This is a genomic window from Gilvimarinus gilvus (genome assembly GCF_030518155.1).
Classification (GTDB): Bacteria; Pseudomonadota; Gammaproteobacteria; order Pseudomonadales; family Cellvibrionaceae; genus Gilvimarinus; species Gilvimarinus gilvus.
Genome location: NZ_JAULRU010000215.1, coordinates 1 through 57,671 on the forward strand (window position 1 = coordinate 1; position 57,671 = coordinate 57,671).

At 52.6% G+C, this 57,671-nt stretch carries 52 protein-coding genes, 1 tRNA gene and 1 riboswitch (1 of these 54 running past the window's edge); of the genes, 17 read left to right on the forward strand and 36 right to left on the reverse strand.

The annotated features are described in order from the left end of the window. Positions 1-425: 425 nt before the first annotated feature. Positions 426-1,274, reverse strand: a complete 849-nt coding sequence (locus tag QWI17_RS01700; RefSeq protein WP_302720755.1) for an alpha/beta hydrolase — start codon at positions 1,272-1,274, stop codon at positions 426-428. Between the two features lie 257 nt (positions 1,275-1,531). Between QWI17_RS01700 and QWI17_RS01705 the strand changes: the two genes are divergently transcribed. Beyond that, positions 1,532-3,682 carry a winged helix-turn-helix domain-containing protein gene (locus QWI17_RS01705; RefSeq protein WP_302720756.1) on the forward strand — a complete coding sequence of 717 codons (2,151 nt, stop codon included), beginning with the start codon at positions 1,532-1,534 and terminating at the stop codon, positions 3,680-3,682. 1,425 nt (positions 3,683-5,107) lie between these two features. On the opposite strand, the gene QWI17_RS01710 is transcribed toward QWI17_RS01705, so the two are convergent. The 7 genes from QWI17_RS01710 to QWI17_RS01735 form a co-directional block, all read right to left on the reverse strand. Continuing rightward, a complete protein-coding gene (locus QWI17_RS01710; RefSeq protein WP_302720757.1) occupies positions 5,108-6,055 on the reverse strand; it encodes a hypothetical protein in 948 nt (315 codons plus the stop codon). A gap of 225 nt (positions 6,056-6,280) precedes the next feature. Further along, positions 6,281-6,442: a hypothetical protein gene (locus QWI17_RS23585; protein ID WP_368045320.1), complete on the reverse strand. Its 162-nt coding sequence runs from the start codon at positions 6,440-6,442 to the stop codon at positions 6,281-6,283. A 2-nt stretch (positions 6,443-6,444) separates the two neighbouring features. Further along, positions 6,445-6,609, reverse strand: coding sequence for a hypothetical protein (locus QWI17_RS01715; protein WP_302720758.1), 165 nt, complete (start codon positions 6,607-6,609; stop codon positions 6,445-6,447). Positions 6,610-7,992: 1,383 nt separating this feature from the next. After that, positions 7,993-8,068 (reverse strand) — tRNA-Ala (locus QWI17_RS01720). A gap of 404 nt (positions 8,069-8,472) precedes the next feature. Then, positions 8,473-9,966 (reverse strand): glutamate--tRNA ligase, encoded by a 1,494-nt coding sequence (gltX, locus tag QWI17_RS01725; RefSeq protein ID WP_302720759.1) that lies wholly within the window; start codon positions 9,964-9,966, stop codon positions 8,473-8,475. Between the two features lie 24 nt (positions 9,967-9,990). After that, positions 9,991-11,031: a lipopolysaccharide heptosyltransferase I gene (waaC, locus tag QWI17_RS01730; protein WP_302720760.1), complete on the reverse strand. Its 1,041-nt coding sequence runs from the start codon at positions 11,029-11,031 to the stop codon at positions 9,991-9,993. 176 nt (positions 11,032-11,207) lie between these two features. Next, positions 11,208-12,143 (reverse strand): LysR family transcriptional regulator, encoded by a 936-nt coding sequence (locus QWI17_RS01735; RefSeq protein ID WP_302720761.1) that lies wholly within the window; start codon positions 12,141-12,143, stop codon positions 11,208-11,210. 167 nt (positions 12,144-12,310) lie between these two features. On the opposite strand from QWI17_RS01735, the gene QWI17_RS01740 reads away from it, so the two are divergent. Then, a complete protein-coding gene (locus QWI17_RS01740) occupies positions 12,311-13,036 on the forward strand; it encodes an SDR family oxidoreductase (protein WP_302720762.1) in 726 nt (241 codons plus the stop codon). Between the two features lie 60 nt (positions 13,037-13,096). On the opposite strand, the gene QWI17_RS01745 is transcribed toward QWI17_RS01740, so the two are convergent. The 4 genes from QWI17_RS01745 to QWI17_RS01760 form a co-directional block, all read right to left on the reverse strand. Continuing rightward, on the reverse strand, positions 13,097-14,917 hold the full coding sequence (locus QWI17_RS01745) for a glycoside hydrolase family 9 protein (protein ID WP_302720763.1): 1,821 nt from the start codon (positions 14,915-14,917) through the stop codon (positions 13,097-13,099). A gap of 283 nt (positions 14,918-15,200) precedes the next feature. Then, the gene (gene hda, locus QWI17_RS01750; RefSeq protein WP_302720764.1) at positions 15,201-15,914 is read right to left on the reverse strand and encodes a DnaA regulatory inactivator Hda; all 714 of its coding nucleotides are present in this window, start codon (positions 15,912-15,914) and stop codon (positions 15,201-15,203) included. Then, entirely contained in the window at positions 15,914-17,020 is a 1,107-nt protein-coding gene (locus QWI17_RS01755) for a DUF2066 domain-containing protein (RefSeq protein ID WP_302720765.1), read from the reverse strand. The genes hda and QWI17_RS01755 overlap by 1 nt, the downstream gene beginning before the upstream one ends. A 2-nt stretch (positions 17,021-17,022) precedes the next feature. Beyond that, entirely contained in the window at positions 17,023-17,175 is a 153-nt protein-coding gene (locus tag QWI17_RS01760) for a hypothetical protein (protein WP_302720766.1), read from the reverse strand. Positions 17,176-17,244: 69 nt separating this feature from the next. Between QWI17_RS01760 and QWI17_RS01765 the strand changes: the two genes are divergently transcribed. The 8 genes from QWI17_RS01765 (at position 17,245) to QWI17_RS01800 (ending at position 26,181) form a co-directional block, all read left to right on the forward strand. Next, entirely contained in the window at positions 17,245-17,472 is a 228-nt protein-coding gene (locus tag QWI17_RS01765) for a hypothetical protein (protein ID WP_302720767.1), read from the forward strand. After that, positions 17,465-18,211, forward strand: coding sequence for a class I SAM-dependent methyltransferase (locus tag QWI17_RS01770; RefSeq protein ID WP_302720768.1), 747 nt, complete (start codon positions 17,465-17,467; stop codon positions 18,209-18,211). The genes QWI17_RS01765 and QWI17_RS01770 overlap by 8 nt, the downstream gene beginning before the upstream one ends. 180 nt (positions 18,212-18,391) lie before the next feature. After that, the gene (purM, locus tag QWI17_RS01775; protein ID WP_302720769.1) at positions 18,392-19,447 is read left to right on the forward strand and encodes a phosphoribosylformylglycinamidine cyclo-ligase; all 1,056 of its coding nucleotides are present in this window, start codon (positions 18,392-18,394) and stop codon (positions 19,445-19,447) included. Next, positions 19,444-20,109 (forward strand): phosphoribosylglycinamide formyltransferase, encoded by a 666-nt coding sequence (purN, locus tag QWI17_RS01780; protein WP_302720770.1) that lies wholly within the window; start codon positions 19,444-19,446, stop codon positions 20,107-20,109. Before purM ends, purN begins: the two co-directional genes overlap by 4 nt. A gap of 11 nt (positions 20,110-20,120) precedes the next feature. After that, positions 20,121-20,855 carry a DUF3108 domain-containing protein gene (locus QWI17_RS01785; protein ID WP_302720771.1) on the forward strand — a complete coding sequence of 245 codons (735 nt, stop codon included), beginning with the start codon at positions 20,121-20,123 and terminating at the stop codon, positions 20,853-20,855. A 48-nt stretch (positions 20,856-20,903) separates the two neighbouring features. Beyond that, complete coding sequence (locus tag QWI17_RS01790; protein WP_302720772.1) at positions 20,904-21,386, forward strand: FKBP-type peptidyl-prolyl cis-trans isomerase; 483 nt, start codon at positions 20,904-20,906, stop codon at positions 21,384-21,386. 148 nt (positions 21,387-21,534) lie between these two features. Beyond that, positions 21,535-22,602, forward strand: a complete 1,068-nt coding sequence (locus QWI17_RS01795; RefSeq protein ID WP_302720773.1) for a glycoside hydrolase family 88/105 protein — start codon at positions 21,535-21,537, stop codon at positions 22,600-22,602. Positions 22,603-22,800: 198 nt separating this feature from the next. Further along, complete coding sequence (locus QWI17_RS01800) at positions 22,801-26,181, forward strand: LamG-like jellyroll fold domain-containing protein (protein WP_302720774.1); 3,381 nt, start codon at positions 22,801-22,803, stop codon at positions 26,179-26,181. 113 nt (positions 26,182-26,294) lie between these two features. On the opposite strand, the gene QWI17_RS01805 is transcribed toward QWI17_RS01800, so the two are convergent. Then, positions 26,295-26,480 (reverse strand): hypothetical protein, encoded by a 186-nt coding sequence (locus tag QWI17_RS01805; protein WP_302720775.1) that lies wholly within the window; start codon positions 26,478-26,480, stop codon positions 26,295-26,297. A gap of 90 nt (positions 26,481-26,570) precedes the next feature. Here QWI17_RS01805 and QWI17_RS01810 point away from each other — a divergent pair, with 90 nt between their 5' ends. Next, positions 26,571-27,395 carry a polyphosphate kinase 2 family protein gene (locus QWI17_RS01810; RefSeq protein ID WP_302720776.1) on the forward strand — a complete coding sequence of 275 codons (825 nt, stop codon included), beginning with the start codon at positions 26,571-26,573 and terminating at the stop codon, positions 27,393-27,395. Here QWI17_RS01810 and QWI17_RS01815 read toward each other — a convergent pair. From QWI17_RS01815 to QWI17_RS01880, 14 genes are all read right to left on the reverse strand, one after another. Beyond that, positions 27,392-27,853, reverse strand: a complete 462-nt coding sequence (locus tag QWI17_RS01815) for a helix-turn-helix domain-containing protein (protein WP_302720777.1) — start codon at positions 27,851-27,853, stop codon at positions 27,392-27,394. The genes QWI17_RS01810 and QWI17_RS01815 overlap by 4 nt on opposite strands. Before the next feature lie 73 nt (positions 27,854-27,926). Then, positions 27,927-28,124, reverse strand: coding sequence for a DUF3565 domain-containing protein (locus QWI17_RS01820; RefSeq protein ID WP_302720778.1), 198 nt, complete (start codon positions 28,122-28,124; stop codon positions 27,927-27,929). Positions 28,125-28,158: 34 nt separating this feature from the next. Next, the gene (locus QWI17_RS01825) at positions 28,159-29,049 is read right to left on the reverse strand and encodes a cobalamin-binding protein (RefSeq protein ID WP_302720779.1); all 891 of its coding nucleotides are present in this window, start codon (positions 29,047-29,049) and stop codon (positions 28,159-28,161) included. A gap of 14 nt (positions 29,050-29,063) precedes the next feature. Further along, the gene (locus QWI17_RS01830) at positions 29,064-30,176 is read right to left on the reverse strand and encodes a threonine-phosphate decarboxylase (RefSeq protein WP_302720780.1); all 1,113 of its coding nucleotides are present in this window, start codon (positions 30,174-30,176) and stop codon (positions 29,064-29,066) included. Next, positions 30,173-31,117, reverse strand: coding sequence for an adenosylcobinamide-phosphate synthase CbiB (gene cbiB, locus QWI17_RS01835; protein WP_302720781.1), 945 nt, complete (start codon positions 31,115-31,117; stop codon positions 30,173-30,175). The genes QWI17_RS01830 and cbiB overlap by 4 nt, the downstream gene beginning before the upstream one ends. Positions 31,118-31,133: 16 nt before the next feature. After that, the gene (cobS, locus tag QWI17_RS01840) at positions 31,134-31,922 is read right to left on the reverse strand and encodes an adenosylcobinamide-GDP ribazoletransferase (RefSeq protein WP_302720783.1); all 789 of its coding nucleotides are present in this window, start codon (positions 31,920-31,922) and stop codon (positions 31,134-31,136) included. After that, positions 31,906-32,523: a histidine phosphatase family protein gene (locus tag QWI17_RS01845; RefSeq protein ID WP_302720784.1), complete on the reverse strand. Its 618-nt coding sequence runs from the start codon at positions 32,521-32,523 to the stop codon at positions 31,906-31,908. The genes cobS and QWI17_RS01845 overlap by 17 nt, the downstream gene beginning before the upstream one ends. After that, entirely contained in the window at positions 32,513-33,550 is a 1,038-nt protein-coding gene (gene cobT / locus QWI17_RS01850) for a nicotinate-nucleotide--dimethylbenzimidazole phosphoribosyltransferase (protein ID WP_302720785.1), read from the reverse strand. The genes QWI17_RS01845 and cobT overlap by 11 nt, the downstream gene beginning before the upstream one ends. A 10-nt stretch (positions 33,551-33,560) precedes the next feature. Continuing rightward, a complete protein-coding gene (cobU, locus tag QWI17_RS01855) occupies positions 33,561-34,106 on the reverse strand; it encodes a bifunctional adenosylcobinamide kinase/adenosylcobinamide-phosphate guanylyltransferase (protein ID WP_302720901.1) in 546 nt (181 codons plus the stop codon). Next, a complete protein-coding gene (locus tag QWI17_RS01860; RefSeq protein WP_302720786.1) occupies positions 34,094-34,885 on the reverse strand; it encodes a heme ABC transporter ATP-binding protein in 792 nt (263 codons plus the stop codon). The genes cobU and QWI17_RS01860 overlap by 13 nt, the downstream gene beginning before the upstream one ends. Continuing rightward, on the reverse strand, positions 34,882-35,907 hold the full coding sequence (locus QWI17_RS01865; protein ID WP_302720787.1) for a FecCD family ABC transporter permease: 1,026 nt from the start codon (positions 35,905-35,907) through the stop codon (positions 34,882-34,884). The genes QWI17_RS01860 and QWI17_RS01865 overlap by 4 nt, the downstream gene beginning before the upstream one ends. Further along, the gene (locus QWI17_RS01870; RefSeq protein ID WP_302720788.1) at positions 35,904-37,364 is read right to left on the reverse strand and encodes a cobyric acid synthase; all 1,461 of its coding nucleotides are present in this window, start codon (positions 37,362-37,364) and stop codon (positions 35,904-35,906) included. Before QWI17_RS01870 ends, QWI17_RS01865 begins: the two co-directional genes overlap by 4 nt. A gap of 34 nt (positions 37,365-37,398) precedes the next feature. Beyond that, entirely contained in the window at positions 37,399-38,010 is a 612-nt protein-coding gene (gene cobO / locus QWI17_RS01875) for a cob(I)yrinic acid a,c-diamide adenosyltransferase (protein ID WP_302720789.1), read from the reverse strand. Between the two features lie 28 nt (positions 38,011-38,038). Further along, a complete protein-coding gene (locus QWI17_RS01880; RefSeq protein ID WP_302720790.1) occupies positions 38,039-39,868 on the reverse strand; it encodes a TonB-dependent receptor plug domain-containing protein in 1,830 nt (609 codons plus the stop codon). A 113-nt stretch (positions 39,869-39,981) separates the two neighbouring features. Continuing rightward, positions 39,982-40,130: riboswitch (cobalamin riboswitch) on the reverse strand. A gap of 188 nt (positions 40,131-40,318) precedes the next feature. On the opposite strand from QWI17_RS01880, the gene QWI17_RS01885 reads away from it, so the two are divergent. Next, a complete protein-coding gene (locus QWI17_RS01885) occupies positions 40,319-41,416 on the forward strand; it encodes a Gfo/Idh/MocA family protein (RefSeq protein ID WP_302720791.1) in 1,098 nt (365 codons plus the stop codon). A 75-nt stretch (positions 41,417-41,491) separates the two neighbouring features. Here QWI17_RS01885 and QWI17_RS01890 read toward each other — a convergent pair whose 3' ends face one another. Further along, positions 41,492-43,366 carry a metallophosphoesterase family protein gene (locus QWI17_RS01890; protein WP_302720792.1) on the reverse strand — a complete coding sequence of 625 codons (1,875 nt, stop codon included), beginning with the start codon at positions 43,364-43,366 and terminating at the stop codon, positions 41,492-41,494. A gap of 89 nt (positions 43,367-43,455) precedes the next feature. After that, positions 43,456-44,427, reverse strand: a complete 972-nt coding sequence (locus QWI17_RS01895; protein ID WP_302720793.1) for an AraC family transcriptional regulator — start codon at positions 44,425-44,427, stop codon at positions 43,456-43,458. Positions 44,428-44,546: 119 nt separating this feature from the next. On the opposite strand from QWI17_RS01895, the gene QWI17_RS01900 reads away from it, so the two are divergent. The 3 genes from QWI17_RS01900 (at position 44,547) to QWI17_RS01910 (ending at position 48,574) form a co-directional block, all read left to right on the forward strand. Next, positions 44,547-46,619, forward strand: coding sequence for a TonB-dependent receptor domain-containing protein (locus QWI17_RS01900; protein WP_302720794.1), 2,073 nt, complete (start codon positions 44,547-44,549; stop codon positions 46,617-46,619). Positions 46,620-46,860: 241 nt separating this feature from the next. Next, positions 46,861-48,111, forward strand: a complete 1,251-nt coding sequence (locus QWI17_RS01905; RefSeq protein ID WP_302720795.1) for an APC family permease — start codon at positions 46,861-46,863, stop codon at positions 48,109-48,111. Further along, positions 48,095-48,574, forward strand: coding sequence for a GNAT family N-acetyltransferase (locus QWI17_RS01910; protein ID WP_302720796.1), 480 nt, complete (start codon positions 48,095-48,097; stop codon positions 48,572-48,574). The genes QWI17_RS01905 and QWI17_RS01910 overlap by 17 nt, the downstream gene beginning before the upstream one ends. A gap of 138 nt (positions 48,575-48,712) precedes the next feature. On the opposite strand, the gene QWI17_RS01915 is transcribed toward QWI17_RS01910, so the two are convergent. From QWI17_RS01915 to QWI17_RS01945, 7 genes are all read right to left on the reverse strand, one after another. Continuing rightward, positions 48,713-49,174, reverse strand: a complete 462-nt coding sequence (locus QWI17_RS01915) for a prepilin-type N-terminal cleavage/methylation domain-containing protein (protein ID WP_302720797.1) — start codon at positions 49,172-49,174, stop codon at positions 48,713-48,715. 60 nt (positions 49,175-49,234) lie between these two features. Continuing rightward, entirely contained in the window at positions 49,235-50,140 is a 906-nt protein-coding gene (locus QWI17_RS01920; protein WP_302720798.1) for a Gfo/Idh/MocA family protein, read from the reverse strand. A 120-nt stretch (positions 50,141-50,260) separates the two neighbouring features. Then, a complete protein-coding gene (locus QWI17_RS01925; RefSeq protein WP_302720799.1) occupies positions 50,261-51,013 on the reverse strand; it encodes a TIGR01458 family HAD-type hydrolase in 753 nt (250 codons plus the stop codon). A gap of 6 nt (positions 51,014-51,019) precedes the next feature. Then, complete coding sequence (locus QWI17_RS01930) at positions 51,020-51,730, reverse strand: ZIP family metal transporter (protein ID WP_302720800.1); 711 nt, start codon at positions 51,728-51,730, stop codon at positions 51,020-51,022. A gap of 18 nt (positions 51,731-51,748) precedes the next feature. Beyond that, positions 51,749-53,749 (reverse strand): BCCT family transporter, encoded by a 2,001-nt coding sequence (locus QWI17_RS01935; RefSeq protein WP_302720801.1) that lies wholly within the window; start codon positions 53,747-53,749, stop codon positions 51,749-51,751. A 12-nt stretch (positions 53,750-53,761) separates the two neighbouring features. Then, positions 53,762-54,835 carry a porin gene (locus QWI17_RS01940; protein WP_302720802.1) on the reverse strand — a complete coding sequence of 358 codons (1,074 nt, stop codon included), beginning with the start codon at positions 54,833-54,835 and terminating at the stop codon, positions 53,762-53,764. Between the two features lie 337 nt (positions 54,836-55,172). After that, a complete protein-coding gene (locus QWI17_RS01945) occupies positions 55,173-55,721 on the reverse strand; it encodes an NUDIX domain-containing protein (RefSeq protein WP_302720803.1) in 549 nt (182 codons plus the stop codon). Between the two features lie 100 nt (positions 55,722-55,821). Here QWI17_RS01945 and QWI17_RS01950 point away from each other — a divergent pair, with 100 nt between their 5' ends. Then, positions 55,822-56,814: a Gfo/Idh/MocA family protein gene (locus QWI17_RS01950; RefSeq protein ID WP_302720804.1), complete on the forward strand. Its 993-nt coding sequence runs from the start codon at positions 55,822-55,824 to the stop codon at positions 56,812-56,814. Positions 56,815-56,907: 93 nt separating this feature from the next. Continuing rightward, a protein-coding gene (gene aroA / locus QWI17_RS01955; RefSeq protein WP_302720805.1) for a 3-phosphoshikimate 1-carboxyvinyltransferase crosses the window boundary here: on the forward strand, positions 56,908-57,671 show its 5' portion. The gene runs 520 nt beyond the window's last position; the window shows 764 of its 1,284 coding nt (coding positions 1-764); it begins with the start codon at positions 56,908-56,910; the stop codon falls past the right edge of the window.

The window sequence follows — 57,671 nt, forward strand, 5'->3', positions numbered from 1 at the left end:
CCACAAGATCACCACTCTGCGGGTCGCCAAAATTGGGGGTTTCGGTGCGCCGGAAAACTCAATACGTAGAGGGCGAGCCATAAAGTCACCAAATTAATCAGAACACCCCTTCCAACCTAGCACACTTCACCAGCGTGTCAAATGTAAGGCCTGACCCCTTTAGCTTGGTCTCGCACGCTCTAAATTCGTCAAATTACTGATTTTCCCGCCAACCATTTAATACCTAATCAACCCGGGCAAAAGCTACTGGACTAAAAGCCTAGCAAGAACTCACTTTCTCAATCTTTGGGTGTCCTTTATTTAACCCCTCATTGGGTGTCCTCTATTTAACCATCCTTTTGGGTGTCCTTTATTTAACCATCCTTTATTTATTTCACCCTCCGACAGACCCGAGGTGATTCACGCCTTACATTAAGCACCTAGTGTTATTGCTTTTGGTATAACCACTTTACACTTTGTATAACGGTTTCAGGAAAGGCGGTAACATGATCTCCGTTAGGATAATGTTGATGAATGTTAATAAAATTGTCTTCGCGCGAGGCTAAAGCGGACACCACTTTTTCTATATGTTTACCCAAGTCGATTTCCTCTGTTCCTCGGCTGATCATGACATTCCTGGGAGGGAGTCCAGGTGCCGGTTTCAAATTTATCGCCATATCGCTGAGCTCAGGCACGTAATACCACACAGATGGGCTACCTAATAGGTAATTGTTAAATGTGTCGGGCTGTGTGAGTAGTATATAAAAGCCGAACAGGCCCCCTGTCGAGTAACCAAAATATGTACGATTATTGTTTTCGGCACGATAGATTTCTTCCACTCGCGGAATCACATTATTGCGAATAAAAGTTAGATGTCTACTGGCTTTTCCAGGTTGATATTTGGCCTGAATCTCCGGGTCATCAGATTTTTTGAAAGTGTAATCTGGAAAGCGACTGGCATGTACCCCTACCTCATTCTTCTGTTTTTCCGTAATGTCTTTTCGCCAAGATATGCCAACAAGGATAACATCCTCGAAAATGTAATAAGTTGAGGATGACAGCGCTTCGATAGCCCACATTGCATCGGTAAAGTAGAGGACGGGGTAGTGTTTATCCTTGTTGTCGTAATAGTTCTTGGGTAGCTTTACATATAACTCGTAATCGGCGTTGGTAAGCGGGTCACGGATGGGCACAACTTGTGTGTGTGGCATTTGGTATGCCTTATAGTCCGTCGCTAACACGCAGGCTGGTAATCCGAGTAGTAATACTGTCAGGTAGATTGCTTTGATGTTCATATTCTTGGTCACCTGTCTTAAAGATTGGTGGCGAAACCGCTCTTTGTTGTTTAGTAGGATCAATAGGGAAGTTGGTTGAAACCAATGTTAATCAATACCAAGAGGGGATGCCTGAGGTTTGCCTGATTTCTAGCTGATGTTTGTCTGTTGTTGGAAATCATATTAATATCAATCGGTTATGATACCGTTCTTACAATAATCTGACGCATTGCGGCCGGGGTCGTCGTAGTCAGCAACGGCTTTTGAGTGTGAGAGATATGACAGCACAGTATTGGGTGGGAGAGTTTTGTGTTGACCTCACCAGGAACCAGATCTCCTACGGTGGACAGTCGCAAACCCTCGCCCCCAAGGCGCTGGCGGTGCTGACCTGCCTAGCGCAGCACCAGGGCAAAGTGGTAAGTCAGGATGCCTTATTATCCAGCGTCTGGCAGGGCGTCGTGGTGTCCCCGAATACCTTACAGCGCAGTATTGCTCAACTGCGCCGCGCGTTGGGTGATGATGGCAAAGGCCAGCAGCTTATTAAAACTCATGCCAAGCAGGGCTATAGCCTGGAGTGTGAGGTCAAATGGTGTGCTGACGCTGCAGAGGAGTCCGGGGTATCGCCGACGATTAGTACTACGCCGGACCCCGCCACTCACTCCACACCAACCGAAAGCAAGGCGGCACAGTCGACCGGATTTGCGTTCTTGCCCCAGTTGGTGGTGGGAGGTGTGCTTCTGGTAGTACTGGCGGTAGTAGGGTATTTCTATAGGGAAGAGGGGCCGCAGCCGATTGTGGTGGAGTCTATTCGATTGCTGACGGCCACGGATGATAAGGAATTCGACCCCAGTTATAGCCCTGACGGCGAACACATCGTATTTCACCGCTATCGGGATAAATTATGTGATAACCGGCTGTGGGCGCTGGACACTAACTCGCGGAAGGAAACTCTACTGACCCCTGACTGGGCGGCCTACGGGCCGCACAGTTTTTCTGAAGACGGCAGCAAACTGGCCTTCCTCGCGACCGAGGCCTGTAACCAGCCAGTAACACAGCGTAATTGCTATGACCTGGTCAGCCTTGATTTTAATGCGGCGCTACAGAGCCCGCAGCAGCCAGAGGTGGTGCTCAGCTGTAAGTACACTGATGTAAGAAAACCGCAGTGGCTTAACAATCGCGATATTGCGTTGCTACAAAAGCAGACAGATCGCTGGGTCTTGATGAAATACTCGACCCATACCAATACCAGCACAACGCTCTATTCCTTAGCAGGTGGTAATATTCTTGATTACCTATACTCCCCAGTGAAAAAACGCTTTGCCGTTATAGGTATGCGCAGTGATGGGAGCTATCATATAGATATGCTTACACCTGATGGCCGTCGGCTTTCCAGTCACCCCATTCAGCGGCCAGAGGGCATGTCACAGTACGGTGGCATATACCCAAGTTTTGACCCGGTGAATGATCGCCTTATCTTCAGTACTGGACGGCAGCTCTTTACCCTGTCTTATGAAGGCAAGATATTCAAAATAAACACAGTGCTTACCGATAGAATGTATTTGCCAGCCTTTCACCCGCGTGGCACCAGTATGCTGATGATTAAGGGCCCCTATGATACCGATGTGGTGTTACGTTCCTTTTCGAATCTCGGCGATAGCGGTGACGCAGCGGTAGGCAGACAGTATGTAACTTTTGAACGATCTAATGTGGGTGACAGCCAAGGCGCATTTCAGCCCGGTGGCGACCTGATAGCCTTCCGCTCGGCACGCTCTGGCGAAGAACAAGTGTGGGTAAGCGATGGTCAGGGCCCAAGGCAACTGACCGACTTTGGTTTAGATACCTATATACGCGGCATCAAATGGGCGGCAGATGGCCAAAGCCTATTGGTTAACGCGAATAACATTCTTGTACAGGTGGGTCTGGATTCTAGTGCTCAGACCTTTGACGTACAACATCCTGTCTTACAATTGTTACATTGGGATAGCGTCAGCAGTAAAATTCTGGTTTTTGCGCGTATAGCAGGTGTTAAAAAGCTCGTTGAGTATGATTTTAGTAGCGGCGCATGGCGAGTCGTTTCAGACAAAAATATACTATGGGCTCAGAAAGATGCTGATGGCCGAATAATTATCAAAGATGAGTTGGGCCAGTTCTGGCAGCCGGGCCCGGTTGAATATCAGCCGATTGAGGTGCTATCTGGCAGAGGCACAGGCACAGGCAGTGAAACCTTTGTCGTACGAGATTACCTATTGTTCGCCATTAATAGTCATGATGAATTGTGGTCCTATAACCTTAAAAATGACGAGTATACTGTTTTGGGCCCGCTTGAGCCGGGGTGGGAAGATCTGACTGATGTGAACCAGGAAACAATATTACTGAGCATGAGAGTCTCCGCGAAAAAAGAAGTCGTCGAAGTTATTTTAGGAGAATAGCGGCCTTGCTAGCGTTAGGGGATGAAGGCATCAGAGATTTTTTTGTATCTACACCCAGAGTCCTGTCCGAGAAGTTCGGAGCGAAATAGGGACAGATTTATTTTTCTCACTTACCTACGACAAGCTATCCCTTTGAAAATAAATCTGTCACCTTTTTTGATTCTGTCATATCGAGCGACGCTTTGGCCGGGCCATCGGCCCCGTTGCCAAAGTCAGTGAACTGTGTGAATCACTCAATCTCAACTGGATATACGGCATCAGCCAGTGCCGACGGCTTTACCCACAAACCGGTTGATGCCAACTCGCCATAAAACCCTTTGTGCTCTCAAGGGCATAATCTCGCACGCTCTAAATTCGTCAAATCACTGAATTTCCCGCCAACCATTTAATACCGAGTCAGCCAGGACAAAAGCTACAGAGCTCACAGCCCTGCAACAACATATCCCTTCAATCTTTGGGTGTCCTTTATTTCGTTAACCGTGGTCTCGCACGCTCTAAATTCGTCAAATTACTGATTTTCCCGACAGCCATTTAATACCGAATCAACCAGGGCAAAAGCTACTGAGCTCAAAGCCTAGCAAGAAATTACTTCTTCAATCTTTGGGTGTCCTTTATTTGCTACCATCAAAAAAATACGACACTGCTAGAGCTTGCACAAGTACGACAGCGACACCAAAACCTAGCCCAAACACTATACCTTGCAGGAACTTTTTAAAGAGTCCTTTCATGTGTTTACATGCTCCGCATTTTAATAGTTCTTCTTTTATGATGACAAAAATATCGGGACCATCCATTGCTGTTTGATATTCTGCATGTATATTGTAGGGCCCTTGGGGTTTCCTTCCTCCGACAAGCTATTCCATAAAAATAAATCTGTCACCTTTTTGCTCTCAGGCTTTCTGGGTGACGGCTTGTTGAAATTGGCGGCGGCTACGATTAGCATGCATACAGACTGCTCCTTGGTGACGGTGGACTCTTTGATCGGAAAAAGTCTCATCATTGGAGCAGTTTTTTTGTATCTATATCAAGTGCTTATGCTTAAGTAAGTGCCATTCAGACCTGACCCCGACCTTGTGCTGAGACAACTCCAAACAACGAAAACTGGGACACCAAAAACTTGACACCAATTTACTGAATTACCCGCCAATCAGACAGCACCTAATTAATCAGAGCAAAAACTACGGGCCAACTAGGCGTGGTAGCGATCAACTTTTCAATTTGTGGCTGTCCTGTATTTTCCCATCCCTATTTTTCCAACCTCCAACTCTAAATGTTGCTCTATATGAAAGGTTAACCTAAACCTTAGCATACATCTGAATTGATGAGGAGAGTTTACTCAATTATACATTCAGCCTCTTACGTCTACTCCTTAGATCCAGTAAATACCACTTATTGAATTAAGCAAACCGCCCCGGTATTACGAATTCATAAGAACGAAAATCTAAACTTATTTTTGACAGAACATTTAAATTTATAATTGATAATTTTCTTCTGATACTCATCTATAGAACTAAACTTATCACTCAACGTAGGAATCCGCTTCTTATAAGATTGAACTCGATTTTTGACGTAATTACGATCTAAAGATACTAACTTCGCAAGAGAATCATAGCTTACTTTTAAAGAGTCTCTTGTGATTTTAGCAAACTCCTCATTCGTCCTTCCTATACCAATTACTTTACGATATTTTTTAATTAATCCTAAATCAATATTGTACTCCGCAAGATATTCAACATGGGATAGAAAAGACTCAAATTCATATATTATAAAATCAACCCCCTCAATAACATCTTCCGTAGAAAGTAGATAATCAGCTGCCTCTTTCTCACCAAGAAGTTCAATTAAATCACTATGTATATCAGTAGAGTTTTTTAGCTTTTCATTAAATTTTTCATCACTAGCGATTTTATAGTGAACTTTATCTTTAAAAGTAAGAACATCAATCAATGTATTATAGTTCTCAATCATTCCAATGATTCTGTCCAACCTAACCCAATCAGTCATCTTTAAAAGCTCGGGACAACTATCGGTTTGAACAAAAATATAGGATATTTTTGAAACGTCATAATCTATTTTCTTTGGGATATTGATTTGTAGAGGAAGGACTAGCATTCGCTCCAAGGGGGATTTAGTGAGACGATGAATATATCTGTTTTTATATGCTTCTAACTTTCTGCTATTTTTATAGACATTTACTATTAATTCATTTAAAAGATCTAACTTTTCAAGATTAGACGAAATTCCGACTTTATATTTAATGACCGCGAAAGCAACGATAACCCCAAGAATAGCTGAAAATATATGGCTAAAGTCGAAACTCTGGTTTCCAGAGGATTCTATCACTTCAATTAACTCAGCATAATTCATTTGCATTTATGATCCACAATAAATAGGAGTATTAGGATCGCCCATTAGGCTATTTATCAAACACAGCGATAATATATTTTCCCGCTTGCGCGGGAAATCGTTAATCGACACGTTTTTTTCGCAATTGGTTCGGCGTTTATTCAATTATCACCAGACGAAGTTCCAGGGACAGTTTACTCAATCTAGAGCAGCTTCCCCACCAACCAAAAGCATCCTGCTGATTATTATACTTTAAGCCACTTCCGAACCAGTACTGCCGATTGCCTTAGACAGCTCGGAGGAGGAAGCCCCTAACGCCAACAATGATTTAGTCAACGCGTCAATCGACACACTCGAATCGCGGGCCTCCAATTTGGCAATGCGCGATTGGCTTGTTTTTACTCGCTTAGCCAACGCTACCTGACTTTTTTCTGGCTTTTTCGACGCTTTCTTAAGGCATTACCGAGCGATATTTTCACATTAATATAAGGTGACTCTTCGGGCGTTAACCGGAGAAAATCAGTTGCGTCTCCAACTACCCAGCCGGCCGCTTCTAGTTTTTTGCGTTTATCGGAACGCATGGTCGTACCTCCTGAATAATTTATAACCGCAAGCATGCCATATTTGACATATCATAAATAGCCCAGCACCTGACTCTGAGCGCGATGGGCAGACATGGCTCTATTCCCGTACCCGTTCTAACTGGACTTAATATGGACTTAAGTATCAGAAGCCACTCTAAAACACTCTAGGTTTCAGCTACGAAGCGTCACCTCCCCATCGCAGCCAGCCGAACGCAGGTAGATTTGGTTGGTTAATCGCGCATGGACGCGCGATTAAGGAAAAACGCGTGGGAACGCGATTTTTTCCGACCGGCCAAATCTGCCGGAGCGAGGGAACCCGAAGGGCTGAGATGCGCGGGGTGCGCTTTTTCGTCCCTTTTTGCCGCATAGGAAAAAGGGACTCGCCATCGCCCGGCGATAGAGGGCGGGAAGTACGGGATAAGGCTTATTTGAGGGGGATTGGAGAGATTTACGACTAGCGAGAAAAGAGCATAGTGGAAGTGGATATGAGTTGGGTACTCTGGCGACAGCCATCGTGCCTAGCGGGATGCATGGCGCACTCAGCCCAGGCTGCCCTCTCTGCCTCTGCGAGGCATTCACCTAGTCCCTGTGCCCCACCCTGCGGGCGACTCCGTCGTGTAAATTCGCTCCCGGCGAATTAGTGGTCGCTCCTGCGCTCAGCCCAGGCTGCCCTCTCTGCGCTTGCAGCGCATTCACCTTGTCCCTGCGCCCGCGGCAAAGCTGGCCCCGCGAGCGTAGCGAGTGTATTGGGTCTTCGTGCATCCATGCCCATCAAACACGCTGGTGTCAGCGGTCTCACCCGACTAGATCCACAAACAAAAGCCCCCGTCCAATGGACGATATCTATCGTAGTGGTGGGACTTCGACGATTCGCGGGATGCACTCGGGCCTCGGCCCAGGCCGCCCTCTCTGTCTCTTCGAGACATTCACCTTGTCCGTGGCCCTCCCCCTCCGGGCAGCGAAGCTGTGCAAAATGGCTGTCCTGCCATTTACAGGTCGCTCCTGCGCTCAGCCCAGGCTGCCCTCTCTGCGCTTGCAGCGCATTCACCTTGTCCATGCGCCCGCGACAAAGCTGGCCCCGCGAGCGCAGCGAGTGTATTGGGTCTTCGTGCATCCATGCCCATCAACCGGAGCTAAGCCTCGCTCCCGCTGAGCTTTCAGCGAGACAAATAAAAAACCCCCGTCCAATGGACGATATCTATAGTAGTGGCGGGACTTCGACGATTCGCCTAGCGGTGGCCGCTCCTGCGCTTCCATGCGCCCGCGACATTCGTGCATCCATGCACATCAACCGGAGCTAAACCTCGCTCTCGCTGAGCTTTCAGCGAGACAAATAAAAAACCCCCGTACTCTCGCGAGTACGGGGGTTTTTTATTTGTTTGGTGGAGCCTAGCGGGATCGAACCGCTGACCTCAACACTGCCAGTGTTGCGCTCTCCCAGCTGAGCTAAGGCCCCAAAAGAGGTGCGCATGATAGGCTCGAGACCGAAAGCTGTCAAGGCTTTTACCTGAGAAATTTCAGCCAGTTAGCTTCTGTGTACAGAGTGCGGTCAACTTGCTGTTTTTTCCAACATTTGAGGATATCCCCTAGTTACGCCCCCTTACCCTTCAAGCCCCCAACAGACCTAGCTACGGAGTATTACCCCCATCGCAACCAGCCGAAGGTACGCTGATTTTGCGGGTGAATTGCACACGGATGTGCAATTCAGGAAAAGCACCGGGAGGTGATTTTTTCCGACCCGTAAAATCTGTGTGCATTCGGGGACCCGCAGGGCTGAGGTGCGCGGGTGCGCTTTTTCGTCCCTTTTTGCCGCACAGGAAAAAGGGACTCGCCATCGCCCGGCGAAATAGGGCGAAAACCTCAGTCGGCAGATTGCCCCAAAGCCATAAAGGCTTTCTCCAACTTCTTAAGCTGCTTCTTCCCCGGCTCCCCAAGTACATTAATCGCCTGACGCAAACGCGCGCGGCTCATATCCGGGCCCAGCAGGGTCATGGAATCCATCACCGAGAAAGACGCGGTGGTGCCGGCAATGGCCACGAATATTGGCGCCAGGAAGTCTTTGAGTTTGATGTCCATCTGCCCGGCCAATTCCTTCAGGGTATTGAAGATGGCGTCGCGCTCCCAGTGGCGCAGGGCTTCTAAGCGCCAGAGGGCGAATTGCAGCAGTTGCTTTTGCTCGTCCAGCTCTAGCTTGTTGGCGGCAAAGTGGGCTTCGGTCAGCGGCAGAGCACCCGCGGCCAAAAAGGCCACCAGCGGGATAAAGTCGCCCAGGGTTTCCATGCGCTGCTGCGCGTGGGGCAGCATTTGCATGAGATTGTCGCGGTTGAGCGCCCACTCGGTAAGACGGTCCGCCAGGGCTTCGGTGCTCAGGTCTTCGCGAATCCACAGGCCGTTGAGCCAGCTCAGCTTTTCCACGTCGAAAATTGGGCCGCCGAGGCTGACGCGATTAATATCAAAGTGCTTCTGCATTTGCGCCAGAGAGAACTTCTCGCTTTCATCGGGCATGGACCAACCCATGCGGCCCAGATAGTTAATCACCGCCTCGGGCAGGTAACCGGCCTTTTGATAGTACAAAATGCTGGTGGGGTTTTTGCGCTTACTGAGCTTGGATTTATCCGGGTTGCGCAGCAGTGGCAAATGACACAGTACCGGCGCCTGCCAACCAAAATATTCATAAAGCTTTAAGTGCTTAGGTGCGGAGTTAATCCACTCTTCACCGCGAATCACGTGAGTAATGCCCATTAGGTGATCGTCCACCACATTGGCCAGATGATAGGTCGGCATGCCGTCGGCTTTGAGGAGCACTTGCATATCCACCTGTGACCAGTCGATTTCAATGTTGCCGCGCAACATGTCGTCAATGACGCAGACGCCCTCTTCCGGCAGCTTCATGCGCACCACATAGGGCTCGCCGGCATCGAGTTTGGCCTGTACTTGTTCGGCGCTGAGTTTTAAACCGCGGCCGTCGTACTTGGGTGTTTCACCTCGCGCTTGCTGTTCGCGGCGCATTTCGTCCAGCTCTTCGCCGGTGGCAAAACAGTAAAACGCGTGGCCTTTTTCGATCAGCTCATCGGCGTACTGTTTGTAGATATCCATGCGCTCGCTTTGGCGGTAAGGGCCGTGATCGCCGCCCACATCCGGGCCTTCGTCCCAGTCGAGGCCGAGCCAGCGCAAGCTGTCGAGAATCGCCTGTTCCGATTCCGCGGTGCTACGAGTTTGATCGGTGTCTTCAATGCGCAGTAAAAACTGGCCGCCGTGCTGACGGGCAAAACACATATTAAACAGTGCAATATAGGCGGTGCCTACGTGGGGGTCGCCCGTGGGCGACGGAGCAATACGAGTGCGAACGGTCATAAGAGTCTCTTGTGTCGGTTCTGTCTATAAATTTACAAAGGCCTGCCAAAGTTGCTCGCCACTAATTACCTCGAGCGTGCGTGGGCGCTTGGCTTGCCCTGCATTAACGGTGGCCGAATTATCCGGGTGGCGGCACAGGCGCTTACCGCACATATCGCAGATATAGCCCGGCGCCACAATATGCACCGAGCGCGGGCCGGTGGCACCGATTAACGCGGGGTCCGTCGGGCCATAGGCCGTCACCGTGGGCTTACCCAACGCGGCGGCAATATGAGCAAGGCCGGTATCGTTACACACGGCGCCGCGGCTTGCGTGCAGTAGGCCCGCGAGTTGCGTCAGGCTCATACGCTCTAAAACTTTGGCGTTGTCACGCCCTTTTGCAATAGCGTTGGCCGCTTCGCGCTCGGCCGGTGAGCCCCACGGCAGCAGCACATCCAACCCCTGTGCGGCGGCTAAATCAATCAGCCCCTGCCAGCTGGTATTGGGCAAACACTTGGTGGGCCAACTGGCGTTGGTCACCGCCACAATATACGGGTTTTGCGTCACTGTTTGCGCCGGCCAGCTTTGTTCCGCCAAGCCAAATTCGGGGGCAATGCTGGGCCGCTGGTAACCGAGGCCGGCGGCGAATAAATCGCGCCAGCGATCCACCGCTAAAATATCTTGCGCCACCGCAAAGCGGCGCTGATAAAACCAATGGGCGCCGCGCTCGCGCACCGAGTCGGCATCCGGCCCGGCGCGTAAACCGCGCGCCATACGCGTCACCGAGGCACTTTTAAAATTGGTTTGTGCATCCAACACCAGGTCGTACTCAGTGCGACGCAGCTCTTGCCAGTAGGCTTTTAATTCGCCCGATTTCCAGGCCGATTTTGGCGACTTTTTCCAGCGCCGATGCGCCGAAACAATGGTGCGCTCCACCGCCGGATGCCAGGTGGGCACCTCGGCAAAGGCTTCATCCACCGCCCAGTCGAAACGGATACCGGGAATAGCGCGCACCGCATCGGAAACCGCGGGCAGCGTCTGCACCAAGTCTCCCATGGAGCTGAGTTTAACGATCAGTACTTTCATGCGCGATTGGCCGGCCGTAAAAGCGCGCCATTGTAGCGTAAACACGGGGGTGCGGGATATGGGTTTGGTGGTGAAGGGGAACGGGGAACGGGGAACGGATAATGGTAAACGTGAACTGGGGACAAAGCTGGTGGCTCTGCGCAACCCATTGCCCGTCAACCGTTCGCCGTTGCCCGTCAACCGTCAACCGTCAAACTCCCCATCGCCTCCCCCAAATACTGCCACACCGCATCCACGGCGCGGTTGCGCGCTTCGCGCCCCAGGCACACCAGGTGAATGGGGGAGGCTTCGGGGTGGCGCCAGCCGGTGAGTACTGGCACTAAGCTGCCCGCAGCCAGCTCTGGCTGAATAAGTAGCGGGTCGACAAACACTACCCCTAGCCCCATTGCCGCCAGAGCCGCGAGCGAGCGGCCATCGTCGCCGCATATGGCATCGTCTATGGCGACGTTGACAGTGTCACCATCGTTGTTGGCAAAGGTCCAGTGGTCCATCGCGAACTGAGAGTTTTTGAAAAACAAACACGGGTGCTGGGTGAGCTCGCGCGGATTCGTCAGTGGTTTAGCCCGTGCCAAGTAACTTGGGGCGGCGTAACACGCCCAGGACTTTTCGCCAATTTTTTTGGCCACCAGTGACGAGTTAGGTAAGTGCCCTACCCGCACGGCAATGTCCACCCGCTGGCTAATTAAATCCACCACCTCGTCGGTAATATTAAACTCCAACGCCACCTTGGGGAAACGCCGTCGCAACTCGGGGATCACCGGCAGTAAATAGCGCTCGCCAATTAAGGTGGAACTGCTGATTTTAACCCGGCCGGCGGGCTCGGCCTGTTGCGCCATTTTCAAACTGGCGGCGCTGTCCAACACGCCCTGCAGTGATTGGGCCGAAACCAACAGGCTGGCGCCCTCATCGGTCAGGCAAAGCTGGCGGGTACTGCGCTGCAATAAGCGCTGGCCCAGCGCCTCCTCAAGCTGGCTGACTTTTTTACTGATGGACGAGCGCGGCAAACCCAGCGCTGTCGCCGCAGCCTGAAAGCTGCCCAGCCCAGCCACCCGCGTAAACACGTACAGCTGGGGCAGGTGTTGGTGCAACAGACGCACAATATCGACATTCATATTCTTTCGTTCCCCGTTCCCCGTTCCCCGTTCCCCGTTCCCCGACAATTATTTCCCATCCAGAACCATTAAGTTTCCACAATGGTGACTTATCGGAAACAGAATCCCAATTTACACTTGCCTGCAATGAAAACGCAAGTTCAGTCCAGCCCCATAAGGAGATCCCCATGAGCAAAACGGTTTTAATAACAGGCGGCACCTCAGGTATAGGTTACGCGAGCGCCAAAGCCCTGAAGGCAGAGGGAAATCGAGTGCTGATTACCGGCCGCGATCAGGCGCGATTAGATAAAGCCGCAAGTGAACTCGGTGTTGAGGCCATTTTGTGTGATAGCACAAACGCCGCTGCCATTGTCGCGCTGGGCAAACGCTTGGCAAAAGACGGTATAACCCTGGATGGACTGGTACTGAACGCCGGTATTTTTTACCCGCGCGCGATCAGCGACGAGAGCTGGGACAATATTCAGGTCACCATGAACACCAACTTTGCCGGCCCGTTTATGATGATGCAAGCCTTGGCAGGCACTATGAGCAACCCGGCAAGCGTGGTGTTTATTTCCAGCGTGGCGGTCGAAAAAGCACACCCCACCTGCGCCGCCTATGCGGCCAGTAAAGCGGCCTTTGAAGCGGCGGCGGGCGTTATGAATGTGGAGCTGGCGGCCAGCGGCATTCGGGTGAACTCCATTCGCCCCGGGGTGACCTTAACGGAGATTCAGAAAAAAGCCGGCATGAGCGACGAGGACATTGCCGGGCTTGCCGAATCCCTCAAGGGCTTGCCGGTGGGGCGCATATTATCGCCCGCTGACATAGTCCCCGCCGTGCAATACCTGCTCAGCGATGCCAGCATTGCCATGCGCAATGGGCATATGACGATTGATGGTGGGTTTGGGTTGTAGAGCCGGGGAACGGGGATCGGTATAAAATTTCGTTCTCCGTTCCCCATCAACCGTCAACCGTTATTCACCCCCATAAATACTCTCCAACGCACCGGTTACATACACCAGCGGTGCGTTCCAGTTGATGGTCACTTCGTTGGTGGAGTAGCTGCACCAATGATCTAAATAGGCGCGAGCCACGGCTTCGTCGCCGTAGGGGTAGTTGTCGGCGCCGCAGTCGTTTTGGGCGTTGGTGTTGGGGCCGCCGGCCAAAAAGCCTGGCACCGGGTCAACAACATTATCCGCCTCGGACTGACGGTGGTGAATGTGCATCGGCGGGCGCGCCCCGAACCCGGTAACGTAGCTGTATTCGGTGGGGTTGCGTCCCAGGGTGTAATCCAGCAGTGCCTGCGCCGCGTTTACGTATTTCATATCGGCGCTGTAATCGTACGCTTGCAGTACCATCATCGCCTTATTAAGCGCGCCGCCGTTACTGCCCCAATAGAAGTTTCCCGCCACCAGCGGCACACCGTAGGCCGAGCTGTTCATATCGGCAACGATGGAGTCGGCCAATTCGACAATGCGCGATTCAATTAACGCCTGATCCGCCGCTGCGGTTAAGTTCGCGCGATGCTTGGCCAACGACACCCAGGCCAAACCATCGGTGTTGGCCCAACCCGGAACACCGTTGCTGATGGACTCTAAGTTTGCCGCTTGCAGGTAATCGTCATCGCCGGTGGTGATGTAGAGCTCAACCGCAGCCCAGGCAAATTCATCCTCAAAGCGACTGTCACCGTAGCCGCCGGTTTGAATATCTTCGGGCTGCTGATAGGCCACATTAGGGTTGGCTTGCGCCCACTGCCAGGCAGACTGCGCCGCAGCCAGCATATCGTCAGACAGGCCCGAATACACCGCCTCATGCTCTGCCACTACCCGGCTAGCCACCGCCATTACTGCCGCGAAGTTTAGCGTGGCCGAGGTGCCCTTTTGCACCACATAGCGCGGCTCGGTGCCTTCGGCAGGCATCACCGCTCCGGCAAAGTTTTTGGTGGTGAGCTTGTGGTATACGCCACCGTCGTTAGGATCTTGCATATCCAGCATCCACTCGAGGTTCCACATCGCCTCTTCGAGAATGTCTGGGGTGTCGTTACCGCTTTCGGGAATACCGGCGTCGGTGGCCGCGTAAAAAGCGCCGTGATGCTCAAGTGCCGCCAATAAGGTGTAGGTGGATATGCCGGAGTTAACAATATATTTGCCGAAGTCGCCGGCGTCGTACCAGCCTTTAGGCGCCGATATAGAAGTGCCCTCTGGCCTTTCGGCGGAGGCTGCCGAGGCGTGCACCAGCACATCGGTATCCGGGTGGCCGGCAGCGCGCGCCCAATCGCCAGCGTGTTCGGCCGCGAGCGCTGAACTGGCGCGATTAAAATAGAAGGCTTTTAAAGCGCCTATATTCAAGGCTTTATAGGGCTGACTGGCAATCACAAACGGGTCGGAATCCTCCGCGCCGGCAACGCGAATCACATAGGTGCCGGGGTCTTGCAGGTCGGAAAAATCGGCTTGGGCCACCACCTGATTGGCGGGAGTCCACTCGCTAAACGCCGACAGTTCACCTTCCAGTACGGCCACCTCGGTATCGGTATTGATCACCGAAAACGCGGTTGCGCTGACCTCGGGAACAACGGCAACCTTAGCCGCTTGCGGCGCAAAGCCGATTTGATTCAACAGAATACGACCAGCGGATTCGACCGAGCTTGAACTCTCACTGGAGGCTTCCGAGCTGGACTGGCTGCTGGCACTGCTGGAGGGGTTACTGTTGCTGCTTCCGCCGCCACTGCTGCCACAACTGGCCAATACAAAGGCGCTGCACAGGGCCAGGGCGGCCTTAATGCGTAAGGGTTTCATGGGCACTTCCTCATATTTATTTTTTATTGATATGGGGGAGAGTCTACCGGTAAACAAGGTTTATTTGATGGATAAGTGCGCAAAGAAGGGTTAATGGCTTTGAGGTCTGAGGTCTGAGGTCTGAGGTCTGAGGTCTGAGGTCTGAGGTCTGAGGTCTGAGGTCTGAGGTCTGAGGTCTAAGGTCTAAGGTCTGAGGTCTGAGGTCTGAGGTCTAAGGTCTGAGGTCTAAGGTCTAAGGTCTGAGGTCGTTAGCGTCCGACCTCAGTCGTCTGACATCAAGCGTTTATAAACCCAACGTCTTTTTCACAAAGGGTATGGTCAATTTGCGCTGCTCGGCCAGCGAGGCGTGATCGAGTTTGTGCAGACAGCAAAACAGCTGGTTCATGTCGCGGGGTACGCGCTGCACTATGTAGTTGGCAACGTCTGCTGATAAATCCAGCCCGCGCTCTTTCGCGCGTTTGCGCAGAGCCTGTATTTTTTCATCGTCGCCTAAACTTTCGACCGCATAAATTACGCCCCACTGAAAACGCGATTGTAAATCGGCCAGGTGAACACCCAGCGAACGCGGGTTGTGGGTGGCGGCAACCAGCAAGAGTTTACCGGAGTCACGCAGGGCGTTGTACAGGTTAAAAAGTGCCCTTTCCCACTGAGCGTTACCGGCAATGGCATCGAGCCCGTCGAGGCACACCAAGTCCATATGCTCAAGCCCTTCCAGCAATGCTTCAGGCGCAAAACCCATCACATCGTTGAGCGGTAAATACTGAACGTTCACCCCCATTGATTCGGCGTAGTGACAGCTCGCCTGCAGCAAGTGAGTTAAGCCGGCGCCGGAGGCACCCCATAAATACACAAACTGTTCGCCATTGTTTTCAACTTGCGCCTTCAGGCAGTTCACAACTTCGAGATTAACCGAGTGTTCGGGCGCAAAAAAATTGGCAAAGGTGGCGTCGTCTTTAAGGCTTACCCCTAACGATAACTGCTGAGGAGCACTGCCCATTACTGCACGTCCTCGGTTAACCGGTAGCGCAACGGCCGCGCGACCGAACCGCGCAATTGGTAGCGATTAACACTCAAGCTCACGCCGGTTTCCGGCACTAAGGTTTGTGTCAGTGCCAGTGTATTCTCCAGCTGAGCAACGTCTCCTTCGGTAAACAGTTGCAGCGTTAAACCATTGGCCGCCACCGAATACATTTCAACCCGCCGCACCACAGCCAGCGAACTCAGGTAACGCTCCACCGTTTTAAAGTCACCGAAACTGTCGGCATTTTCGATCAACATAACAATGCTGGCCGCACCGCTTTCGCTGGGGCGAATAGCGTAGACATTGGCAAAGCGATCTGCGGCACTGTTAATGGCTTTAAGCATTAGCTCATCGCCACTTTGCCCCTGGCCATCAAAACTTTGATCACCCTCGCTGTGCAGTAGCTGCCAGTCACCCCGATAACTGCCATCGGATAGCGCGCTATAACGCAGCGCCAATATTGCATCGGCACGGTAGCGCTCTGACGCGTCCAGAATACGCTCTTCATCCAATTGCCAGAGGCTTTGCTCGGGCATTGCCAGGTGATCTTCCAGATCAAACACCGGCACCGTAATCGGCAGGCCGCGCAACTGGGCTTGCTCGCGCACCGCACTCCAGGTAGCGGTATCCGTTACCATGCGTAAACCGTCGCCATTATTTTCCACCGCCCACACTAAGACGTTGGGGCGATTGGCCGGCCAATAGGACAGTCCGGCGTCGCGCAGTAATTGCTCAACCAATGCCGCCGAGAATTTCAAATTTAGTTTTGAAGCCGGCACCTGTTCACCATTTGCCGACAGCAAGGTTTGCTCAGTACTGGCGTAACTGTATTCGTAAACGTATTCCTGCGCGTTGGCTAACGCCTGTTTTACGGTAGGGCTTTCAATGCTCTGCAGGGAGCCCGAGACACGCACAAGCACCCGCTCCAGTGCATGTTTGGCCGCGGCCGCGCGCTGCACCTCGGATTGCGATTTCACTAATTCTTCGGCGCTGTAGAGTTCAACGGTTTGATCAGCACTGACCGGCACAACCGCCCAAACAGATAGCACGAGTAGAGTCACAATTCGGTAAATCAGCGTCACAGTTATTCGACACCCACAGTAAAAGAAGTGCCGCATTGTAACAGGCAAATTTTGCCTTTGCGCCCCCTGAACTTGCCGATCAGGGCCAGTTTTGTGCAATTGCTGACACCTGCGCCCCACAGCACCGACAAAACAATGAGCGCTGCACTATTCATAATCAAATTCTATTTGGTAATAATTCTCATTTGCATTAGAGTGAGTTAACCACCAAGGAGATTAGCATTATGGAAACACTTGCTTTGCACTTGCGCCACTACGAACCCAAACTTCGCGATTATTTAACCCAGCGATTTGGCTCCGCCGCTCTGGCGCGACAAGTAGCCCGCGAAACACTTCAGACCATGCAGGCCAGTGAAATCTTGCAGTGCATTGGCAACCCCTACGAGTACATTACCGGTTACGCACTGGCGTTGGCCAAGCGCCATGAGGCGGGAGGCAAACGCCATGACTAGCCTGCCCGAGGACTTGACCAATGCCGTCTACAGCTACGCTGTGGCACAGTGGCGCTGGCCCGAGTTGCAACTGATTGACCGTGCGGCGGCTGAACTTTGGGATAAGCTGCCCAAGCACAACCTACAGCCACACGCGCAAAAAAAACGCGTCGCCCGCAGCGCCTGGATAGATCAGCGCTGCCTTGAGTTTATCGGACGTCATTGCAACGCGGAGTTTGTCGCTCTTAGGCCCGGTCTCAATACCCGCTTCTACCGTTTGAGCCAGCAGGTCGAATGGCCGAGGTTTTGCTGGTACGATCTCGACCACCCTGCCACCGCGCGCTACAAACACTGCGTCCTTCCCGACGTGGATAATTACCAGATTGCCCCCTTCGCTGACCCGGACACTGACCCGTGGCTGCGGCGTATTTGTGGGGCGAGCCAACAACCTCTTATGCTGATTGCTGAGAACCTCAACAGCTCGCTGAGTAGAGCGCACTGGCAAAGGGTTGTGGACACATTGCACCAAGCCGCTGGCGACAGAATTGTAGAAATTGTCTATGACGGACCCAGCCCCGTCGGGGCATGCCTGAGCCAACTGGGCAAATTTTTGCGCAGCCGCGATAACCATGAGCTGCCTTGTGATATTACTCTACCGCGCTCGAGCCCGACCTTGCGCCGGCAGCCGATTGAGCAGGGTTTACTGAGCTGGCTGTCCTTGCACAGGCTGGGGTTTCACTGTCAAATAGGTCGAGGCTGAGCTAGCGCTGGCCAGAACCTCTGTATCGCATCCCCGTAACCGGGCGCGCGCCCTGCGCGAACCCTGTCAAAACAGACGTTTTTACGGAGGTATTTATAGGTTTTTTCCGGTAGAATACGCGCCTTTGTGATCAACTCGCCCGGACTTAACCACCGAGCCCAGTACGGAATCAAACAGCGCATGAGCGAAAACACCCCCACCTCACTCAGTTACAAAGACGCCGGCGTCGATATCGATGCAGGTAATGACTTAGTTGAACGTATTAAAGGTGTGGCCAAACGCACCCGGCGCCCGGAAGTAATGGCCGGACTGGGTGGCTTTGGCGCTCTGTGTGAAATACCCGAAGGCTACCGCCAGCCGGTATTGGTCTCGGGTACCGATGGTGTCGGCACCAAATTGCGCCTGGCCATGGATCTCGGAAAGCATGACACCATCGGGATTGACCTGGTGGGCATGTGCGTCAACGACTTAGTGGTTGCCGGCGCCGAGCCTTTGTTCTTCCTTGATTACTACGCCACCGGCAAGCTCAACGTTGATGTGGCCGCCGATGTTGTCACGGGTATTGGCGAAGGCTGTGCTCAATCCGGCTGTGCCCTGGTTGGCGGCGAAACCGCCGAAATGCCCGGCATGTATGAAGGTGAAGATTACGACCTGGCCGGCTTCTGCGTCGGTGTCGTCGAAAAAAGTGAAATCATTGATGGCAGTAAGGTTGCCGCCGGTGACGTGTTAATTGGCCTCACCTCTAGCGGCCCTCACTCCAACGGCTACTCGCTGATTCGCAAAATCATTGAAGTATCAGGTGCCGATTTAAATCAGGACTGCGGCGGTGAAAGCCTGGCCCAGGCTCTGATGGCCCCGACCCGTATTTACGTTAAGCCGTTATTGGCACTTATTAAAGCGCTCCCCGTACACGCCTTGTCGCACATCACCGGTGGCGGCCTGCTGGAAAATATTCCCCGCGTACTGCCAGACAACGCCAAAGCCGTAATCGACACCACCGCCTGGCAGCTACCACCGGTATTTCAATGGCTGCAACAAGCCGGTAACGTCGATGCACGCGAAATGTACCGCACCTTTAACTGCGGAGTAGGCATGATATTGGCGGTACCTGCCGACCAAGCCGATGCAGCGATAGAGCTGCTGACCAATGCCGGCGAAACCGCTCTCAAGGTTGGTGTCATCAGCGACGCCGCTGACGGCGAAGAACAAGTGGAGCTGCAAGGGATCGCTCAATGAGTTCAGCGTCAACCACCCGTGTTGTCGTTTTAATTTCCGGCAGCGGCAGCAATTTACAGGCGTTAATCGACGGCCAGTCCAGTGCCGGCCTGCCCATTGAGATTGCCGCCGTAATCAGTAACCGCCCCAACGTAAAGGGGCTGGAGCGCGCGGCCCAGGCCGGTATTGAAGCCATTACTCTTGATCACAAAGGCTTTGAGTCACGCGAGGCCTTTGACGCGGCCCTAGCCGAGCACATCGACAGCTACCGACCCGATCTGATTGTACTGGCCGGCTTTATGCGTATATTAACGCCAGCATTTACCCAGCGTTACTGCGGCCGCATGCTCAACATTCACCCCTCTTTGCTGCCCAAGTACCAGGGGCTGAATACGCACCAGCGCGCCCTGGACGCCGGTGACAGCGAACACGGGGTGACGGTGCATTTTGTCACAGCTGAGCTCGACGGTGGCCCCGCCGCCATTCAGGCGGTGGTCCCCATATTAGCGGGTGATGATGCGAGTATTCTGGCCAGTCGGGTGCAAGCTCAGGAACACGTGATCTACCCGATGGCAGTACAGTGGTTTGCCGAGGGAAAATTAACCATGGCTGACAACAAGGCACTGCTTGACGGTGAACCTTTGCCGGCCAGTGGTTACCAAGTAAGGACTGACAACGCTTAACAAAGGATGCTATGCGCCTGACTCCCGCAATTTTTGCTTTAGCACTTGGACTTATCTCCATGTGCGCCACCGCCGATACCGCATCGGTTAGTGAGGCCACGCCGCCCAAACAGTTTAAAAACATCTACAAGGCCCGGGTTTACGGTATCGGCATTACCGTGACCCACGAGCTTACCGCCTTGGATGACGGCCACAAGCTGCGCTTTTTTGCCGACTCTTTTGTCGCCAGCATTGAGGAGATCAGCCATTTTGATTGGCCCAATCAAGATCGTTTGCGCCCCTTGAGCTACAGCTATGAACGCACCGGGCTAGGCCGTGACAGAACCGCCAAACTCGACTTTAACTGGGAAACCGGCAAGGTCACAAACAATGTGCAAGACAAACCCTGGAAGATGAAAATCGAACCCGGGGTACTGGACAAGCTCAGCTTTCAGATTCAACTGCAGCATGACTTGATTGCCGGCAAGACTGAAAGCCTCGCCTACGATATCGCCGATGGCGGTCGGGTAAAGCATTATGAATTTGAAATTGTCGGCAGAGAAACCCTTGAAACTCCTCTCGGCAAAGTAGACACTGTAAAAATTAAACGTTCGCGCAAAGACGATGATCGCGTCACTTACGCTTGGATGGCACCCAAGTACGACTATCTACTGGTTCGTATGCAGCAAGAAGAAGGTGGCGACGTCTATACCATTTACATCCACGAATCCGAAATCGACGGTGAAACGATTTCGGCCTTTGAGTGACAGGCTCACTCTGATTCAAAACACATTCACCAAGCAAAGGCTCTCACTATGAATATTTCCGACAACTGCGTTGCCAGTTTTCACTACACGCTCACCGATAAAGACGGCAAGGTGCTCGACTCCTCCGACGGTCGCGAACCTCTGGCCTACCTGCACGGTGCTAGCAACATCATTCCAGGGCTGGAAAAAGAGCTGGTTGGCAAGCAAGTTGGCGACAAACTGAAAGTTGACGTTCCCGCCGCTGAAGCTTACGGCGAGCGCAACGACGAGATGATGCAAGAACTGCCAGCCAACATGTTTACCGGCGTTGAAAAAATCGAAGTAGGCATGGAGTTTCACGCGCAAACCGAACAGGGCACGCAGGTTGTGAGTATCGCTGCGGTTGATGGCGACACCGTGACTGTTGATGCCAACCACCCGCTGGCCGGTGTCGACCTGACCTTCGATGTGGAAATCACCGAAGTGCGTGAAGCCACTTCGGAAGAACAAGAGCATGGCCACGCCCACGGCGCAGGCGGTCACGAGCACTAAAGTGACGCTCTGGTGGCCACCGCATGTGTATGGTGGCCACCAATTCCCCTTCTGGCCTACGCCACCCAAACCTCTGTACTTTTCTTTGTCTCTGAGCGCGTAAGTTGTTATCGTCTAGCAGACTATAACCCATAAAAGCGAGAGACCGATGCAAGCACTGCGTTCCACCCTACTTGCCTTAACACTGCTGTTCGCCGAATGTGCGGTTGCAGGCACAAGTCACGACAATACCGACGCGATAGCCCAGGCAGCGATAGAAGACTTACTTAGCCGCCCCGACTACATGATGTACATCAGCGACCACTTCACCGGCTTTCACTACGCGGAAGCTGCCGCAGCCTACGGCGCACTCAAATACGCTCGCCTCAGCGACAACCAAGTCCTCACTGAGCGCCTATTGGCGCGCTATGAAACCGTGCCCGGCACCGCCGACTTGCTGCAAGATGAACATGTGGATGCCAATGTGTACGGCATTCTCCCTATCGAACGCTACTTTACCAATGGCGATCAACAGGCGCTGGCCACGGGCCTTGAGCTCGCCGATGACCAGTGGGCCGCCCCCCTTGAGAACGGTCTTACCCGGCAAACCCGCTACTGGATTGACGACGTGTGGATGATTGGCGCGCTGCAGATTCAAGCCTACCGGGCCACGGAAAAACCCATTTACCTGCATCGAGCCGCCCTGCAAATCAACGCTTACTTACACAAACTGCAGCAGCCCAATGGCCTGTTTTATCACGGTCCGGACGCGCCCTTTTTCTGGGGGCGAGGTAATGGTTGGGTGGCCGCGGGTTTAGCAGAGCTGATATCTGAGCTGCCTGAAGATCACTTACTCTACGGTCAGATCAGCGAAAGCTATCAGCGCATGATGGCAGCCCTGCTGCAATACCAAGCCACTGATGGTATGTGGCGGCAGTTGCTTGATTACCCCGACGCCTGGAAGGAATCTTCCGGCACCGCCATGTTCGCCTACGCCATAGCGGTTGGGGTTGAGCGTGGCCTACTGCCAAAAGAGTCCTATCAACACGCGGTTGATAAGGCGTGGCAGGCGCTGAGCAAACGGGTTACGGACAACGGCCAGCTCACCGACGTTTGCGTAGGCACCGGACAAAGTCAGGATGCTGCCTACTACCTGGAGCGCCCCCGTATCACCGGGGACTTGCACGGTCAGGCGCCGCTTTTATGGCTCGCAACAGCACGCCTACTCCCTGAGTAGACCCACGCCGACCGGCCTTAACGCCCCCCGTAAAGTCAAAAAGACCACTATATGTCATACATATAGTGGTCTTTTTTATAGGTTTCTCCTGAAAAACACTGATTACTCCTGCTCATTGCATCAATTATTACTATTGTATTATTATTAGATAAATTAATATTTAATACTTGCGATAAAAGCATAATAGAGGTGCAAACCATGTCTATACGAACCCTCACCCTGGCGGTGAGTATTTTGTCTCTGGCTGCCTGTGGCGGCGGATCTGGCGGCGACAGTAACGGCTCAAGCTCATCTGTGGCGTCATCCAGCTCTTCGAGTTCATCCGAAGCTTCCTCTTCGGTTAGCTCGGCGCCATTAGAGGTGTTCGACAACCCGACACTGGGCGCGGCCGAAATCAACTACAACGACGTACCGGTTCATGACCCCTCTGTTATCCGCATCGACGATGGAACTTTTTACGTGGTGGGTTCACATTTAGGCTTCGCCAAAAGTACTGACCTTATTAGCTGGGAGCCCGTCGCTAACGGTGTTGACGACGCCAACCCTCTGTTTAATACCTATGCTACCGAAATATCCGAAGGCATCGAGTGGACCGGCGGCTATGTAGGTTCGTGGGCCTCGGACATTATCCAGTTGGATGACGGGCGCTATTACTTCTATTACAACCACTGTACCCAACCGGCCACCGGCCAGTGTGACGGCCCCCGATCCTATTTGGGCGTAGCGGTTTCTGATGATGTAGAAGGCCCTTACGTAGACCAGGGTATTTTCCTTTACTCGGGACAAACCGATGAAGAAATGACCGGTGACTACGGTGTTGGGGATCTCACCAGTTTTGATGCCTTTGTCCACCCTAACGTGATTGACCCCACCGCGTTTTTTGATAAAGACGGCCAGCTTTGGATGTCTTACGGCTCATACTCAGGCGGCATATTTGTGCTCGCTATGGATGAAACAACCGGTAAACCTGAGCCAGGACAGGGCTACGGTACCCATATTATTGGTGGCGATCACAGCTCGATTGAAGGCAGCTTTGTTTACTACAGCCCCGAATCGGATTACTACTACCTGTTCACCTCCTTCGGTGGCTACGAGGCCGCTGACGGCTACAATATTCGCGTCGCGCGCTCGCGCAACCCGGACGGCCCCTATCTGGACGCCGCAGGTAATGACGTTGCCAATGCCCGTGGCAACTGGGAAAGCATAGCCCCGTACGGCAATAAAATGATGGGCGGGTTTATTTTTCAATCCCTGCCCGGCTCTGATGCAGAGTCTCGCGGCTACCTGGCGCCCGGTCACAACTCTGCCTACTACGATGAGTCAACCGGTCAGCACTTCCTGATCACCCACACCCGCTTCCCCGGTCGCGGCGAAGGTCACGCTATTCGCGTACACGAGATGTGGGTCAACAATGACGGTTGGCTGGTAGCCTCACCGCAGCGCTATGCGCCCATTGAGGGCGAAAATATTGTTGACTATCAAGATATTGTCGGCGACTTCCAAATCATTGATCACGGCAAAGACATCAACCGTAGCGCGCACCTGTCAATGGCAGCCACACTGCATGAAGATGGCAGCATTAGCGGTGAGGTCAACGGCAGCTACACCTTGTATGCCGAGCAACCCGAGCGCATTACCATCACGCTCGACGACGGCACTGTCTTTGAAGGTCTGGCCGCCTGGCAATGGGACCCGCGCCTAGAGGTGCTGGTACCGACCTTCACGGCACTATCTGCACAGGGGGCGTCAATCTGGGGATTACAGCTTCCGGCCAAAACCAATGGCGAAGTGGTTGATGCGATTACCGCGGCTTTAAGTTTACCGACTGAATTTAAAGGCACTGCTCTGGAGTTACCGACCGAGGGCGCCCGTGGTGCCAGTATTGGCTGGAGTATCAGCGACACAAGCACAATTGCACAAGATGGCTCAGTCACTCGCCCCAATGTGGGGGAAGGCGACGCAATGGTTGAACTCACCGCCACTATCAGTCGTCAGGGTATCGACAGCATGCAGTCGTTTAACGTCACTGTACCTCAGCGGGTCACCTATAACCGAACGGCTCAATATCAATTTGAGAACGACCTAACCGACAGCCTTGGCAACAAAGCCGACGGTTACGCCACCGCCGATCGTATTCATAACGCAGGTTCTGTTGCCTATGCTGCAGGCCAAAGCGGGCAGGCTGTAATGCTCGACGGTACCAACGGCGTTCGCCTGCCAGATGGGTTAATCGATAATTACGAATACACGGTTTCGATGTGGGTTAATCCCGCCATGATCACCCAATTCAGCACCGCGTTTTTTGGTGCGGCGAATGAACTGACCAACGAGGAAGGCGGTCTGTTAGCGGATCAGTGGTTGAGCCTGGTTCCCGAAAGCTGGGATAACAACACCATGCTGTGGAGTGGTAGCCAAGCGTGGGTTGATGCGAGCGCTGGTGAACTGATTAGCGAAAACAGCTGGACCCATTTAGCCTTCGCTGTAAACCAAGGCACCGTTAGCGTTTATATCGATGGTGTGGAAAAATTCTCTGGTGGCAGCATCACAGACTTTTTCACCTGGAATGAAGGTTTGTTTGCACTGGGTGTTAACTACTGGGACTTACCCTTCAACGGCATGATCGATGAGCTGAATATTTACGATGCAGCCTTGAGTGCCGGCGAAATTACCGCTCTGGATATCGATCAACTGCCTGCCACTGCACTGCTGGAATCGGCCAAAGACTTATTGGACTTGGGTGACTTAAGCGGGGTGCAGTCGGACTTTGAGTTACCAAGTTCTGGCCCTTACGCCTCAGCGATTAGCTGGAGCTCATCCAACAGCAGCGCTCTCAACGTGCAAGGCAATACGGCGGTGGTCACTCGCCCTGAGTCGATTGACACAGATGTCACGCTGACTGCGACCTTAACCCTGGACGGCGAAACCAGCACCAAGACATTTGTGGTTACTGTGAACTCGCTGGCTCCGGCCGAGCCTGTGGCGCACTTTAGCTTTGATGATCACCTCAGCGATGAAACTGCAAACTTTGGCGCGGGCACCGTAACCGGCAACCTAATGACCAATACCGGTGGCGATGTTAATTACGGCGCGGGCAAATCCGGTATGGCGCTCAGCCTCGATGGCAATAGTGGTGTGGCCCTGCCCGACGGTTTGATTGACGGCAGCCGTTACAGCTTCGCACTGTGGCTAAACCCACAGGCGCTAAATCAATTCACCACCGCATTCTTTGGCGCGCAATCGACAAGCAGTTGGATAAGCGTTGTACCCTTCGGACCGGGCGACGGCAATACCATGCTGTGGTCAGGTGAGGCTTGGTTTGACGGTGACACCGGCGCTCAGTTCGCCGCTGGCGAGTGGACTCACTTTGCCACGGTAGTGGATGCAGGCAACATCACCCTCTACGTTAACGGCGAGCAAGTGTTTACCGGCACCGGCTTCCCCGATGTATTTACCGGCGCCGACGCTGAATTTGGTATTGGCGTTAACTACTGGGACACACCATACACGGGCCTGGTGGATGAGCTAGTCATCTTTGACGAAGCGGTAAGTGCTGAAGTAATAGCGGCGTTGGCGGAATAACGGAGAACGGAGAACGGAGAACGGAGAAACCCTATCCATCTTTACGATTAAAAAGGAGCGCAATTGCTCTCCTTTTTAATCTTCCGTAAACCGTACTCCCTCTCCCGTATCAATCAATGCGCCTCCACCTTCTCCTCACCACAGCGTTTGCATTTATAACGCGTCACTAACTTTCCCTGTTTTACATCAAACTGCTGGCTCGTTACTACTTCCCACTTGTGAAAACCGCTGCGGCACAGGGTTTTGCCCTTGTGTTTTTGCTTGGGGCTGGGGCGCTTGAAAGGCAGGACATTGCTCATGGTGGTTGCAGCTTTACTGTATTGCGGCTAATAATAACTTTATACACCATACGCCGTGGCAAACCCACCCCCTGCACTGGACACCTATCTATGCAGTCTCCGTCTGAGATTCGATTGCGCCAACGCAATCTCGATATTCGCCAATTCGATGATGTTCAGCCACAGGTTGACGACAAACAAACATATAAGTCGCAACTGAAGTATTGGCAAACAAAATTACTCCACGTACAGCAGGCGTATTATCACTCGGGTAAACGGGCCATTATTGTGTTTGAAGGTTGGGATGCGGCGGGCAAAGGCGGAGCTATTCGCAAAACCACGGAAAAACTCGATCCGCGCGGCTGTACCGTACACCCTATCGGCGCGCCCAAGCCGGAAAACCAAGAAAAGCATTACCTATATCGCTTTTATACGAAATTACCGGAGGCGGGCTGCCTCGCTATATTTGACCGCTCCTATTACGGGCGTGTGTTAGTCGAGCGGATAGAAGGCTTCGCACAGGAACATGAGTGGCAGCGCGCGTTCCAAGAGATCAACGAGTTTGAGCGCTTACTCACTGATGATGGGGCGCGTTTCGTAAAGCTGTTTCTTCATATCGACAAACACGAACAACTGAAACGTTTTGCACAGCGCCTGAATGACCCTTACAAGCGCTGGAAGCTCACCATGGAGGACTTGCGCAACCGGGAAAAGTGGCCCGATTACGAAAATGCCATTAACGATATGCTTCAATATACCGACTCCGAAGCTTCGCCTTGGCATGTTATTGCCGCGCACCACAAATGGCATGCCCGTATTGACGTCATCAGGACCATCGTAGAAACTCTTAGCCAAGGAGTGGTCATTGAGCCCCCGCCTATGGACCCAGCCATTGTCCAACTGGCGCGCCAAAAGCTGGGGCTCGACACCGACTAGGCAGAGGGTTGCTCAAATTGCCAGACGCCGTAGTAATCGCCCTGGCGCAGCAGCAGCGAGGTAAAGTGCGCCACAGCCAATAACCATAGCCCACCCACTAGAGATACGTGGCTCACCAAACCGCCCAGACAAAATATAAAACCCGCTATATGACAAGCATATTCAACATTTTTTGCCGAGCGGCGGGTTGGCCGCCAGGTCAAAAAATTAAACGCAAACCACACCTTTACCCACAGTGGTACCTGTTGCCATTGATCCGATTGTTTATCCACCATATATGCTTCCTCATCGAGAGTATCAACGTCTACTTCCAACACAGCAGCCAGACACTTCATACTTTCGAGACTCGCTTTATGACCACGTTCGATCCGCTGAACGGTACGTACATTAAGCCCAGACATCTCGGCCAATTGTTCCTGCGTTAAATGTCGGTCAATACGCAACTGCTTCAAAATCATGATGTGTCTCGCCTGTGTGTGTTGATAGTCTCGCCGCAATGGTGCCCTGTCGGCCACGAAATGGCCCCGACTTTTACCCGACAATATCTATTTTGCACAATTTACAGTTTAATTTTTGACCAAGCATGGCCGCCCGGCCCATTTCGGTGGTGACCCAATGACGCACTACCCACGGTGGATTATGACGCACATGCTGGCTATGGCCACAAGCGAGCTCCGCCACCCAGTGGTCTTCGTCGTCTTTGTGGTATCCGACAATGGGCTGTTTCATAAGCTATTGAATACGCCCCTCTAGGCGAAAATGATTATTGGCGCACAGAATCGAGGTGCTCACACATGAGTTCAGCGCCATCGAGAATTCGCAACGTATGGCGCTGAATAATATCGGGAGGCACAAAAAACAGATGTTTATTTTTAACCGCTTGTAGCGATGGGTAGTTAAGCCATTCATCCAACCAATCAGGTCGGTCTTCTCCCATGCCGCTGGCAACAATGGCCTGCGGATCGCGCGCCAGTACGGATTCGATATTGATTTTTGGCGCAATCGATACAGCGTCGGCAAACACATTGCGACCGCCACACAACCTAATAACATCACTGACTAAATGCTCGCCATTGAGTGTCTGTAGCGGGTCATTCCAGACCTGATACATAACACTGACAGGCTCGGTATTCTTATATCGTTGGTTAAGAGATTCCAGCTTTTGCAACCACTGATCCGCCGTTGCATTGGCGCTTGTCGAGGTTCCGGCCAGCTCACCGAGGGTGCGCACTTCTTGAGCAATATCACCCAATGTTCGCAATTCGTCCACGTAAACGGTGAGCCCCAAACGCTCCAGCTGAGCCGCGACATCTTCACCGTTACCGGAAGACCAGCTGAGCACGAGATCAGGCTTTAAAGCCAAAATACGCTCATAGTTAACCACTTTAAAACTTCCTACCTGCGGCAAGCTCAGTGCCTGCACGGGATAGTCACTGTAACTTACCGCGGCCACCAGTTTGTCGCCCGCGCCTGCCGCGTATACATTCTCGACAATATGCGGCGCCAGCGCAATGATTCGCTCAGCCGGTTGGGCGAGCTCAATGAGCTTACCGCGGACGTCAACAACCTGAACACGAGCCGGTTTTTCGTCGGCGCGGGTGAGCGGCGCAAAAACAACCGCCAAAATGAATAAAGCAAGCTTAACAACTCTCAATGTGTTCTCCTTTTCTATACAGGCCCGGCGCTATATTTAAACTGACGCAACGCACTTGCAATGCGGTGGCAGTCATCATCCGGTAAACCAATTCGCAACCAACCCGATACTGCATCACCGCACTCATACCCCCAGCGGGTATAAACTCCGCTGCATGCTAAATTTTTATAAACTTCAAACAGGTAATCGTTAACAGCCGCTTCACGCATTGACGTTAATGTAATAAACAGCCCCGAGTTAACCAGGGCTATATTTTCGGTCAGGCAAGACCGCAAAACTCGCTCTAGTTTCTCACTAGCTGAACGGATTCTGGCGCGTTGACGCTGCTGCCAATCGCTATCTTGCAACGCCTTTACTCCGGCCCATAGCGCAGGCCCGCTAACAGACCAAGGCGCAACCACCTCACGAATGTTGGTCTGATCTGATGTAAGCACAAAACCCAGTCGCAACCCGGCAAGACCAAAAAATTTACCCACCGATCGCAAAACGATCAGGTTGTCATGGTCCTGAATATTAGTGGCCAATGACTGAGTCATATCAATATCGACAAAGGCTTCATCGACAATAAGCCAACCCGGTAACGCGCACGCGAATTGCGCTAGTTGATTTTTCGCAATGCTCACACCCGTGGGATTATTGGGATTGATAACCACCGCATGCGCAATGGATTTACTCTTTATAAGCTGTCCTAGCTCAGTCACAGAGGCGTAATACTTCACATGGTGCCCCGCGTGTCGCCATCGACGGGCATGCTCACAATAGCCCACTGCAGGCACAGCCACATCGGACGGACCGGTTGCTGCCAACATATTAGGCAAGCGCTCAATGGCATACTGGCTGCCCGGCACAGGCGTTAGGCACTGCGCCGCGACACCGTAGAACCGAGAAGCTGCCGTGAGTAGCGGGGCTACATTGTTGGGAAGATCGTGCCAGACTGACTCCGGTACCGCCCCCAGTGGATAGGACCAGGGGCTAATGCCCGTCGATAAGTCTTGCCAACCAGCATCGGGGAGACCAAAAACGCGGGATGCATATGCCAGATCTCCGCCGTGCGCGGGGTAATCCACACTACGCGTTGTAGCGTCTTGTACAGGAGCGACATGCTGGCTGGAAACTGTAGTTTTCAATACCCGAGGCCCCCTGCCCAAACGCCGTGCACGCTCAATAAAGCTAGGGTACACAATACAATGGCGCGCCGTGTTAATAGCGTCGCTCTTAACAAATCATCGGCAATGACAGCCCTTCCCGGGGTGGCAGGTTTATCTTGCCAAACGCCGTGGTAACTTGCCCCTGCGCCTAAGCTCACGCCTAAACAACCGGCACCTGAAGCCAGAACGGCGCCGGCATTAGGGCTTGCCCAAATGCCGGCGCACTGACGCCAACACACCCAACCATTGCGGGAAAAAGCGCAGACGACAAAAGCAGCAGCGGTAAGTCTGGCGGGCAGATAATTTAGAACGTCATCCAAACGCGCCGCGGCCCAGCCAAAGTGTTGGTAGCGCGCATTGCGATAACCCCACATCGCATCGAGCGTGTTGACTAAACGATACATTACGATTCCCGGCACGCCTGCCACGACAAACCAAAACAGTGGCGCGATAACGGCGTCGGACGTATTCTCCAACAGAGACTCGATGGCCGCCTTTGCCACGCCATCTGCCTCCAGCTCATCGCAATCACGACTTACGATCATCGCGGCTCCCCTTCTGGCATGTACCAGCTGGCCATTTTTCAGGCTTGTGAAGATTGGCGCAATGTGAGCATCGAGTGACTGCCAACCTATGGCCAGATACACAGCGCCCGCCCCCAGGGCACACTGGATCATCCAGCTATCACTTGTCAGACGCGTAAGGAAAACAGCCAACACTAGCCAAGGTACGGTGGTAAACAGTAACGCCAGAGCACCTACTGCACGGGCATGTATAAATGCAGGCCTATTGAGCAGAGCCTCAACGGTGCGGGCCAAGCTGCCGAAACCTACCAGTGGATGCAGGCGTTTAGGTTCGCCGAGCAATCGATCAAGCGCAACACCCAATGCAACACTAACGGACACAAAGGAAACAATCATCTGAGTGAAGCCGCTGTCAACACAAAGCGACCAGTAAAATCAGGACTAACACTTCACTTAACTCAACCAGCGCACCCAAACAATCGCCGGTATAGCCGCCAATTTGCTTAAACCAAAATCGCGACCAATACGTCAGTAAAACCGCCAGCGCGACGATTAATACCGCGCTGTGCACAAACGACAAGCCAACCGCGACTAACGCACAGTATAAAAAAGCGGTAATCCAAAGTGACTGACTGTTGTTGACCGGAGTGCTAACTCCGCCATCGGTTTGCCGGGCGTAATCGGCCAAGGCCATAAATGGCAATATCGCTGTACGTGCTAACACGGGCGCTACCAATAGTAGACTCAGAGCGGCGCCTTGCTGCCACAGACTGGCCAGAGCAATAACCTTAAGCATAATCACCAACACCAGAGCCACCAAGGCGACAGCGCCACAGGCCGGATCGTGCATAACCTGAAGAATGCGTTCACGCCTTTGCTTTTGATCAGTAATTTTATGCCCGGCATAGTAGGCATCCATGCAATCGGCCAAACCATCCAGATGCAATGCACCAGTGAGCATCACCCAAAAGCTTACCGTTAAAGCGGCCGCCAGCCATGTACCAAACCCGGCAACGAGAGACGCAAATAATACGAGAACTAGCCCCAGCACCAGTCCCACCAGCGGATAAAAATACACAGCCGTCGAAATGGTGCGAGAGTCAGGCTTGTGCAGCCATTTGCCAACGGGTAGACGGGTTAGAAATACCAGCGCGTATAAAAACGCCTGTAGATAATGGGTTAGCTTATGATTGATAGACATACTCAGTCTCACCTGGGGCCAGAATATGAACCGTATTAGCATTAAATGTTGGCGCCACTATTTTGATAGACGCTGCGAAACCATAACCGACATTCAGTTGCATCATGCCCGCGGGGCTTTCACCTCGCGCTATATTTAGCAACAGCTTTATTACTCCACCATGGGTAATTAATAATACTTTTTCACTTGCCCTATACTCTTGTACCAGCGTCAAAACGCTGTTTAGTACCCGGCCTTTGAAGTGTGTATAGGCTTCACCCGCCGGCGGCGTGACCTGATCAGGCGCGCGCGACCAGGCCAGACATAGGGCCTCATGCTCTTGCCAAACTGATTCGACCTGCAGGCCCTCCCAATCACCAAAACTCATCTCTCTAATACCCGCATCTACACGCAGCGAGACATTTGAGTTTGTCGCTAAACCCTCAGCAAATGCTCGACAGCGGATGAGAGGTGAACAGACAATGCTTTGCCAGGGGCCCTGTAATTTTTTCAGGCCGCCTGCCATATGCTGCCAGCCTTCAGCCGTTAGCGGTACATCGGTAGAGCCACGGAAAATTGCCCCTCCTTCACAGGCGCCGTGCCTGAGTAAATCAATCTGCATCGGCAACACCCGCCTCGGCAAACGTTGCCATAGACCCGTGTAAATTCAACGCCTGACGGACCAAGTTAGCGGCGAGCGCGGCACCACTGCCCTCGCCCAATCGTAAGTCAAGTGACAACAACGGGGTGACCCCAAGCTTTGCCAGCGCCACTGCATGTCCGGACTCATCAGAAAGATGCGAAAACACCAACCAAGGTTTAATACTGGGGTTCACGGCGACGGCAATAGCGGCGGCGGCTGTCGTAATAAAGCCGTCAACGATGACCGGAATACCGCGCTGCGCGCAGGTGATATAAGCGCCGACCAGCGCTGCAATTTCAAACCCGCCCAATGCGCCTAGAAGCGCCATTGGGTCTTGCACCGTAGCATCGTGTAATGCGAGCGCCTGATCAATAACCGCAACTTTACGCTTTAGTGCCGTCTCATCAATACCGGTGCCGTGTCCGGTCATTACCTCTGCAGGCAAATGGTAGAGCGCGGCCAACAAAGCGCTCGCCGCCGTGGTATTGCCAATGCCCATTTCACCGCCAATAAACATGTCGGTTTCATTAACTTGGTTTCGCCCTGCGTTCAACGCAGCCTCCAGCTGCGGTGCCGACATGGCTTTGGCAACGGTAAAGTCCTGGGTAGCAGGTGCAATGATCGCGTCCACCAGTACCGGGTGAGCGGGTACCGCGGCGACACAGCCTAAATTCACCACTTTGAATTCTGCCCCCAATGAATCTGCGAGCACACATATAGCCGCGCCTCCGCTGCAAAAATTCTGCACCATTTGCGCCGTAACAGACTGTGGGAAAGCCGACACGCCTCGCGCAGCGACACCGTGATCCGCGGCAAACACGCGAATTGCAATACGCTTTAATTGTGGTATTTCTCGCCCCTGCAAACCTGCGAAACGCACCGCAAGAGATTCCAACTGACCAAGCGATCCCGCAGGTTTAGTTAAATTTTCCTGCCGGGCAAGTGCCGCTTGGGTGGATACCTTATTAACCGGCTTGGCCAAGTCGCGCAACCATTCTAATTTCATACATCCCTCTCTAACGGCTACCGATTGGCTCGCCCTTCAATGACATTGGCAATCCGGCAACGACTAACGTCACTTGATTGCATCGCTCGGCCAGCGCTTGATGAAGCCAACCGCTGGCATCGACAAACTCACGCGATAGTTGCCCCAATGGCACAACCCCCGAACCCACTTCGTTGCTAACGAAAACCCAACTCGGTGTATTGCCCAAAGCCAACTGCCTATCAATTTCCAGTAGCAACAAGTCGCGTTGTTGTGGCCAGCACCCGGCGTGTAAACAGTTGCTAATCCAAAGCGTTAAGCAGTCAACTAACACCCACGAATTATCATCGAGTAGGTTGGCTAGCGCACGGGCCAACTGCACGGGCTCTTCTACCGTTCGCCATTGATCGGCGCGATCGTGGCGGTGCTTGGCAATACGCGATTGCATTTCATCATCACCGGCCGCCCCCGTTGCCAAATAAACAGGTTTTTCGTGAACCTGACACAAACTCAAAACGCTCTGTTCCGCCAGCCGGCTTTTGCCGCTGCGTGCGCCACCAAGAATTAGTTGCATGATGCGTTTCCTACCACAATGGGCTTGCCGGTTTTTGGGTGGGGCAGTATCAACACGTCTGTTTCAAACACATCACTCACCAATGCTTCGGTTAACACATTTTGCGGCTGGCCATTGGCGACGCAGCGGCCGCGATCTAGAACGACGAGACGGTCACTGTAACTCGCCGCCAGAGTAATATCGTGTACCGTCATTAATACCGCCACACCGGTAGCCGCAAACGATTTAACCGCCTCCATTAACTGGTGTTGATGACCTATGTCTAAACTGGTTACCGGCTCGTCGAGTAATAAAAGACGTTCTCTGGCATCTTGCTCTCGCCATATTTGCGCGAGCACACGCGCCAAATGCAAACGCTGTTGCTCTCCGCCTGAAAGCGTGGGGTAAAAACGTTTGGCCAGGTGGCTCACATCCATGGCCTCCATAGCCTCATGGCATATCTGCACATCCAGGACTCTACCGGTGCTGTGTGGCCCGCGTGACATAGCCACAACTTCGAAACCCGTGAAGGCAAACTCCAGCGTATTATGCTGGGAGAGAACAGCCATTTGACGAGCCCTCGCCCGTGGCTCAATCGTACTGAGCAATTGCTTCTCAAGCAAAACCCGGCCGCCACTGGCATTGACATCACCGGCTATCGCACGCAGCAAAGTTGTTTTACCCGCACCATTGGGGCCAATAACTGACACAACTTCGCCTGCGGCCACGTTTAAGTCCATGGGCAACAGCAGCGGTTTACCCGCCACATGAACGGCGACTTGCTCGATACGCAGCCGTGTCATCGAATCAACTCCCGATGGCGTATCAATAAGAAAACAAAAAACGGCGCGCCGATCAGCGCGGTAACTAACCCCACAGGCAATTCCGTGGGGGATAATAGAATTCGTGCAAGGGTATCGGCTACGAGCAACAAGCTGGCACCACCCAATGCGGAAAGCGGCACCAGTGTGCGATGATCTGGCCCCACACACAATCGAACCATATGGGGCACAACCAACCCGACAAATGCGATACTGCCGGCCACGGCAACGGACACACCAACACCTAAGGCCACCCATATTATTAACTGATTTTTCAAACGCTCTACATTCACCCCAAGGTGGCGAGCTTGCGACTCTCCTAGCAGCATTGTGTTGAGCGCCTTGCTGGTTCTCGTCATAGCCAGCAACATAATTGCCAGTACCGACAACATTAAACCGGCGCGCGCACTGTTGGCTCCGTCCAGTCCACCCATGCGCCACAGGCTCATTCGACGCAGACTTTCATTGTCAGCGAAATAATCCATTAGCCCAGTGGCACTCGCAGCCAGTGCACTCACAGCGATTCCCATCAACAACATGGTTGCTACCGAGGTGCCTTGCAGGCCGGTTGCCACACGATAAACCAACCACACAGCCATGAGCCCGCCAATGCAGGCGCCGAGAGAGACCAGCGATAAACCGCCTATTAAGGTGCCACCGCCAATCAAAATCGCCGCGCTGGCACCGACCGAAGCGCCGGCAGTCACCCCTATTAAGGAAGGGTCTGCCAGGGGATTGCGAAACATGCCCTGCAAGTAGGCCCCACATACCGCGAGTACAGCGCCAACCGATGCAGCCAACAGAGCACGAGGCAAGCGAATTGAGCGGACAATTTCATGGCTAATGCCCGGCGCTTCGCCCCCCAACAATGCACTCAACACCACAGGAAACGACAAGCGCACAGACCCCAGTGCAATGGCGCCCACAAAGCTTATAATCAGCGTTACGATTAATGCCGATAACGTCCAGCGACGGCGGTGCCTGCGAGGATCCGCTGTACTCATAGCGACTCCAACTGCATTAACCACTCAGCGTTTAAATGTTGTTCAAGTGTATCGGCCAACCGATTCAACTGATTATTGCGGTGTACATCCAGGTCAAACTCTTGCCATTGCGCACTCGCGTCGCTGGCCCATTGCAATAGCTGTTCGAGTGCCTTGGGGTGATCAAATAAGCCGTGAATATAGGTAGACAGTATTTGCCCATCAGCGCTTATCGCTCCATCATGGGTGCCATTATCCAACTGGAAAACGCCTTTCTCTAGTGCTGAACCGACAGATACACCACAGTGAATTTCGTAGCCGGAAAATAACGCAGAGCAACCTCCCAGCTGAAACTCACCGCGCACATTATTAAGCGTTTTATTGGCCTTTAGCGTGGTGACATAGTCAAACAGCCCCAAGCCTGCCATATTCCCGGGCGGCCCTTCTATGCCTTCAGGGTCGTTGATGGCTTGCCCAAGCATCTGCATCCCCCCACAAATACCCAACAGCTTGCCACCATAACGCAGGTGTCGGTTTAACTTTTTCTGCCAATTGTTTTCTAGTAATGCTTGTAAGTCAGCACGTACATTTTTACTTCCCGGTAAAACCAATAAATCGCACGCAGGTAAGGCGTCGCCAATGGCAACGTACTGTAAATTTACCTGAGGATGTAAGCGTAACGCGTCAAAGTCAGTATGGTTGCTGATACGGGGAAGCACCGGTACAACAACATTAAGCAGATCTTGCTCCTGCACTTGACCGGCGTGAATGGCATCTTCGGCGTCCAGATAGAGGTCATGTAAATAAGGTATGACCCCCAGCACAGGCTTGCCGGTATATTCTTCGAGCCAGTCGAGCCCCGACTGCAACAGCGCTAAATCTCCGCGAAACCGGTTAACAACAAAACCTTTTACGCGCGCACGCTCGCTGGGTGACAGCAACTCTAGCGTTCCCACTAAATGGGCAAACACTCCTCCCTTGTCGATATCGGCTATAAGTATGACCGGACAATCCGCAGCCTCGGCAAACCCCATATTGGCAATATCATTGTCCCGCAGGTTAATTTCAGCGGGGCTGCCGGCGCCTTCAACTAACACACATTGATACTGTTTTTTTAAACGGGTAAAAGAATCCAGTACCGCTTGCTGTGCGGTTGCTTTGTAAGCGTGATAATCCAGCGCCTGCATGTTACCAATAGACTGGCCTTGAATAATCACTTGGGCACCGACATCTGAGAACGGTTTTAACAGCACCGGGTTCATATCCGTGTGTGCGGCCAACCCGCAAGCAATCGCTTGCAATGCTTGGGCACGGCCTATTTCACCGCCGTCTGCTGTTACCGCGCTATTAAGCGCCATATTTTGCGGTTTGAAAGGCGCGACCTTTACTCCCCGGCGGTTTAATAATCGCGCCAACCCCGCCACCAGGGTACTTTTACCCGCGTCGGAGGTTGTGCCCTGCACCATTAAGCAGTTCATGTCTACGTATACCGCCTAAGGCAATGTTCTAGCATTAATAATCCACACCTTTACGCGCTTTAATACCAGATTTAAAGGCGTGTTTCACATCTTTCACCTCGGCGACAGTATCGACCAGATCTTGCAGTGCACTACCGCCACCGCGGCCGGTAACAACCACACTTTGCTCGCGCGGGCGGTTTTTAATTGCCTCCAACACCTTGTTTTCCTCAAGGTACTTATAGGCAATCATATAGGTCAGTTCGTCCAGTACCACTAGATCGACCGTATCGTCCGTCAATAATTTCTCGGCTTCCAACCAGGCTTTTTCCGCCTCGCGAATGTCGCCCGACCTATCTTGCGTATTCCAGGTAAACCCCGTGCCCATTTGATACAGATAAACTTGCGGGCAATGGTTTTTAATGTACAGCTCTTCACCGGAGAGTTGCTCGCCTTTAATGAACTGGATCACGCCCACTTTGTGACCGTAACCCAGCGCACGCATTACCATACCGAAAGCAGAGCTCGACTTTCCTTTGCCGTTGCCGGTCAACACAATGGCCACGCCACGTTCAGAATCCGCCGCGGCAATGCGGGCATCGACCTTGGCTTTTTGTTTTTCCATGGCTTTTTTGTGGCGTTCGTTTTTACTCTGCTCTTCGGTCATGGTAATTCCTGACAATGTTGTGATGCGATTAAAAGGTAACGTCCAAACCGGCATAGCCCGATGCACCGGCAGTTCGATAGTTGGGCACTTCTACATATTCTTCGTCAGTTAAGTTTTCACCGCGAACGTAAAAGCTAACGGCTGAACTTAACGTGTAGCGTACGCTGGCGTCCAATACTTGATAGCTTGCGATAGGATCACCATAGCGGTCCTGAGTACCATCGGCGGTGCGGACGTTAACCGATGCTTGCAATGCGCCGGCCGGTACGAAAGTGAAACCTACATTGGCCATATTCTCCGGCTGACGGGCGCGAACAGAGCCTTCAGCCGTTTTGGCATCGGTGTAGCTGTAGTTGGCATTGATTACCAGCCAGTCGGCCATGGGAAAATCGGCGATGAATTCGAAACCTTCTGACGTACTTTCGCCCGCGCTTTGCACATAACCACCATCCCAATCAATTTCTCTATCAATGCCTTGGTCAAAATACACCAGCTCTAAATGCAAACCGCTGTTGCCAAAGTACTCGATACCCGCATCCCAACCTTCACTTTCCTCTGGGGTTAGCGGCGCTAATTCGGGATTATTTTGCTGGCGATTGTAGTCGATTTCAAACAAGCTTGGGGCTCTGAATCCGGTACCGTAACTGCTCTTAACTTTTAGCGAGCCAGCATTTAAATCCAGTACGTAAGCCCCACTCATGCGAAAGGTATTGTAATCGCCAAAATCATCGCTGTCGTCCCGACGTACACCCGCTGTGACATACAACCCATGCCCGTAGTGCCCCTGGTACTCCGCATAGGCTGCCCATTGATCACGACTCAGCTCCAGCACTTTGTCTGCGCGCTGCTCCAGACCATAGGCAAATGTATGTGTGTCACTCAATTTAGCACGCCCTAACCACTCAAGCTTTTGAATCTCGCCCTCGGTATCGTAGGACACGGCACCTGCCGCAATATTTTGACGCGCTACGTCGGTGTTGGAATAAGCTAATTCATTGTTAAGACGTTCAGTGTGGTACTTGGCGCTTACCCGCGTGTTGGTCTGTTCAAAGTCGCCAATACAGTCGTCCTGATAAGGCCAGCTGCACCGATCAAATTCATTGCTGGCGTCGGTGTCGCGTAGCACCGCCTCCAGACGCAGTGCACCGCTGACATTCCAACCCACCCGACCGTGCAATGTCGTGTTCTCGTAACCGTCATCGTCGCGCAAGGCTGCATCGGCTAAGCTTGCGTTAAAACCTTCCGTTTCTGCGTAGGAGGCGCCCACAAAGTAATCTAGAGTCTCATTGGCGCCACCTACACTGGCGTTGTAACGCTGGCTGTCGTAACTGCCACCTTCCGCTGCGAGCTTCACCTGGGTCTCGTCGCTGGCAGTGGTGGTTGAGATATTCAAGACACCGCCGGAATCGGCCCCATACATAAGCCCCTGGGGCCCACGCAATAGTTCCACCCTACTCACATCGGCACTCATAATGTGCTGTAACTGCGCCCCGGCCTGAGTACCGGTAGGATCAGTGACGTCTACGCCATCGACGCGCACCATTGTGCGGTAGCCTGACTCACCTCGTACACGAATCGAAGTCGGCTTACCCATACCACCGGTATTGGTCACCGACACCGACGGCATGGAACGAAGCACATCGGCCAGCGCGGTAAATCCGCGCGCTTTAATTTGTGCCTCATCCAACACGGCTATGGAGGTCGCCACCTCGCGCAAAGGCTGTTGCTGGCGTGAGCTCACCACCACCATGGTTTCCAATGTAGGCAGCAAGGCTTTGGTATTTTCAGTATTGTTAGATTGGGCAAATACAGCCGTCGATAAGGCAGAAACCGCCACGGCTAAAATAGTTTGTTTCAAGGTTCAACCCCTAAGCAAATTGGACTTGGGATCGAGGGAGGAATAGCAATTCGGAGGTGCCAGACGTAAACGCCGACACAGGGTCGTATTGCCAGATGGTAGCCCTCCGCTCCATCACGGTTCGGATACAGGCCGGTATCGGGCTTACAAGTATGCACTTGATCACCGTTGCGGGGGCAGCGCCGGATTTCCGGACTTCCCGTTTACCCTACTCAGCTCTGGCATCGCCAGGCAGCAGGCACCATATATCGTGGCGCGCAATGTAAGGGGGTTGAGCGTATTTGTCAATTGGTGGACGGTCGACGGTCGACGGTCGACGGTCGACGGAAGGGTACTCCCGCTCACCGTGCCCCGTGCTCCATACCCCGCACCTAAGAACTGTAAAGCTCGTTGCACTCAAGCTCCCCACTTGCTGAAATAGCATTGAATTAATAAAACGTAGGAATGACCATGAATATCAATAAATCGTCACGCCGTCAGTTTATTAAACGCATGGGGCTTGGTAGCGCTGTATTAACCGGTGTATCAAGCTCACACCTTTGGGCGGCCCCGCAACGCAAACTGGGCGTCGCTCTGGTGGGCCTCGGCTACTACAGCCGTGACTTGCTCGCCCCCGCGCTGCAACTTACCCAACATTGTGAATTGCGCGGTATTGTTACGGGCAGCCCGGAGAAGATTCCCGTTTGGCAGAAAAAGTACGGAATTAAAGATGCCAATGTATACAACTACGACAATATGCACACCATTGCCAACAACCCGGACATAGACGTTATTTATATCGTGGTGCCCACCGGCTTGCATTTGAAGTACTCGGTCATCGCGGCCAACGCCGGCAAACATGTCTGGTGTGAAAAACCCATGGCGATGGATGCCACTGAATGCCAAACCATCATTGATACATGCCGCAAAAACAAGGTGAAGTTATCCATCGGCTACCGCATGCAGCACGAACCCAACACCCAAACCGTTATCCAGTATGCCAAATCTCTCCCCTATGGAGACATTGGCTCGGTCACCTCGACCGCGGCTTATGCCGGCAATGGCGCAGCTGCTGATTACTGGCGTATGCAAGCGGCGATGGGCGGTGGTGCACTTTACGATATGGGCGTATACGCCATTAACGGGGCGCGCTACGCCACGGGCATGGAACCCGTTGCCGTTACGGCCAAGCGAGACTTCAGCCACCCGAAATTTAATGAAGTAGACAATACAACGACATTAACTCTGGAGTTTCCGGGCGAAGTTATCGCAAAGTGTCGCACGTCAGTGGTTGAATCGGGCAATGTACTGAGAGTCGACTGCGCGGATGGGTGGTACCAATTAAGCCCGATGCAGGCCTACAACAATGTGACGGGCACAACCAGCGATGGCAAAACGCTCGATAAATTTATTGCCAATCAGCAAGCGGCGCAAATGGATAACGATGCTCTGGCGATACTCAATAATTCTCAGGTAATCGTTCCAGGTGAAGATGGCAAACGCGATATTGAAATTGTTCAGGCAGCCATCGAATCTTCCGCTAAAAATCAGCGGGTAACATTGACGTAGCCTGATGTTGGCTTGACCTATCACAACGGCCGCCGGTAAAACCCGAAGGCGGCCGCTTTTTTGCTGATGTAACGTTTAATCACTTTGCCGATAAAAATTACCACTGCCGGCCACCACAGATTCGTGCCCCCAGCTAGGCAACCATTCGCGCCCCACCATACCGTACTCGCCGGAGTCGTTGTCGCGCGCTTGCACATTAATGCGCAGTCCGTCCCACTTGCCTCCTCGGTCCGCTTCAAGCACCGTAAAAGGTATATAAACTTCCGCTGCATACCCCCTGTCGGTAACTTTGGCAGAAAGCTCAACACCTTCGGGCACACCGGGATTACCACGCAGCAATGCCTCAAAACCTGCCGCTGGCGCGACAACGGCAATGGAGCGATCACCCGGCACTTTATTGTCGTAGGTCTGCTTAATGCTTCGGCGCGACTTTTCACGGGCATCTATATTGAAAAAGAGGAAGTCCTGCACCCAATAGTTTTGGCTTTCATCGCGCTTAATGTCATCATCGACAACATCGACGGCCAATACCAACCCTTTATCGGTAACGCCAGCAGACCAACGAAAACTAAAATCTTCATCGCCTGAAAAATTCTCAGTGGTAAAAAAAGCACCCGGAGCGTTAGCAAAAAAAGCGGTGCTACTCCACTCGCTCAACTCGGCATCAAGAGAGAAACCTTTGAGTTTAGGCAGCGGGTACTCACGTGCGGCAGCAAGCATTTCTTCACCCTGATACTCTATGCTCTCGCCATTGAGGTCATAGCGCAGTTGCCAGTCAACCTGAGCGAGATTCGTATTGCCTGACATTGCCTTAGGCACTCGCAGTGGTACAGGTATGGTGACTATTTCATTGGGAGGAACTTGAACTTCAACGTGCGTCGCCCTCTCGACCAGCGCTCCCCCTAAGGAGCTAATGTCGGCGCTGAAGGCATATGCAATATCCGCATCATTTTTCAACCGAAGCTGGGCCGTCCCCTCGCTAAAACGGTCACGATATAGAATAGCCGGGGCGGACACTCGTCCGCGGTCAATCATGTTGTTCTGCAGATCACGCATTTCAGCAGTGCGGACGTTTTTATCCCAGATACCGTCGAGCATCAAGTTGGCTATAATGGGGCCATCCTCACTCATGGTAACCCAGACGACATGATCAAACTCGCCAAATCGGGCGCCGCGCATGCTGCTGACACCCCCGGTTGTCGCCAGGGTAAAGTACTCGCGACCGTGACGTTTGTCCCTTACATAGCGGTGGTGGTGGCCGGCGAATACAGTATAGGGGCGATCTTGCAACAGTGCTTCGACTTCACCCCAGCGGTCTTGCTCGTCGCGATCCCACAGAGGTGCGTGGGTAAAAATCAGCGTCCATTTGGAACCTTTATTTTCGTTAAGCGTTTTCTTTAACCAGTCTATTTGCTCGCCCGAAAAGCTGTGGGTAGATCCGCCATCGTTAGAGTTAAGCATCACAAACATTACGTCGCGATAGGTAAAATGATAGTAACTTTTACCGTAGCGCTCGCGCCACACCTCGGCCATGACATCGTTGGTGTAGTCATGATTCCCGGCCAAATAGAAAAATGGCATATCGAGCCGTGCCACCATACTGTCGAATTCATTCCACTCGCTTGCGAGCTGCTGCCGATCTTCCGTGTAGCCTTCAATTAAGTCACCCACGCTGACCACAAATTCGGGCTGCAGCAAATTTAGTTTATCCACGGCCTCGGAGAACACACCGGGTCGAAGACCACCGGTACGATCGGTAACGATGGCGAATTGAAATGCAGATGGATTGTTATTGATTTGTAGGTGGGTCCAGGGGGTCGCCTCGCCAGTGCTTTCAATCAATAATCCTGATGCCTCCGAGTGCTTTATTGCATCGTGCGCATAGGTTGCACCTGTCACTACCGCCAGCGACAACAGCGTTGCCCTGATTATCCATAAACCGATCGACATAGCCCATCCCTTGTAGATTCTGTATACAAGTTGGCAGTCTAGCCAAGGATAAATGACAATGTCTAGCTTGACGCGCAGGCTGAATTACATTAATTACCCAAGTGAAGTTTTACCATAGCGGCAGGCGTCATTTTGTAGTGCTTTTTAAAAGCGCTCACAAAATTAGAGGGGTGATCATAGCCGGCTAAGAACGCCGCTTGCTGTACACTTTCACCATCAATCAGTAAGGCACGCCGCGCCGCTTCCAGACGTTGCAAACGAGCGTATTCCATAACCGTAATACCGTTTTCAGCCTTAAACTTGCGCTGCAGAGTGCTGATGCTCATACCCAGTGCTCCGGCAATATCAGGCAGTTCGCTAGATTGTTTTAATAATTCATCCAATCGGGCAGATAAAGCCTGGGCGCTATCTTGGCGCCAAGAGGCCGTTTTCGGCGCATGCCCTTGCTGCAAGCAGGCGATGGTACCTTGCAGAAGATCAATCGCTGCGGCCTCTAAGGCCAGCCGTGGCGCACCGTCATCCCCCGCGCTGAGTACGAGCATCTTTCGGGCCGCGGCAACCAAACCTGAATCAGCAGGCCAACTGAGCACACCCCAAGCCAATAGCTGATCGACAACATCGCCGGCAAGCCTGGCCCGCAGCCACGGCTCTGACGCGGTAACGTTGACCTTGCAAACCCTCTGCCCAGCGCGTATTTGCCGGGTAAATATTTCTGTAGATGGCGATTTCAATACCAGGACTTGCTCAGACGGCTTTGCCTCACAGGTATAGGAACGCGAACCTAAATAGAACGCCAACTCGCCGCGGAGCAACACATTGACACTCAACCCCGGGGCAAATTCTCCGCTACTGCGGGAATTGGCTAGCTCCAGGGCATCGACACAGTGAATTGCAAGCCCGGGGCCGAGCTCAACGGCGTAGAAATGCCCTTGCAATAAATTGCCTCGCTGAACGCCTTTAAGGCTGTGCGATGTGGCTATGGCGGACAAATGCTCACGCATTTGATCGGCACTGATTGATCGCCGTTTCAGTAACGGCGCTATATTTTGATGATTTTCCATAATAGCTTGACGATTTTACAGCCTGCGTATTGTCACTCTCCCCTGTATCATTCAAATGATAATAATTATCACCACCATTATCAACTAATTTACTGTATTAAAGAGACTAGGGAAACGTAATGTTAAAGACGCACTCTGCTGTAGGCGTGTTGCTGGCAGCCAGCACATCGTTCGCAATGGCGCAAACAGACACACAACAACCAGAGCTTGAGCAAATGGTTGTCTGGGGAACTGAAGTCCGCGCTTCTTCGGTATACATGGACTCATCTGACATAGCCATTCGCCAGGCCGATCATATCAGTGACTTATTGCGCACGATCCCTGGGGTTGATGTAGGCGGCGCCCACTCAATGAACCAACGCATTACCATCCGCTCAATGGATGATAAAGATCTGCGCATCAGCATCGACGGGGCCAACCAGAACACCTACATGTACCACCATATGGGTAACCTACAAATTCACGCGGACATTTTAAAATCTGTGGACATCGATGTAGGCACCAACTCAGTGATTAATGGCGGCTTAGGTGGTGCTGTGCGCTTCGAAACCAAAGAGGCAAAAGATTTGCTAGCCGCTGGCGAGCATTTTGGCGGACGCATAGAGGGCACCGTCAGCGATAACTCCAGCAATAGCGTATCGCTGAGTGCCTACGCACAGCTGGGTTCGAAGGTCGATCTTTTGGCCTATTTCAACCATGTCGAGCGCGACAACTACGAAGTGGGCGGCGGCGAAATCAAGGACTCGGAAGGTGAAGTCATTCCCGGTACCGACGGCACCGTGCGGGGACTAGAAGGCGAGCTAAACGACGCCCTTATAAAAATTGGTGTTGATCTGACCAGCAGCCAACGTTTGGAGTTTGGGTACGAGACTTACAGCGACGAAGGTGATTACAGCTACCGCCCCGACATGGGCCTGGCGACCGACCTTGCCATTACCAACAGCCTTAACGTGCCGCTATTGTGGCCAACCGAATTTACTCGCGACACCTACACTCTCAATTACGACGCCAGCATTGGCAGTCGTACAACGCTAAAAGCAGCGCTGTTCCGCAATGAAAGTACGCTTTGGCGCGATGAAATGGGCTGGGCCGACAACCCCGCTTACGAGGCTTGGGCTGCAATTGTCGAAGGCGAAGCCCAAAACACCGGTTTCAACCTACTAGGTGAAACGGTACTGGGCGAGAGCGTTATCAATACCCTTACCTACGGTGTGGATGTCACCCAGTATAAAACCAATTACACCGCTACCTACGTTGGCGGCGCGGTAGACGAAGCAGGTGAAGAGGCAACAGAGTCAGCCGTGTTTCTGCAGGACCGTATCGAATTGGGCATGTTTGCGATCATTCCCGGGGTGCGCTACAACGAGTACGATATTGAGTCGGCCATCGTCACTAAAACTTACGACGACGTCACAACTGCGCTAGCGGCCGAGTTTCAACCCACTGACAGCCTACAGTTCAGAGTTTCAAGTACTGAATTGTTTAAAGGCCCGGATATTTCTGAGGTGTTCGTCGGTGCCGGCTTATTTGAAGACCCCAACCCAGAGCTTGATGCTGAAAGCGGGCGCAATGATGAAATTGCTGTAGCGTATGGTGATGCCATACTAGGCGCTGATCAATTCAGTGTGGGCGCCACCTTGTTCCGCACCAATATTGAAGGTTATATCTACCAGTACGCCAGCCCGGTAATGGATAATGTTGGCGATATGGAGGTCACCGGTGGCGAGGCCTATATCGGCTATGACCTTGGCGGGCTGCGCACTTTGCTCACCTACTCCGATGCCGAAAGTGAGCTGGACGCCTACGCTGGCTATGAAGAATTTCAGGGCGCTCGCATCGACCGTCAGCAAGGTGACACATGGAGCTTGAATCTCGACTATGAGTTTGCAAACATTGATCTTCAATTGCACTACGACTTATTGATGGTTGGTGATGTGTCCGCAGGGCCAGACCTTGACGGCCCAACGTTAGAAAACTCTAAAGACGGTTACACGGTGCATAATGTTTCCTTGCAGTGGGCCCCCACTGACGGGCTGCAAATAACCGCCGGTGTCGACAATCTATTCGATGAATTCTACGCGTCGCAATCATCGCGTACCGGTGTCAGCTTTCACCCGCGCTTTGGCGAGTTATACCTGTTTGATTACGAACCGGGCCGAAACTTAAAGGCCACGGTGTCCTATCAATTCTAGCAGGCTGTTGAAACACCTCATGCATGCTCAGCGTAGCCTGAAGCGTGCAGATGTTGTGTCTTGTCTCGACGGACAGGGCGGTTCCCTTTGCTAGAGGCAAGGCGCAGCAGATGTGCACTTCAGGCTACACCCTCCGGGGCTTTCAACAGTCTACTAGCCACCAAAACTGCAGCGGGCGGGCTTGCCCCCAGGCTCCGCTCGCTGTAGGGTATTGCGCTTTTAGTCAACCACTAAAAGCGCTATGCCAAACTCTTCTCTTGCAAGAAAACTGACATACTCCGACGCTGTATTTATCGGCTTGGCCGCTATGGTGGGAGCAGGAATATTTACCGCCATCAGTCCCGCCGCTGCCGCTGCCGGCCCATGGATTGGACTGTCGCTGCTTATCGCCGCTTTTATTGCCTTTTGTAACGCTGCCTCATCGGCCGAGTTGGCCGCGCTCTACCCTAGTGCTGGCGGCACCTACTTATACGCGGGTAAACAGCTGCACCCCTTCGCAGGTTTTATCGCCGGCGCCTGTTTTCTTTGCGGTAAAACCGCCAGCGGCGCGGCAATGGCATTGGCATTTGCTCACTATGCCTTTCCCGCGTGGGAAAAACCGCTGGCCGTGAGCGCTATCCTAGTGTTAACGCTCGTAAACCTGGTCGGTATTGAAAAAACTGCGCAGGCCAGTCGCATCATTGTTTGTATTGTTATTGCCGGATTGCTGATCTTGGTCGGGCTTTGCTTGAGCACTGCCTCGCCTATCGAGACAGCTGCGCAATCTCACCTAGACCTCAGCAACATATTGCAGGGCGCGGCAATATGGTTCTTCGCCTTTGCAGGCTACGCTCGTTTGGCCACCTTATCCGAAGAAGTTAAAGAGCCCGGCCGCGTTCTCAATAAAGCCATAATAACGTCGCTTTTACTGGCGCTCGCTTTGTACGGGCTGGTGGCCTTTGCCGCACTGAGATCAGCAGGCGCAGACGCATTGGCAGCCAGTCCAGCGCCGCTAGCGACTGCTGTGCAGGCGGCGGGCTACGATCAGCTGCGCTATGTGGTTGCCTGTTTTGCTGCGCTCGCGTGCCTGGGGGTATTGTTGTCACTGATCGCGGGAATCAGCCGTACCCTGCTTGCCATGAGCCGCGCGGGAGATATGCCCCGCTCCCTGAGCGTCATTAATGCCAAATTTCAAACACCGGCACGCTGTGAGTTGGCCGTTGCCTGCGCCATGATTGCCGCTGTGTTGCTGTTCGATTTAGCCCAGGCCATTGGCTTTAGCGCTTTTAGCGTGCTTCTGTACTATGCGTTGGCTAATATCAGCGCTTTAACCCTGAGCAAAGACCGCAAAATTTGGCCGCGGATTTTTTCAGTGATTGGCCTCTTGGGCTGCGTTGCTCTGGCCTTCTCACTGCCCGTCATCACCATTGCGATCAGTATGGGGTTGCTCGTTTTGTTCGCGCTTTACTATATATTCACTGTGTTGTGGCGGCGTCATGTCCCTGACCTTTAAAGTCGCCAGCGAACCAGACGCCTGTGCAATTAGCCGAATGGTAGTAGAGCTCACCGAGGAAGTAACTCAACAGAGCCGAAACGCAAAATTTACCCTTAATCATAACTCGACCTTGGCAAAGTGCCGCGCACTCATAGCTCAAGATTTGTACCACGCGGTCGTCGCAAAAGACAATGCAGAATATATCGGCCTGGCAAGTTTTGCCGAAAGCTATGCGCTCTACGCAGGGGGTAAAATAGGTATTATTCAGGAGTTCTACATCAGCCCGCCATGGCGTTCACAGGGCATCGGGGCCAGACTGATGGATCAAATAAAAGCTATTGGGCAGAGCCGTGACTGGGCGTGTATTGAACTCTGCACGCCTCCTCTACCCGGGCTTGACAGCTCGCGCGCGTTCTATCAAAGGCAGGGTTTAAAACCAGTGGGAGGCCGCAAAAGGCGGCTATACCTAGCGGGCTGTTGAGAAACTCCTTACGTAATCAGGCTTTCAGGCTGGTTCGAAAGCCAGGCGCCGTTTCGAAGGTGTGCGTCTACCCATCAAGAAGCGGCAACAACAAGTCCCTACTCAGCCCGAAAGTCAGCCCGAAAGCCCCGAAGGGCGTTAACAGCCGGCCGCGCTGACCACGACGTTGGGCGCATCGTTGACTCCGGTTGAGGCGGTATAGGACACCCGACAGTTTGCATCAATCGAACCGTTAGCATCGACGTCATAACCGACCACCCCGTCATTGGTTGTACCTTGATCGGCCAAGTCATCACTTTGAATATTTAACAGCCCCTCGATAGAGGCCGCGGTAGGGTAGCCGTAAGCGACGGCAACATTAGCGCCGGAACCGTCGCCACAAGTGGTTCCTGCGGCCTGCTCGCTTCCTTCTATCACACAGCGCGCATAAAGAAGGTTAGCGGCGCCAATCATTGAGCCCTGGACACCTTCGAGCACCGCGCGGCGTGCATCGCCCTGTAATTGGATAAAGCGCGGCAACGCGATAGCCGCCAAGATTCCGATAATAGTAATCACGACCACCAACTCGATCAGTGTAAAACCTTGTTTATTCTTTTGCATAGAGATCTCTCCCACCCTCTAAGGTCACTGGTATTAATCCTACAAAAGCCAGTATTATTTTTAAATGTCACAAACTGCCTGCTCCAGTATGGACTCGCACAACCTATGACTGGCAAGTACGCCTTGCAGATAGTCAGCGTTCGCTTGCCTCGTCTCTACTTGCGCGATGAACTCTTCTAACATAGTAAAAAAGCCCCGCTTATACAATGTTTCATCCCAGTCGCCAAAGCCAAAAGCCGTGACTTGATTACCGAGCATTTCCTGCCCTTGTCGCAGATTATCGACTTGCCAACTTGCATTTAAGCCATTGTACTCCAACCGTTCACGGGTTTGACCACTGACGCGATTCATGGCCGCTGTAAACGAAGCTCCTGCCGACCGCCAGCTAACACTAATGCTGGCAAGCGCGTCCGCCATAAAAAAGGGATGTACTTGAAAATCGAGCACGGGGTCGGGGCTGGCATGCCGAACAAAATCCACCACATGAATAAAATCATCAAAGATAAATTCGCGCGGAGCACCGGCCAGGTTGTGACGGTTTTTCTGATAAATAACACTGACCGGCTTGACCGCTAACGGCGCCTGGTACAGTGGCGCATAGCGACGATTAAAACCGCAGAAAAGTGGGCAGTTTTTCTCCATCGCTAACGCCACCAGCTGCTCCGAATGATTCAGGTTGTAGCTCAATGGTTTGTCAACAAAAACCGGGATGCATTCATTCAGTGCGGCAGTGGCCAAATCGAAGTGGCTTTCGGTACTCGAGTGGATCATCACCGCATCCGGCCGACTTTTTAACATAGCCGAATAATCGGTGTAGGTTTCGTCGATGCGGTAGTGATTGGCCAGGCGCGCTAACGTAGCTGGGTTGCGGGTGCACAAAATAGGGGTTGCATTAAGGTGACGTGTTAGCGCAGGTAAATAAGCCTTTTGAGCAATATCACCCAGGCCGGCAAGGGCAATCCGCATAAATAAAAACCTCCTATCCGTAGCGCGATAACAATATGGGCAATAGAATTTAATAGAGGTTAGTATACAGCGATTACTCAATACAGATAGAAAACCTAGAGAATGGATACTTAAGAATCGTTAATACTCGATGAGCTTAAATATATCGCTGACATTGGCAAAACAGGGAAAATTTTGCGACAACACGCCTTCATCACCCGGCTGATATTTGCCCGTTTGCACGAGAGCCGCACCAATACCTGTGTTAAGCGCACCTTCAACGTCTCCCCGAACATCATCCCCCACCATAAAACACTGACCAGCCGTAAGGCCTGTAGAACGAACAACTTGCTCAAAAAAAGCGCGGCTGGGTTTACCCATAATAATGGGCTCTACTCCAGCGGCGTAGGCGAGCGCATGGATAAAGGGGCCGGCATCGAGACTCAAACCGTGTTCGTCCTGAAAATAGCGATTATCGCCAATACCAACCAAGGGGCTTCCATTCATAAGCAAGCGAAAGGCACGATTAAGCGATTCGTAAGTTAAACCGTCACGGGCATCCCCAATCACAACGCAATTTGCATTACTCTCACTATGCGTAAACAGTGGCCGAATAGCTGGGTGGACTAAAGCGAAGGGTCGCAGTTGATGTTGCGAGATGTAGGTTTGCGCTGCATCAGGGGCGGTGAACAGTTCATCGGCTCTGGCATCAATTCCCAGACTCGCTAATTTTTGCAGTATCTCCTGGCGGGACTTAGTGGCGGTATTGGTAACGAAACGCAGAATAAAATTGTTACGGCGCGCTTGGGCAATCACATGATCAGCCCCTGGCAGCCGCTCGTCGCCTTGGTAAAGCACACCGGAAAGGTCAAAAAATAAAGCGCTAATTGGCATGCCCAACTACCCCACTGTAACACTACCTATCATACCTACCGCAAAACCCAATACGGCCCCCAAAGGCGGTTTCCAGTGGTTGCGCATAACGGCCTGTGGGGCAATGTCCTGGAAAATAAGATAGAGGATACCACCTGAGGCAAAGCTCATAATAGCGGCCGTTAAAGTCTCGCGCTCCTGTAGTAAAGTATAGCCAAGATACGCCGCCAAGGGGCCAATTAAACTGGCCACAAAAATGGCCCATAGAATATTGCGTTTGGTGAAATTATTGGTACGCAATTCGCGAAAAGTATTGAACCCTTCAGGTAGGTTTTGCAGGCCAATAAACGCCGCCAGCAATAAACCCATTTTACGGTTTTGACTGAAGACTGCCCCTAGCGAAATAGCCTCGGGGACATAGTCCATCATCATAGCCAGAAACTGCGCAAAGCTACCACCACGACGGGCCAGAGCCGCATCGATAGCGCAAAACACCGCCCCGCCGCTTACAAACGTTACAACCAGCAAGCCCGGGTTTAGCACGACCATGGCATGCGGTGTTAAGGAAAATGCAACCGCCGCCAGCAAAGCACCACCGCCAAAAGCGGTAATGCCGTGCAGCAACTCATCTTTAATGTTGCTTTCTTGGGTTGGCTCAAATCTCGCGACAAGTGCGCCGACGTAGGCAGTCGCTCCCGCAACCCATGTTATAGCGACAACAAAAACAAGCTCAGACAATATCAGCAACTTCCTCTATCAACGCACCGCGTGCAGAAAATGCATATGCTTTTCATACTGATCTAACACATCGGCAATAACCTGCTCCTCACTCCAGCCCATTATGTCGTAGTCCTGCCCACCTTCTTTTAGATATACCTCCGCGCGAAAGTAACGCAGTTTCTCTCCACGCTTTTTACTGGTATCACGCATTACGTAAGTCGGTGGGGTAAATGGGCGTACATGTACGGAGTAAAAGAAGTCCGCCTCTTCCAAGTGGCTAACAGAAATCCAGAGTCGGTCCTTTTCGTCGTGATCGACTGTTGCATTCAACCCCTTGGTTTGCAGTTCGTCAGCCACTTTACGTAGGGCACTGCGAACGGTCCCGGACAAAAAGCCGAGTACATCTTCTCGCCCCGGTTGGCGAACAATACGCGCCAAGCGCTTTTCCCAGGTGACGGGATTGTGCGCTACTCTGGGCGCCAGCATCGCATCGCGCAAACTGACTTTTTTCACAATCTCTAGCCGCAGCGCTTTGTATAGCCCCCAGCACATAAACAGCATGACAATGGTAAACGGTAACGCACTGGCAATGGTCGCGGTTTGCAGCGCCGACAGGCCACCGGCCACCAACAGTGCCGCGGCTATAACCCCTTCAGTCACCGACCAAAAAATACGCTGCCACACCGGCGTATCTTCCTCGGTGCCACCGGAGGTCAGCATATCAACCACCAATGACCCCGAGTCAGACGATGTGACGAAGAATGTAATAACCAATACGGTCGCTATGAGCGAGGCAATTGTCGTCATCGGTAAGTATTCAAAGAACTGGAATAGCGCTACCGACGTGTCCGCTGCCACCGCATCGGATAGCTGAGTAAAGCCTTGCTCTAAAATCATGTGAATGGCTGTATTACCGAAAAAAGTCATCCACATAAAAGTGAAGCCTACCGGCACCATCAACACGCCAATAACAAACTCTCGAATACTGCGACCGCGGGATACCCGCGCGATAAACATACCGACAAACGGAGACCAGGCAATCCACCACCCCCAGTAAAACAGTGTCCAACCGCCAATCCAGCCACTGGGCTCATAGGCGTAGAGTTTAAAGGTAGTTTCGACCAGACCGGACAGATAATGTCCGACGTTTTGCACGTAGGTTTGTAGCAAGTGCACCGTGGGGCCCGCAACTAGCACAAACAACAACAGTGCCACAGCCAGAAACAGGTTTAACTCCGATGCGCGGCGAATGCCACCATCAAGCCCCAACACAACCGAAATCGTCGCTAAAATGGTAATACCGGCAATCAACGCAATTTGAACACCCGTACCCACCTCTAAACCAAACAGATAATTAAGACCTGCGTTGACTTGCATAACACCGAAGCCTAACGAGGTTGCCACCCCAAACAAGGTTCCGAGTACCGCAAATATATCGACCGCGTGGCCAATTGGACCGTATATACGCTCTCCAATAATGGGGTAGAACGCGGAGCGAATCGTCAGCGGTAAATTGTGGCGAAAAGCAAAATAGGCTAAAGATAAGGCTACAACAGCATAAATCGCCCAGGCATGCACCCCCCAGTGGAAGAAAGTAATGCGCATAGCTTCCCGCGCAGCATCCACTGTACCGGGTTCTCCCACTGGCGGAGTCATGGTGTGCATAACAGGTTCAGCCACACCGAAAAACATCAGGCCGATCCCCATACCCGCGGAAAACAACATCGCGAACCAAGACACATAACTGTAATCCGGTTCGCTGTGATCTGGCCCCAATTTAATCCGACCGTAATCGGAAAAGGCCAACATCACCACAAAAATAAAGAACAGGGCGACCGACAAAACATAAAACCAGCCAGCCGAATGTACCACCCAACCTTGTATGGCGGAAAACACCGTTTCAGCGTTTTCGGGAAACAGCACCGCGAACAAGACGAATAAAATACAAAGGCCGCCTGCACCGATAAATACCGGAGGGTTTACCTTTATATTGAATTTGGTTTCCTGTGTTGCTGATTCGGAATTGTTTTCACTCATGTTATCTCCACGCTAAAGGTAAAAGTCCAGGGACAGGTAAAGCGCGTCGAAGTCGCCTTCCCCCACCATCCCGTTGCGGTCGACATAACCATCCTGGTTTAAGTACTCAATGTAAATCCAGCCCGGCCCATAGTTGTAACTCATGCCCGGTGCTATTGCCGTCACCGTACCCGCTTCATTGCCGTCTGTTTTTGGGCGCGCTGCCGAAGCGTCTAAGTAGAATGACCAAGGTCCAGAGCTGTAACCTACCTCTGCGGCAAAACGTTGGTTCTCTACACCACTTGGCAATCCACTCTGCGCTAAGTAATCGTCGGGAAGCTCTCGCGACTGCGTAATCCAAGAGGCTTTAGAGAAAAAGTTACCGACGGTGCCCTCGTAATAGACAACAGCCGCCTGATGATCACCAGAGACGGGTCTGTCCGGGTCGCCACTGAGGTCTTGTAAGCCACCACTTTGCACCGACAGGCCCAACTTATGATTTGGCACCAACTGCCAATTGGCATTACCCACTAACGTCTGCACCTTGCGGTAAGTCGCTGAACTGCCCCAATGGCCATTATCGTCTACCGTATCGGTGCTGGTACTGCCCCAATCATCGGCATGATAGTAGGCGATGTCGTAACCAAGCTGGCTTTTTTGACCGGTAAGCTTGGCGCCGACGTCCATCTGATCGCCGTAACCGGCCAACAGGATGTCGCCAGGCCAAAAATTGACCGTTTTCCAGCCAAATGGCACCTGAGACTTGCCCACCCGCAGCGTGTGGTCTTTGTTAAGCTGCCACCCAACCCACGCTTTGTGCAATGTGTATTGATCACCCGTGGAATTATTAGCCGGATCGGTAAAGCTGCCGGGCCCTGCCCGAAACTCAGCGGAATAAAGCCAGTTACTGTCCTCGGCGGCAGCGCCGTCCAGATACAGAATAAGAGCTTCCCCAGTAAACTCACCGCCGCTGTTGGTATTGGCTTCATCGTCAGGTATATATTGGTAGGTACCCCAGACCCCGGCAGACAATTGCGTTTCAGCATGCGCAGCCCCAGCCGCTAACGCCCCCAACAGCAAGATGTACGAATGATGATGTTTGGCCATCGGCTTCCCTTTCGTGTTTGTCTATCGACTGCCGGCTGTACCGACTTGAATCTCCGCCACCCAAGCAGACACCTGGGGCGGAATGGTGTGCGGAAATACCCGCCTTGACAGTCAACAGCGAGAGAGCTGCCGACATAATTGAACATATCGTTTAAACGCCACCGCGAGACTGGTGGATCAGTGGTGACGATATCAAATGCAGATTAACTGCATTATAGACTAGCAGCTGTTGAAAAACCCCATGCATGCTAGCAGTTCTGTAAGGGGTTTGCTCTTCGCTAGCCCAATTTGTACAGGGAACCTCTGATCGAGTGTTCAGTGGCCTCTGGAGACTTAATCAGAGGTTCCCTAGGTGGCCTGTCAATTGTAGCCAGCCAAATGCATTAACAGTGGTCGCATCTTTTATCTCACCCGCCAAGATCATGCGCTTAACCTCACTCAGCGCAAAGCGCTCTGCAATCAGATCTTCTTCCTCGGCATCCAACTGCCGATCGCCCGACGTCAAGCCTTGTGCCAGAAAAATATGATAGCCCTGAGTGCAGAAGCCATAAGCCAAATATTGATAACCCAGGTGCGTCAAGTGCTCGGCTGTCAGTCCGGTTTCCTCTTTTAACTCACCGGCAGCCAACTCTTTGGCTGGCGCATCTGGGTTTTGCTCCCAGGCCCCCTGTGGCATCTCCCAATACCGACCGCCAACGGTATAGCGATATTGCTGTACCAAATAGATATAGCCGTCTTCAATGGCAGCAATAACGGCGAAATCTGGCTTCTCAACCACACCATAAATGCCCTTGGCGCCACTGGGACGCTCTATGTCATCTTCGCGAACCCGCATCCAATAATTTTTATACACTTCCCGACTCGAAAGCTGGCGAATCTTACCCATACACACCCTACGTAAATAGTTGAAAATATTTGATAATGGCATTTGACCCTATGTGTGGCTGTGGCGCAAACTGCCCAGATAACAATTCGGAGAGCCAACCTTGAATAATTCAACTATCCGCTGGGGCATTATTGGCGCCGGCATCATTGCTCATCAGATGAGTGACGCCATTAGCGCAAGTGAGGGCAATGAACTGGTCGCGGTAGCCTCACGCACCGCACCCAAAGCCCGCGACTTCGCTGGCAAATACGGTATCAGCGCGGAAACCTACGAAAGCCTGATCGCCCGCGCTGACATTGATGTTATCTATATTGCCACCACGCACAACTTCCACTGCGAAAACGCTCTACAGGCTTTGGCTGGCAATAAAAATCTGGTGATTGAAAAGCCGTTCACTGTCAATGCAGACCAAGCGGAACAGATTGCCCGTGCGGCCCGCGAGCGCAACCTGTTTGTTATGGAAGCGATTTGGACGCGCTTTTTACCCAGTATGCAGGCACTGCGTGAACAAGTCGCCGAAGGTGTACTCGGCAAGGTAAAGGTCGCGCACGTCACCTTTGGCGGAATCTCTGCCGATCAGTATCGGGGGCGCCTGTACGATCCGGCCCTGGCCGGCGGCGTCACTCTGGATATGGGTATTTACCCGATCAGCATGCTGTGCTGCGTTCTGGGCGAACTGCCCACTGCGGTGACAGGGCGCTGCTTATTCAGTGATACAGGTATTGACGAGACAGCCAGCTATCAATTGACCTTCGCCAGTGGCTGTATCGCTACGGTAAACACCAGCATCAATATGATGCTGGGCCAAACCATGACGCTCTACGGTGACGAGGGACGTGTTAATTACCCCGACTTTCAAGGCAAGGGCGAATATACCCTGACCCAGCTCGACGGCCGGGAGACGACCGAAGAAGGCGTGTTTGGCGCAGACAATGCCGACAATGGATTTATTCACCAGGTCGAGGAGGCCGCACGCTGTTTGCGCGCGGGGTTGAGCGAAAGCCCTATTATCCCCCTCGGTGAAAGCGTTGCCATTATGAAAGTCCTCGATGACCTGCGCCATCAATTTCCACTGAGATACGACTTCGAATAAAACCGGCCCCCTTCAATTTGCCAGCGCCTGCCGATGGCGCTGGCTGCGCACATTGGGTAAAATGCCGCCTTTTTCCCGTTGTGAGCTCTATTCATGGAAACACTAACGCTTAAGCCCATCAGCGCCGCGCAAGGCGAAGTCACCCTGCCCGGCTCGAAAAGCTTGTCGAACCGCATTTTGTTACTGGCGGCACTGGCACAGGGCGAAACCACCATTACCAACCTGCTCGACAGTGACGATGTCAGCCATATGCTGACCGCACTGAAAGCGCTGGGCGTTAGCTATACCCTATCTGCCGACAAAAAGACCTGCCAAGTCTCAGGCCTGGGGGGCGTTTTCCAGTCAGCCGAGGCCCTCGAGCTGTTTCTCGGCAATGCCGGCACCGCCGTACGCCCACTCACAGCCGCTCTGGCGCTCAGTCAGGGCACCTTTACCATTACCGGTGAGCCGCGCATGTACGAGCGCCCCATTGGCGACTTGATCGATGCCTTGCGCCAGTTGGGCGCGGATGCCACCTACCTCAAAGACGACGGTTTCCCGCCATTAACACTGCAAGGTAAACCACTTAACGGTGGCGCGGTGAGCATAAAAGGCAATATCTCCAGCCAATATCTCACCGCACTGCTGATGATTGCGCCATTGCTCAAAAGCGACACCGTGATTAAAGTGGATGGTGAGCTGGTTTCCAAACCCTATATCGACATCACCCTGGACACCATGGCCAAGTTTGGCGTCAGCGTCGCCAACAATGATTACCAATCGTTTAATATTTCGGGCAATCAACAATATCAGGCACCGGGCGAAATTATGGTGGAAGGCGATGCCTCATCCGCCTCTTACTTTCTGGCCGCTGCCGC

Bases quoted from the DNA above. Each gene is read 5' to 3' on its own strand.
- QWI17_RS01700 (WP_302720755.1), bottom strand. From the start codon at position 1,274: ATGAACATCAAAGCAATCTACCTGACAGTATTACTACTCGGATTACCA.
- QWI17_RS01705 (WP_302720756.1), top strand. From the start codon at position 1,532: ATGACAGCACAGTATTGGGTGGGAGAGTTTTGTGTTGACCTCACCAGG.
- QWI17_RS01710 (WP_302720757.1), bottom strand. From the start codon at position 6,055: ATGCAAATGAATTATGCTGAGTTAATTGAAGTGATAGAATCCTCTGGA.
- QWI17_RS01715 (WP_302720758.1), bottom strand. From the start codon at position 6,609: ATGCGTTCCGATAAACGCAAAAAACTAGAAGCGGCCGGCTGGGTAGTT.
- gltX (WP_302720759.1), bottom strand. From the start codon at position 9,966: ATGACCGTTCGCACTCGTATTGCTCCGTCGCCCACGGGCGACCCCCAC.
- waaC (WP_302720760.1), bottom strand. From the start codon at position 11,031: ATGAAAGTACTGATCGTTAAACTCAGCTCCATGGGAGACTTGGTGCAG.
- QWI17_RS01735 (WP_302720761.1), bottom strand. From the start codon at position 12,143: ATGAATGTCGATATTGTGCGTCTGTTGCACCAACACCTGCCCCAGCTG.
- QWI17_RS01740 (WP_302720762.1), top strand. From the start codon at position 12,311: ATGAGCAAAACGGTTTTAATAACAGGCGGCACCTCAGGTATAGGTTAC.
- QWI17_RS01745 (WP_302720763.1), bottom strand. From the start codon at position 14,917: ATGAAACCCTTACGCATTAAGGCCGCCCTGGCCCTGTGCAGCGCCTTT.
- hda (WP_302720764.1), bottom strand. From the start codon at position 15,914: ATGGGCAGTGCTCCTCAGCAGTTATCGTTAGGGGTAAGCCTTAAAGAC.
- QWI17_RS01760 (WP_302720766.1), bottom strand. From the start codon at position 17,175: ATGAATAGTGCAGCGCTCATTGTTTTGTCGGTGCTGTGGGGCGCAGGT.
- QWI17_RS01765 (WP_302720767.1), top strand. From the start codon at position 17,245: ATGGAAACACTTGCTTTGCACTTGCGCCACTACGAACCCAAACTTCGC.
- QWI17_RS01770 (WP_302720768.1), top strand. From the start codon at position 17,465: ATGACTAGCCTGCCCGAGGACTTGACCAATGCCGTCTACAGCTACGCT.
- purM (WP_302720769.1), top strand. From the start codon at position 18,392: ATGAGCGAAAACACCCCCACCTCACTCAGTTACAAAGACGCCGGCGTC.
- purN (WP_302720770.1), top strand. From the start codon at position 19,444: ATGAGTTCAGCGTCAACCACCCGTGTTGTCGTTTTAATTTCCGGCAGC.
- QWI17_RS01785 (WP_302720771.1), top strand. From the start codon at position 20,121: ATGCGCCTGACTCCCGCAATTTTTGCTTTAGCACTTGGACTTATCTCC.
- QWI17_RS01790 (WP_302720772.1), top strand. From the start codon at position 20,904: ATGAATATTTCCGACAACTGCGTTGCCAGTTTTCACTACACGCTCACC.
- QWI17_RS01795 (WP_302720773.1), top strand. From the start codon at position 21,535: ATGCAAGCACTGCGTTCCACCCTACTTGCCTTAACACTGCTGTTCGCC.
- QWI17_RS01800 (WP_302720774.1), top strand. From the start codon at position 22,801: ATGTCTATACGAACCCTCACCCTGGCGGTGAGTATTTTGTCTCTGGCT.
- QWI17_RS01805 (WP_302720775.1), bottom strand. From the start codon at position 26,480: ATGAGCAATGTCCTGCCTTTCAAGCGCCCCAGCCCCAAGCAAAAACAC.
- QWI17_RS01810 (WP_302720776.1), top strand. From the start codon at position 26,571: ATGCAGTCTCCGTCTGAGATTCGATTGCGCCAACGCAATCTCGATATT.
- QWI17_RS01815 (WP_302720777.1), bottom strand. From the start codon at position 27,853: ATGATTTTGAAGCAGTTGCGTATTGACCGACATTTAACGCAGGAACAA.
- QWI17_RS01820 (WP_302720778.1), bottom strand. From the start codon at position 28,124: ATGAAACAGCCCATTGTCGGATACCACAAAGACGACGAAGACCACTGG.
- cbiB (WP_302720781.1), bottom strand. From the start codon at position 31,117: ATGATTGTTTCCTTTGTGTCCGTTAGTGTTGCATTGGGTGTTGCGCTT.
- cobS (WP_302720783.1), bottom strand. From the start codon at position 31,922: ATGTCTATCAATCATAAGCTAACCCATTATCTACAGGCGTTTTTATAC.
- QWI17_RS01845 (WP_302720784.1), bottom strand. From the start codon at position 32,523: ATGCAGATTGATTTACTCAGGCACGGCGCCTGTGAAGGAGGGGCAATT.
- cobT (WP_302720785.1), bottom strand. From the start codon at position 33,550: ATGAAATTAGAATGGTTGCGCGACTTGGCCAAGCCGGTTAATAAGGTA.
- QWI17_RS01860 (WP_302720786.1), bottom strand. From the start codon at position 34,885: ATGACACGGCTGCGTATCGAGCAAGTCGCCGTTCATGTGGCGGGTAAA.
- QWI17_RS01865 (WP_302720787.1), bottom strand. From the start codon at position 35,907: ATGAGTACAGCGGATCCTCGCAGGCACCGCCGTCGCTGGACGTTATCG.
- QWI17_RS01870 (WP_302720788.1), bottom strand. From the start codon at position 37,364: ATGAACTGCTTAATGGTGCAGGGCACAACCTCCGACGCGGGTAAAAGT.
- cobO (WP_302720789.1), bottom strand. From the start codon at position 38,010: ATGACCGAAGAGCAGAGTAAAAACGAACGCCACAAAAAAGCCATGGAA.
- QWI17_RS01885 (WP_302720791.1), top strand. From the start codon at position 40,319: ATGAATATCAATAAATCGTCACGCCGTCAGTTTATTAAACGCATGGGG.
- QWI17_RS01890 (WP_302720792.1), bottom strand. From the start codon at position 43,366: ATGTCGATCGGTTTATGGATAATCAGGGCAACGCTGTTGTCGCTGGCG.
- QWI17_RS01895 (WP_302720793.1), bottom strand. From the start codon at position 44,427: ATGGAAAATCATCAAAATATAGCGCCGTTACTGAAACGGCGATCAATC.
- QWI17_RS01900 (WP_302720794.1), top strand. From the start codon at position 44,547: ATGTTAAAGACGCACTCTGCTGTAGGCGTGTTGCTGGCAGCCAGCACA.
- QWI17_RS01905 (WP_302720795.1), top strand. From the start codon at position 46,861: ATGCCAAACTCTTCTCTTGCAAGAAAACTGACATACTCCGACGCTGTA.
- QWI17_RS01910 (WP_302720796.1), top strand. From the start codon at position 48,095: ATGTCCCTGACCTTTAAAGTCGCCAGCGAACCAGACGCCTGTGCAATT.
- QWI17_RS01915 (WP_302720797.1), bottom strand. From the start codon at position 49,174: ATGCAAAAGAATAAACAAGGTTTTACACTGATCGAGTTGGTGGTCGTG.
- QWI17_RS01920 (WP_302720798.1), bottom strand. From the start codon at position 50,140: ATGCGGATTGCCCTTGCCGGCCTGGGTGATATTGCTCAAAAGGCTTAT.
- QWI17_RS01925 (WP_302720799.1), bottom strand. From the start codon at position 51,013: ATGCCAATTAGCGCTTTATTTTTTGACCTTTCCGGTGTGCTTTACCAA.
- QWI17_RS01935 (WP_302720801.1), bottom strand. From the start codon at position 53,749: ATGAGTGAAAACAATTCCGAATCAGCAACACAGGAAACCAAATTCAAT.
- QWI17_RS01940 (WP_302720802.1), bottom strand. From the start codon at position 54,835: ATGGCCAAACATCATCATTCGTACATCTTGCTGTTGGGGGCGTTAGCG.
- QWI17_RS01945 (WP_302720803.1), bottom strand. From the start codon at position 55,721: ATGGGTAAGATTCGCCAGCTTTCGAGTCGGGAAGTGTATAAAAATTAT.